This is a genomic window from Scardovia wiggsiae, assembly GCF_051045985.1.
GTDB lineage: Bacteria > Actinomycetota > Actinomycetes > Actinomycetales > Bifidobacteriaceae > Scardovia > Scardovia wiggsiae.
In genome coordinates this window covers 633,284-690,954 of the sequence record NZ_CP157350.1, presented here as the reverse complement: position 1 = coordinate 690,954, position 57,671 = coordinate 633,284, and the positions used below count along the sequence as shown (strand labels likewise).

General features: G+C 52.8%; 48 protein-coding genes and 1 tRNA gene (1 of these 49 cut by a window edge). 15 read left to right on the top strand and 34 right to left on the bottom strand.

The window, feature by feature from the left end; translation table 11 throughout:
• On the bottom strand, positions 1 to 1,710 hold the 5' portion of the coding sequence (gene lepA, locus ABKA16_RS02905) for a translation elongation factor 4 (protein ID WP_380998957.1). Its footprint begins 162 nt before the window's first position; 1,710 of the gene's 1,872 nt are visible here — the first part of the coding sequence; the start codon lies at positions 1,708 to 1,710; its stop codon lies off the left edge, out of view.
• 192 nt (positions 1,711 to 1,902) lie between these two features.
• Between lepA and rpsT the strand changes: the two genes are divergently transcribed.
• Together rpsT and ABKA16_RS02895 are read left to right on the top strand one after the other, a co-directional pair.
• Complete coding sequence (rpsT, locus tag ABKA16_RS02900) at positions 1,903 to 2,163, top strand: 30S ribosomal protein S20 (RefSeq protein WP_381000125.1); 261 nt, start codon at positions 1,903 to 1,905, stop codon at positions 2,161 to 2,163.
• A 196-nt stretch (positions 2,164 to 2,359) separates the two neighbouring features.
• Positions 2,360 to 3,163 carry a trimeric intracellular cation channel family protein gene (locus ABKA16_RS02895; protein ID WP_380998960.1) on the top strand — a complete coding sequence of 268 codons (804 nt, stop codon included), beginning with the start codon at positions 2,360 to 2,362 and terminating at the stop codon, positions 3,161 to 3,163.
• A gap of 144 nt (positions 3,164 to 3,307) precedes the next feature.
• Here ABKA16_RS02895 and ABKA16_RS02890 read toward each other — a convergent pair whose 3' ends face one another.
• Together ABKA16_RS02890 and ABKA16_RS02885 are read right to left on the bottom strand one after the other, a co-directional pair.
• Positions 3,308 to 3,931 (bottom strand): 50S ribosomal protein L25/general stress protein Ctc, encoded by a 624-nt coding sequence (locus tag ABKA16_RS02890; protein ID WP_007147313.1) that lies wholly within the window; start codon positions 3,929 to 3,931, stop codon positions 3,308 to 3,310.
• Positions 3,932 to 4,105: 174 nt separating this feature from the next.
• Complete coding sequence (locus tag ABKA16_RS02885; protein WP_380998963.1) at positions 4,106 to 4,765, bottom strand: DNA alkylation repair protein; 660 nt, start codon at positions 4,763 to 4,765, stop codon at positions 4,106 to 4,108.
• A 96-nt stretch (positions 4,766 to 4,861) separates the two neighbouring features.
• On the opposite strand from ABKA16_RS02885, the gene ABKA16_RS02880 reads away from it, so the two are divergent.
• On the top strand, positions 4,862 to 6,883 hold the full coding sequence (locus ABKA16_RS02880) for an AMP-dependent synthetase/ligase (RefSeq protein ID WP_380998966.1): 2,022 nt from the start codon (positions 4,862 to 4,864) through the stop codon (positions 6,881 to 6,883).
• 3 nt (positions 6,884 to 6,886) lie between these two features.
• Here ABKA16_RS02880 and ABKA16_RS02875 read toward each other — a convergent pair whose 3' ends face one another.
• The 9 genes from ABKA16_RS02875 to ABKA16_RS02835 form a co-directional block, all read right to left on the bottom strand.
• The gene (locus tag ABKA16_RS02875; protein WP_380998968.1) at positions 6,887 to 7,948 is read right to left on the bottom strand and encodes a Gfo/Idh/MocA family protein; all 1,062 of its coding nucleotides are present in this window, start codon (positions 7,946 to 7,948) and stop codon (positions 6,887 to 6,889) included.
• Positions 7,949 to 7,986: 38 nt separating this feature from the next.
• Positions 7,987 to 8,991 (bottom strand): GTPase Era, encoded by a 1,005-nt coding sequence (gene era, locus ABKA16_RS02870; RefSeq protein WP_421671960.1) that lies wholly within the window; start codon positions 8,989 to 8,991, stop codon positions 7,987 to 7,989.
• Positions 8,984 to 10,348 (bottom strand): hemolysin family protein, encoded by a 1,365-nt coding sequence (locus ABKA16_RS02865; RefSeq protein ID WP_380998974.1) that lies wholly within the window; start codon positions 10,346 to 10,348, stop codon positions 8,984 to 8,986. The genes era and ABKA16_RS02865 overlap by 8 nt, the downstream gene beginning before the upstream one ends.
• Positions 10,349 to 10,927, bottom strand: a complete 579-nt coding sequence (ybeY, locus tag ABKA16_RS02860) for an rRNA maturation RNase YbeY (protein WP_007147319.1) — start codon at positions 10,925 to 10,927, stop codon at positions 10,349 to 10,351.
• A complete protein-coding gene (locus ABKA16_RS02855) occupies positions 10,917 to 12,047 on the bottom strand; it encodes a PhoH family protein (protein ID WP_380998978.1) in 1,131 nt (376 codons plus the stop codon). The genes ybeY and ABKA16_RS02855 overlap by 11 nt, the downstream gene beginning before the upstream one ends.
• 12 nt (positions 12,048 to 12,059) lie before the next feature.
• Entirely contained in the window at positions 12,060 to 12,398 is a 339-nt protein-coding gene (locus ABKA16_RS02850) for a histidine triad nucleotide-binding protein (protein ID WP_380998981.1), read from the bottom strand.
• 39 nt (positions 12,399 to 12,437) lie between these two features.
• Positions 12,438 to 13,319, bottom strand: coding sequence for a 16S rRNA (uracil(1498)-N(3))-methyltransferase (locus tag ABKA16_RS02845; protein ID WP_380998983.1), 882 nt, complete (start codon positions 13,317 to 13,319; stop codon positions 12,438 to 12,440).
• Between the two features lie 107 nt (positions 13,320 to 13,426).
• Positions 13,427 to 13,514 (bottom strand) — tRNA-Leu (locus ABKA16_RS02840).
• Positions 13,515 to 13,637: 123 nt separating this feature from the next.
• On the bottom strand, positions 13,638 to 15,002 hold the full coding sequence (locus ABKA16_RS02835) for a uracil-xanthine permease family protein (protein ID WP_380998985.1): 1,365 nt from the start codon (positions 15,000 to 15,002) through the stop codon (positions 13,638 to 13,640).
• Positions 15,003 to 15,226: 224 nt separating this feature from the next.
• Here ABKA16_RS02835 and glgC point away from each other — a divergent pair, with 224 nt between their 5' ends.
• The gene (gene glgC / locus ABKA16_RS02830; protein WP_380998987.1) at positions 15,227 to 16,474 is read left to right on the top strand and encodes a glucose-1-phosphate adenylyltransferase; all 1,248 of its coding nucleotides are present in this window, start codon (positions 15,227 to 15,229) and stop codon (positions 16,472 to 16,474) included.
• Between the two features lie 33 nt (positions 16,475 to 16,507).
• Here glgC and ABKA16_RS02825 read toward each other — a convergent pair whose 3' ends face one another.
• From ABKA16_RS02825 to ABKA16_RS02795, 7 genes are all read right to left on the bottom strand, one after another.
• Complete coding sequence (locus ABKA16_RS02825) at positions 16,508 to 16,957, bottom strand: metal-sulfur cluster assembly factor (RefSeq protein WP_380998988.1); 450 nt, start codon at positions 16,955 to 16,957, stop codon at positions 16,508 to 16,510.
• 20 nt (positions 16,958 to 16,977) lie between these two features.
• Positions 16,978 to 17,652 carry a Fe-S cluster assembly sulfur transfer protein SufU gene (sufU, locus tag ABKA16_RS02820; RefSeq protein WP_380998990.1) on the bottom strand — a complete coding sequence of 225 codons (675 nt, stop codon included), beginning with the start codon at positions 17,650 to 17,652 and terminating at the stop codon, positions 16,978 to 16,980.
• A 93-nt stretch (positions 17,653 to 17,745) separates the two neighbouring features.
• Positions 17,746 to 19,023, bottom strand: coding sequence for a SufS family cysteine desulfurase (locus ABKA16_RS02815; protein ID WP_380998991.1), 1,278 nt, complete (start codon positions 19,021 to 19,023; stop codon positions 17,746 to 17,748).
• 6 nt (positions 19,024 to 19,029) lie between these two features.
• Entirely contained in the window at positions 19,030 to 19,809 is a 780-nt protein-coding gene (sufC, locus tag ABKA16_RS02810) for a Fe-S cluster assembly ATPase SufC (protein ID WP_380998994.1), read from the bottom strand.
• Between the two features lie 3 nt (positions 19,810 to 19,812).
• Complete coding sequence (gene sufD / locus ABKA16_RS02805; protein ID WP_380998997.1) at positions 19,813 to 21,066, bottom strand: Fe-S cluster assembly protein SufD; 1,254 nt, start codon at positions 21,064 to 21,066, stop codon at positions 19,813 to 19,815.
• A gap of 1 nt (position 21,067) precedes the next feature.
• Positions 21,068 to 22,522, bottom strand: coding sequence for a Fe-S cluster assembly protein SufB (gene sufB / locus ABKA16_RS02800; RefSeq protein ID WP_381000127.1), 1,455 nt, complete (start codon positions 22,520 to 22,522; stop codon positions 21,068 to 21,070).
• A 228-nt stretch (positions 22,523 to 22,750) separates the two neighbouring features.
• Complete coding sequence (locus ABKA16_RS02795; RefSeq protein ID WP_380999000.1) at positions 22,751 to 24,436, bottom strand: CTP synthase; 1,686 nt, start codon at positions 24,434 to 24,436, stop codon at positions 22,751 to 22,753.
• A gap of 172 nt (positions 24,437 to 24,608) precedes the next feature.
• Here ABKA16_RS02795 and ABKA16_RS02790 point away from each other — a divergent pair, with 172 nt between their 5' ends.
• Positions 24,609 to 25,166 (top strand): hypothetical protein, encoded by a 558-nt coding sequence (locus tag ABKA16_RS02790; protein ID WP_380999003.1) that lies wholly within the window; start codon positions 24,609 to 24,611, stop codon positions 25,164 to 25,166.
• 40 nt (positions 25,167 to 25,206) lie between these two features.
• Here the strand turns inward: ABKA16_RS02790 and mltG are convergent, their stop codons facing one another.
• The 7 genes from mltG to ABKA16_RS02755 form a co-directional block, all read right to left on the bottom strand.
• Complete coding sequence (gene mltG, locus ABKA16_RS02785) at positions 25,207 to 26,451, bottom strand: endolytic transglycosylase MltG (RefSeq protein ID WP_380999006.1); 1,245 nt, start codon at positions 26,449 to 26,451, stop codon at positions 25,207 to 25,209.
• 106 nt (positions 26,452 to 26,557) lie between these two features.
• Entirely contained in the window at positions 26,558 to 26,992 is a 435-nt protein-coding gene (gene ruvX / locus ABKA16_RS02780; protein WP_380999008.1) for a Holliday junction resolvase RuvX, read from the bottom strand.
• Between the two features lie 23 nt (positions 26,993 to 27,015).
• Complete coding sequence (alaS, locus tag ABKA16_RS02775; RefSeq protein ID WP_380999011.1) at positions 27,016 to 29,730, bottom strand: alanine--tRNA ligase; 2,715 nt, start codon at positions 29,728 to 29,730, stop codon at positions 27,016 to 27,018.
• A gap of 262 nt (positions 29,731 to 29,992) precedes the next feature.
• A complete protein-coding gene (locus tag ABKA16_RS02770; RefSeq protein ID WP_380999013.1) occupies positions 29,993 to 30,256 on the bottom strand; it encodes a hypothetical protein in 264 nt (87 codons plus the stop codon).
• 18 nt (positions 30,257 to 30,274) lie between these two features.
• Positions 30,275 to 30,730: a DUF948 domain-containing protein gene (locus ABKA16_RS02765; protein WP_380999015.1), complete on the bottom strand. Its 456-nt coding sequence runs from the start codon at positions 30,728 to 30,730 to the stop codon at positions 30,275 to 30,277.
• A gap of 151 nt (positions 30,731 to 30,881) precedes the next feature.
• On the bottom strand, positions 30,882 to 31,571 hold the full coding sequence (locus tag ABKA16_RS02760) for a histidine phosphatase family protein (RefSeq protein WP_380999018.1): 690 nt from the start codon (positions 31,569 to 31,571) through the stop codon (positions 30,882 to 30,884).
• Positions 31,572 to 31,645: 74 nt separating this feature from the next.
• A complete protein-coding gene (locus ABKA16_RS02755) occupies positions 31,646 to 32,113 on the bottom strand; it encodes a hypothetical protein (RefSeq protein WP_380999021.1) in 468 nt (155 codons plus the stop codon).
• A 551-nt stretch (positions 32,114 to 32,664) separates the two neighbouring features.
• On the opposite strand from ABKA16_RS02755, the gene ABKA16_RS02750 reads away from it, so the two are divergent.
• Entirely contained in the window at positions 32,665 to 33,825 is a 1,161-nt protein-coding gene (locus ABKA16_RS02750; RefSeq protein WP_380999023.1) for a MalY/PatB family protein, read from the top strand.
• 163 nt (positions 33,826 to 33,988) lie between these two features.
• On the opposite strand, the gene rpsD is transcribed toward ABKA16_RS02750, so the two are convergent.
• The 3 genes from rpsD to ABKA16_RS02735 form a co-directional block, all read right to left on the bottom strand.
• Complete coding sequence (rpsD, locus tag ABKA16_RS02745; protein WP_007147343.1) at positions 33,989 to 34,615, bottom strand: 30S ribosomal protein S4; 627 nt, start codon at positions 34,613 to 34,615, stop codon at positions 33,989 to 33,991.
• Between the two features lie 320 nt (positions 34,616 to 34,935).
• Positions 34,936 to 36,408: a serine hydrolase gene (locus ABKA16_RS02740; protein ID WP_380999026.1), complete on the bottom strand. Its 1,473-nt coding sequence runs from the start codon at positions 36,406 to 36,408 to the stop codon at positions 34,936 to 34,938.
• Positions 36,409 to 36,427: 19 nt separating this feature from the next.
• Positions 36,428 to 39,154 (bottom strand): UvrD-helicase domain-containing protein, encoded by a 2,727-nt coding sequence (locus ABKA16_RS02735; RefSeq protein WP_380999029.1) that lies wholly within the window; start codon positions 39,152 to 39,154, stop codon positions 36,428 to 36,430.
• A 262-nt stretch (positions 39,155 to 39,416) separates the two neighbouring features.
• Between ABKA16_RS02735 and ABKA16_RS02730 the strand changes: the two genes are divergently transcribed.
• The 3 genes from ABKA16_RS02730 to ABKA16_RS02720 all read left to right on the top strand — a co-directional run bounded on the left by ABKA16_RS02730 (position 39,417) and on the right by ABKA16_RS02720 (position 42,758).
• On the top strand, positions 39,417 to 40,052 hold the full coding sequence (locus ABKA16_RS02730) for a xanthine phosphoribosyltransferase (RefSeq protein WP_380999031.1): 636 nt from the start codon (positions 39,417 to 39,419) through the stop codon (positions 40,050 to 40,052).
• Between the two features lie 136 nt (positions 40,053 to 40,188).
• Positions 40,189 to 41,640, top strand: coding sequence for a uracil-xanthine permease family protein (locus ABKA16_RS02725; protein ID WP_380999034.1), 1,452 nt, complete (start codon positions 40,189 to 40,191; stop codon positions 41,638 to 41,640).
• Positions 41,641 to 41,753: 113 nt separating this feature from the next.
• Positions 41,754 to 42,758 carry an alpha/beta hydrolase gene (locus ABKA16_RS02720; protein ID WP_380999036.1) on the top strand — a complete coding sequence of 335 codons (1,005 nt, stop codon included), beginning with the start codon at positions 41,754 to 41,756 and terminating at the stop codon, positions 42,756 to 42,758.
• 165 nt (positions 42,759 to 42,923) lie between these two features.
• Here ABKA16_RS02720 and ABKA16_RS02715 read toward each other — a convergent pair whose 3' ends face one another.
• The 4 genes from ABKA16_RS02715 to ABKA16_RS02700 form a co-directional block, all read right to left on the bottom strand.
• On the bottom strand, positions 42,924 to 43,691 hold the full coding sequence (locus ABKA16_RS02715; RefSeq protein WP_380999038.1) for a carboxymuconolactone decarboxylase family protein: 768 nt from the start codon (positions 43,689 to 43,691) through the stop codon (positions 42,924 to 42,926).
• 80 nt (positions 43,692 to 43,771) lie between these two features.
• Positions 43,772 to 44,407 (bottom strand): SDR family oxidoreductase, encoded by a 636-nt coding sequence (locus tag ABKA16_RS02710; protein ID WP_380999040.1) that lies wholly within the window; start codon positions 44,405 to 44,407, stop codon positions 43,772 to 43,774.
• Positions 44,408 to 44,464: 57 nt separating this feature from the next.
• Positions 44,465 to 44,788 carry a hypothetical protein gene (locus ABKA16_RS02705; protein WP_380999042.1) on the bottom strand — a complete coding sequence of 108 codons (324 nt, stop codon included), beginning with the start codon at positions 44,786 to 44,788 and terminating at the stop codon, positions 44,465 to 44,467.
• 447 nt (positions 44,789 to 45,235) lie between these two features.
• On the bottom strand, positions 45,236 to 45,856 hold the full coding sequence (locus tag ABKA16_RS02700; protein WP_380999045.1) for an SAP domain-containing protein: 621 nt from the start codon (positions 45,854 to 45,856) through the stop codon (positions 45,236 to 45,238).
• 780 nt (positions 45,857 to 46,636) lie between these two features.
• On the opposite strand from ABKA16_RS02700, the gene ABKA16_RS02695 reads away from it, so the two are divergent.
• Positions 46,637 to 47,704 carry a Fic family protein gene (locus tag ABKA16_RS02695; RefSeq protein ID WP_434156709.1) on the top strand — a complete coding sequence of 356 codons (1,068 nt, stop codon included), beginning with the start codon at positions 46,637 to 46,639 and terminating at the stop codon, positions 47,702 to 47,704.
• Between the two features lie 75 nt (positions 47,705 to 47,779).
• Here ABKA16_RS02695 and guaA read toward each other — a convergent pair whose 3' ends face one another.
• Positions 47,780 to 49,342 (bottom strand): glutamine-hydrolyzing GMP synthase, encoded by a 1,563-nt coding sequence (gene guaA, locus ABKA16_RS02690; protein WP_380999049.1) that lies wholly within the window; start codon positions 49,340 to 49,342, stop codon positions 47,780 to 47,782.
• Between the two features lie 358 nt (positions 49,343 to 49,700).
• Here guaA and ABKA16_RS02685 point away from each other — a divergent pair, with 358 nt between their 5' ends.
• The 5 genes from ABKA16_RS02685 (at position 49,701) to ABKA16_RS02665 (ending at position 57,546) form a co-directional block, all read left to right on the top strand.
• Entirely contained in the window at positions 49,701 to 50,579 is an 879-nt protein-coding gene (locus tag ABKA16_RS02685) for an SGNH/GDSL hydrolase family protein (protein WP_380999051.1), read from the top strand.
• Positions 50,580 to 50,768: 189 nt separating this feature from the next.
• Entirely contained in the window at positions 50,769 to 53,246 is a 2,478-nt protein-coding gene (locus ABKA16_RS02680) for a phosphoketolase (RefSeq protein WP_380999053.1), read from the top strand.
• 276 nt (positions 53,247 to 53,522) lie between these two features.
• The gene (pta, locus tag ABKA16_RS02675) at positions 53,523 to 55,211 is read left to right on the top strand and encodes a phosphate acetyltransferase (RefSeq protein WP_434156708.1); all 1,689 of its coding nucleotides are present in this window, start codon (positions 53,523 to 53,525) and stop codon (positions 55,209 to 55,211) included.
• A 254-nt stretch (positions 55,212 to 55,465) separates the two neighbouring features.
• Entirely contained in the window at positions 55,466 to 56,158 is a 693-nt protein-coding gene (locus ABKA16_RS02670) for a DUF3862 domain-containing protein (RefSeq protein WP_380999058.1), read from the top strand.
• A 161-nt stretch (positions 56,159 to 56,319) separates the two neighbouring features.
• The gene (locus ABKA16_RS02665; protein ID WP_380999061.1) at positions 56,320 to 57,546 is read left to right on the top strand and encodes an acetate/propionate family kinase; all 1,227 of its coding nucleotides are present in this window, start codon (positions 56,320 to 56,322) and stop codon (positions 57,544 to 57,546) included.
• The last annotated feature ends 125 nt before the right edge of the window (positions 57,547 to 57,671 follow it).

The following is a 57,671-nucleotide window of genomic DNA, read 5'->3' as shown; positions in this document are numbered from 1 at the left end:
ACGGGTGATGTCGCCTCCATAGCATTTGGCGAGCACATCTTTGCGCAGCGCACGGATATTCTCCCGGGCAATGATCCTTGCACCGATTGCAGCCTGGACCGGTATTTCAAATTGCTGCCGCGGGATAAGCTCACGGAGCTTTTTCGTCATCATAACACCATACGCATAAGCCTTATCACGATGGACTATGGCGCTGAAAGCATCAACCGGTTCCCCTTGGATGAGAATATCCACCTTCACAAGATCGGCATCCTGCTCGCCGTCTTCATGATAGTCAAGGCTGGCGTACCCCTTCGTCCTGCTTTTCAGCTGGTCGAAAAAGTCGAAAACGATCTCCGCCAGAGGCAGCCGGTAATGCATTTCCACCCGTTCGGGGCTCAGATATTCCATCGTCCCCATCTGCCCGCGCCGTTCCTGGCACAGCTCCATGACCGGCCCTATGAACTCTTTCGGAAGGATGATATCAGCAGCTATCATCGGCTCGGTTACCCGCCTCACCTTGCCCTCGGGGAACTCACTCGGGTTCGTAACATGATGGTTGGAACGGTCCTCCATCTCTACATCGTAGGTAACGCTGGGAGCCGTAGAAATAAGGTCAAGCCCGAATTCGCGGCTCAGCCGTTCCGATACGATCTCCATGTGGAGCAGGCCGAGGAACCCGCATCGGAATCCGAAGCCTAAAGCAACAGAGGTTTCTGGCTCGTATACCAGTGCCGCATCATTAAGCTTCAATTTATCAAGTGCATCACGAAGGTCAGGGAACTGCGCATTATCGATAGGGAAAAGCCCGGCGTACACCATAGGCCGGGGATCCTGGTATCCCGGAAGCGGTTCTGAGGCCGGGGAGGATTCCTCGGTGATCGTGTCCCCCACTTTTGACTGGCTCACATCTTTCACACCAGTGATGATATAGCCGACCTCGCCTGCGCACAGCTGCCCGGCCGGCTCCATATCAGGGCTGATAACGCCAAGCTCAATAGGGTCGTGCACAGTCCCCAGGCCCATCATGCGTATTTTCCGGCGGCGGCGGAGCGTGCCGTCTATCATACGGATATAGGTAACGATCCCCCGGTACGAATCGTACACAGAGTCAAAAATCAGTGCGCGCGCGGGGCCTTCAGGATCCCCCTCAGGGGCAGGGATATCTGTAACGATACGGTCGAGGAGTTCAGAGACCCCTTCGCCGGTTTTCCCTGAGACCCTCAGTATTTCCGATTCATCTACACCCAGGAGGCCTGCTATCTCAGCAGCATGCTTGTCGGGCTCCGCGCTGGGGAGGTCTATCTTATTCAGCACAGGGATAATGGCGAGGTCATGGTCTATTGCCATATAAAGGTTAGACAGCGTCTGCGCTTCAATACCCTGTGTAGCATCAACAAGAAGCACGGCACCTTCACAGGCCGCGAGTGACCGCGAAACTTCGTAGGAAAAATCCACATGCCCGGGGGTATCGATCATCCCCAGCGTGTATTCTTGCCCGTCGAAAACCCATGGTACGCGGACAGCCTGGGATTTGATAGTGATGCCCCTCTCCTGTTCGATATCCATACGGTCGAGGAACCGGTCATGCATCTCACGCTGCCCAACGATACCGGACAGCTGGAGTATCCGGTCAGCTACGGTAGACTTCCCGTGATCGATATGCGCAATAATGCAGAAATTCCGGATAAACGGCTGCCGGATAAAACCGGGCTGGTTTTTTTCTGCCATTGCTGCTCCTCATAAACATACCGGCGTACTTCTGCACACTTACAGTTGCCTATTGTACCAAGTACCAATCTACGATACGCAGATATGCAGGCGTGTTCTGCACCGGACGGCAGCCGGAGTGTCCGTTTTACATAACCCGTGATACTATATGTCTCTGTATGCCGTACGGAAAATTATCGTTTGGAGATTACATTGGCAAATATTAAGTCGCAAAAAAAGCGCATTCTCACTAATGAGAAGGCCCATCAGCGTAACGTGGCTTTCAAGAGCCAGCTGAAGCATGCTATCCGCAAAACTCGCGAGGCTATTGCAGCAGGGGATAAAGATGAGGCTCAGAAGGCCTATGCACTCGCTTCCCAGAAGCTTGACAAGGCAGCAGGGCGCGGCGTGATCCACAGGAACAATGCCGCAAACCATAAGTCAGCCCTTGCCCTTGCAATCAACGCAATGTAAAACTGTGCGCGTATGCATGTGATATGCATATAATCGCTTTCTATCCGGGACCTTCGGGTCCCTTTTTATATCCATATTTATATCCTTAGACGGGGCACAGCTCCGCCCTTTATAACAACCTTCAGGCCCGGGCTTCCATGCTTCCTCTTATGAGGACTGTTTCCTGTACACTGGGAACGTGAATCACACTATAGCCATGGAGAGCAATACGGCACTTGTAGTTATCGAGTACCTCGGCGTCCTTTTTGCGGGGATTAACGGCGGGCTCGTTGCCGTCCATAAAAAGCTTGACGTGTTTTCCATTATGGTCTGCGCATGGATCACCGCGCTTGGCGGAGGTTTCATCCGCGATATCGCCATGGGCGATATACCGCCGGTAGGCATCTCCAATTACAGTTTTATCCTTATCACTTGTGCTGCAGGCATTATTGTTGTTTTTGCCCATCTTGAGCTGGACAGCATGTACTGGCCGCTCATAGTGACCGATGCCCTGGCAACTGCCCTTTTCGCTGTTGATGGCACAGCAAAAGGCCTGATCTTCGGTTTCAACGGGGGGACAGCAATATTCCTGGGGATGTTTACTGCATTCGGCGGAGGTACTTTACGGGATATCCTGCTGAAAGATATCCCCCTTGTCATCAGGGACAAGCATTTTTATGCCGTGCCCACTGTAGTGGGATGCATCCTTACCGTATTCGCCATGCGGTCTGCCATGCAGAACCATATCACGGTAGGCGTGGAAGCCGCCCTTGACATAATTATCGTTGCGGCTGTAATCGCAATACGCCTGCTGTCTGTCCACTTCAACCTTCTGGTCCCCGGGGCGATGCCGCGCAAAACTAACCAGTTCCAGGCAACAAAAACTTTCATGACCAATGCTACCCATCATATGAAAGACCGCACCAAAGCATGGAAAAGGAAACCTGGAAACGGGCGCTCTGCAAAAAATCGCCGCAGCAGACTGCCCCATAATGACAGCGCCATATCGGATCAGGGGTGATAAAGCAGGACTCGTGCGCTTTTTAGCCTAGCCGGATGGCGAAATCCATACACTATGCAAAGGTAACAATATAAATTAAGGCACCAGTATAAATAAAGCTCCCGGCGCCTGCGCACTCCGGGAGCCTGCCTTGCTATGCAGCTTTTATTCTGCACTCTCGCTGCTGTCGGACTCTGCAGCAGGGGTTTCCCCGGCAGTTTCCGCATCCCCGGCAGGAGCCGCGGCTTCCTCAGCAGGTACCGTGACGGATACAACGGATTCCTCAAGGTTGTCGAGCACCAGTTCGGCGCCCTTGGGAAGCTTGATGTCCTTAGCAAAGATGTGATCACCTTCAACCATGCCTTCTACAGACAGGGTGATATTTTCAGGAAGGTTGCTGACATCAGCACGCATAGTGAGGTTCTGGATATCAACAAAGGCTACCGCTGCACCCTTTGGAGTCCCCTCAACGAATACAGGCACTTCGACCTCAACCTTTTCGCCCGCATGGACTTCATAAAAATCAATATGCTCGATATTGCGGCTTACAGGGTTCCGCTGGATCTCGCGGGCTACTGCAAGCCTGGTTTCTTTGCCGAATTTGATTTCAATCAGGGCATTTGCACGGCGCATTGCCAGTGTTGCTTCCTTCTGAGGGAGTTTAACAAACACAGGCTGCCTGCCGCCTTCATAAATTGAAGCCGGGATAAGGCCTGCCACACGCATGCGGCGCGCAGCGCCTTTTCCGAATTCATCACGGACTTCGCCGTTAAGTGTTATATCTGCCATAATGTACTCCTTTCATTGGCCTTGGACCTATCGCACGCCAACAGAGCACACGGCTTAACGTTATGCATCAGAAGCTGAGTCGATCACGGGTATTATCCCCTCGCCAAAGCACAGTGAAACTATACCAGCATGTGCGGATTTTGCATTGTATATACATATATACCGTATTATCGATCAGATATATTTACTTGCCTCGCTGATACTCAGCTTATCCATTTCTGCACCGTATTCAGCGATAAAATCCTTGACCCAGCCGGGATCTGTTTTTGAATAATCCCTCAGGGCCCATCCGATAGCCTTATTGATAAAGAACTCATCACTGCCGAAATTATTGACGAGTATTTTTTCCAGAAGCTGCGTATCGGTTTTCTCTTTTCTGCCCAGCTGATGGCCTATTGCAGCCCTCCTTACCCAGATATCACTGTCCTGGGACCATTCCAGCATAACAGTATTGGCCCTGCTGTCCCTCAGGCCGATATTGCCTGCTGCCTTATCCAGGAAATCAATAGTATCCCACCACTGTTTCGATCTGATAAGTTCAAGTATTTTGGGAAGATCATCGTATGTAAGGCTGCTGTTGAGCGCAAGAAGGTAATCGTATGCACAGTACTGGAACTCCCTGTGGTCATCTTCATAGCATTTATCTATGAAATCCCAGTCAACAACCCCTTTCTTCCTTTCCTCTTTCAGGAAACTTTTATACAGTTTCCTCCTCAGGGGCGTTGGTATGCCGTAATACCTGAATTTGCCCCTCATGTATTTCGACATCGCATCCGCCTGCACACTGTCTGAATTATCTTCGAAGATACCTCTGATCATCATATATTTATCCATAAACCCCGCCTTTGAATACGTCTTTTCCAGATTACACATTAAACTGGAGATACATAAGTGAAGAATTACGACTACAAGTGCATATAAGGAGCGGGTATGGGATTCCTCAACAGTGTTAAAAGCAGGATACAGGGCATCGTACCTTCGCACAGTGAAGAAGCATATCCTGATCAGGAAAACTCGTATTCCGAAGACTCCGGAAGCCCCTTTACTGCGGCGGAGGGTATCCCCCTGCCGCACACAGACTACTGGTCTGAGAACTACCCGACCACCACATATATTGATGAAAAGACCCATCTTCTGACCAGCACCACGGAAGGCGTTACTGATATCCCTGACGATATGACGATCTATTCGCTGTATGCAGACCGCGCGCGCAGGACCGGCGACGGGCCGCTTTTCCACTTCAAAGATAACGGCCGGTGGGTTACCAAAAGCGCCAATGAAGCTCTGGAAGATATACGCGCTGCAGCAAAAGGACTGATGCACCGGGGCCTGAAAATTGGCGACCGTGTTGCTTTCATGTGCCGTACAAGCTATGAATGGGATATCGTTGACGCAGCTGTACTGTCAATCGGCGGGGTGCTTTCTACGATCTACGATACAGACTCAGCAGCACAGATCCGGACTATCGTCAATAATTCCGATGCAAAAGTGCTTATAGTCCAGACACGCGATATGCTGGAGCGCGCTGACGGTGCTATTGAGGACTGCAGGTCGCTGAAGCATATTTCCTGCCTGGAGAATGGGGCGCTCCAGGAACTCCAGGCATACGGGCGGTCGGTTTCCGATGAAGAGCTTGACAGGCGTATAGCTTCAGTAAAGCTCGACGACCTGTGCACGATCGTTTACACCTCCGGTTCCACTTCAGCACCTAAAGGTGTTGAGCTCACCCAGCGGAATCTGGTCGCTTTTGCACTTAATATCAACGCATTCATCCCGGACCTGCTGAATACCGATGACGGCTCCATCCTTATGTTCCTGCCGCAGGCACATGTTTTCGCCCGCGCGATCAATTACGGCGTAGTCTACAGCTCTATCCAGGTATATATCGCTACAGGAATCGGCACGCTTATCTCCGATCTCCAGGTAGCAAAGCCTACTATTATGATCGGCGTGCCCCGCGTATTTGAAAAGGTCTATAACGCTGCCTCACAGAAGGCAGGCCATGGTATCAAAGGGCGGATCTTTGCCTCTGCGACTAAGACTGCGCGCAGTTATATGACGGATGTGTCCGACAACGGGAAGGCAGGTTTCCCCCAGACCGTACTTCATGCGGCGTATGGCCCCCTGGTGTATTCATCCCTTAAGGAGGCACTTGGCGGACGCGCGAAATGGCTTGTCTGCGGCGGTGCGCCTATAGACCCGCAGCTGCTGAGCTTCTTCCGCGGTGCCGGCATACCGGTGTATGAAGGATACGGCATGACTGAGACTTCCGCCCCGTGCACTTTCAACCCTCTGGGCACCCCGTTCCATGCCGGTTCTGTAGGTATAACGTTCCCAGGCTTCTCCATCCGGATCAGCGAGGAAGATGAGATCCAGATCAGGGGCGAGGGCGCATTCAGGCGTTACCATAAGAACGATGAGGCCACAAAACAGGCATTTACCGACGACGGATGGATCGCCTCAGGGGATCTCGGGGCTTTTACCCATGACGGTTTCCTCTATATCACAGGCCGCAAAAAAGACCTTATCATCACAGCAGGCGGGAAGAATGTTTCCCCCACACCTATAGAGGAGGCTATCCGCAGATGCCCTCTCGTTTCCCAGGCAGTAGTCCTCGGCGATAAGCGGCCATTCATAAGCGCCCTTATCACCCTTGATGAAGAAAGCCTGAGGGACTGGCTTGGTGCGAATTCCCTTGACCGGGATATGAGCCTTGACGATGCTGCTGATAATGCTGCTGTCCGCGGTGAGATACAGAAATACGTGGATCTGGCGAATGAAGGCGTATCACGTGCTGAATCCGTAAGGAAATTCATTGTGCTTCCTGAGGACTTTTCACAGGATAACGGTATGCTCACCGCTTCCATGAAAGTGATCCGTCCGCATGTCATAAAGCGCTATCAGAAGCTGCTTGATACCCAGATGTACACACCGCGGAAGAAAAGCGCTTAAAGGTTAAACCCCCTTCTGCTGCCCCTGCTTTTCAAAGGGATACCATACACCCCAGTTGTGGCGCAGGGCATCCATCAGGCGCATGATGAACAGTGTCTCCTCATGGGGCATCTCCGGGCATTCCACAGCGTTGCGGCGTATAGCATCAATACTCGCCATTACTTCGTATTCAAACCCGGTGATCTGTTCAGGTGCCGAAAGGGTCCTGACAGCTTCGCCTGCCTTGTTGTATACAGTGATGGTTCCGGGGTTATTGATATTGTCAACAGTAATATGTCCGTTCTCCCCCTGGATAACGCCGTTGCGGTCAGAGGTGCAGTCTATTGCCGACGTAACTGTCGCCTTGACCCCGTTATCAAGCCAGATAGCTGACACGTTGGACTCATCGACTTTCTTTTCGGTAAGCTTCGCAGCAGTCATGATATCATGCGGATCAGCGTCAGGGAAAAGCATGCGGACAAAATTAAGTGTATAAACGCCCACATCGAGCAGGGCCCCTCCGGCCAGTGCAGGCTCCACTATACGCTCCTTGTATGTTATGGGGTACGACAGGTCTGCATGGACCGCATGCACCGGCCCTATCCCCTCTTCCCCGCTGCCGGCCATGGCGTCAAGGATCATCCGGCGGCTTGGCATATACCGCGTCCATATCGCCTCGGCACACAGCAGCCCGGTCCTGTGCGATACTTCTATCACTTTCTTGGCCTGCTCTTCTGTTGCGGTAAATGATTTCTCAACGAGTACGTTCTTGCCGTGCTCCATACATGCAATGGCCTGTTCTGCATGGAATGCATGAGGTGTAGCAATATAGACGAGATCCACAGCCTCATCGTTGAGCAGCTCATCGTATGACCCGTACGCATGCGCGAATCCGTATTTTTCTGCGAACCTCTGCGCCCGCTGCCGGTCATCCCGTGTTGCCGCGGCATAAAGGATTACAGCCTTGCTGTACCGGACATCGTTTCTCATTTCTGCCAGGGTTGCAGCCATCCGTTCAGCGATACGGCCAAGGCCGAGTATCGCCACATTAACAGTGGCATCTTCACTGCCGTTATGGATACTCATATGAACTCCTTATTCCTGTATATCCCTGTGATGCTGATTTATATAAACCCCAGCCGCTGGATCTTCTTAGGGTCGGACTGCCAGCTTTTGGCAACCTTAACATGCAGGTCCAGCGCCGCTTTCTGCCCTACCAGACGGTTGACCGGGGTCCTCAGCTTCTTTTTTACTTTTACCAGGTTCTGTGCCTTCCGCCCAATAATGATAGGCTTCTGGGAATCGCGTTCTACATAGATCGAAACATGGACTATGGCCTTGCCGCCTTCCTGCGCAGTATCCCCTTCAGCTTCCCCAGTTTCAGGATACTCCACCGAATCCACCACTACAGCCAGGGAATGGGGGAGCTCATCGTCAAGCTCTTCAAGGAAGGTCCCGCGGATAAGCTCTGCTATCGTTTCCTCAGGAGGCTCTTCAGATACCTGGCCTTCAGGATACATCTGGGGGCCCTCCGGCACGGCCTCACGGAAAACGCCAAACACTTCATCAACATTATCTGACTGTAATGCGGATACGGGGACGATCTGCGAGAAATGCCCGAACTGGTCAATTTCCATGATCTTATCGATCAGGCTATCCCTTGTGCAGCGATCGATTTTAGTGATCACCCCTAAAACAGGCTTGGACCATTGCCATTGTCCCTCACTGTCCTTATGGGAAAACTGCTGGCGCAGGCGGCTGAGGATCCTTCTGTCCCCCGGGCCGATCTCCTGGTCGGCAGGCAGAAGGAAAGCGACAGCATCGCTGTCCGCCAGGGATTCGTCAACGATATCATTAAGCCGCTGCCCCAGGACCGTCCTCGGCCTGTGTATACCGGGGGTATCGACCAGGATGATCTGGCAGGATCCTGTGGTGACGATAGCACGGATAGCTTTACGTGTGGTTTCAGGCTTTGATGATGTGATAGCGATCTGCCTGCCTGCAAGGGCATTGATAAGGGTCGATTTGCCGACATTCGGGCGTCCGACAACAGCAATGAACCCTGACCGGAAACCTTCAGCGCCGGCATTATCCTGATTTTCAGGCATGTTTTCCCTACCTTCACTCATTGCCGTCATCCTCGCTGCTGCCGCTGTGCTGACGGCCTATGCTTTCCCGTTCAACGACTATCGTGGAGACTTTCTTGCGGCGGCCGGCCTGGTCCACAGCTGTCAGCTGCAGCCCGTGGATCGCTGCTGTTGAACCTACGATCGGCACACTCCCCAGGGCTTTGGTGAGCAAGCCGTATACCGTATCCACATCATCCTCATCTATATCCATTTCGAAAAGCTCTTCAATATCGGCAAGTGATGTGCGCGCAGGGACCTTCCAGCCGCCGTTTTCCAGCTGTTCAGGATCCTGGTGCTGTACACGGTCATGTTCATCTTCCATTTCGCCGACGATCTGTTCCAGCGCATCTTCAATGGTCACCATACCTGCGATGCCGCCGTATTCATCAACAACTACCGCTACATGCTGCCGTTCAGCCTGCATATCGTGGAACAGGTCATCAACCGGCTTGGATTCCGGCACAAGCATTGGGCTGCGGGTTATAGTATCGACAGTACGGCTGCCGGCTGAAGGGTTGAAGGCAACCGCACGGACAGCATCTTTCAGGTATGCCATCCCGGCGAGGTCGTCAACAGACTCCCCGATAACGGGCACCCGAGAGAAGCCTGACCGCGAGCACATTTTCAGCAGGTTGCCCAGCGTTGTTCCCGTCCCGACACAGAACATATCGGTCCTGGGGACCATGATCTCACGTGTGAGGGTATCCGACAGCGTCAATACATTACGCAGCATCTCAGAAATCTCTTTGTCAAAAATATTATTTTCGACAAGCCGTTCGATTGCTGCACGCCCTTGCTCAAGATGGGCTTTTTCAACCTCTTCATCATCAGACAGGTTCTGCTCTTCGAGCCTGGAAGACCTGTTCTTCTCCGAGTGGAGGGTGAACGGCGTCAGAGCCAGGACAAACGCCACCAGACGGGAATACCGCATCATAACGTGGACGGAATCGATACTTGATGTCCGCGGACGGACAAAATTAGATATGACTGCCACGGCCAGCGCTGCAATGGCTCCTGAAAGCAGCTGGAGCCATACTGCAGCACCGGCAAGCTGGGCAATAACCGCTATAAAAACGCCTTCGCATATATTGGCAACGATCCGCATAAAAGAGCATGATGCAGCTGTAGCATAACGATGCGTGACAAACTTCTGCACCGCATGGATACGCTTAAGCTTCCTCCTGCTGACAAAATCGGACTCATCATTCGTCTGTACCTCAACAACCATATTGTTGAGCGTTGACCGTGATACCCGGCCGATAGCAGTTTCGCAGACCGCCATGATGATAGCAAACCACACAGTAAGGATTGCTGCAGCAGTAAGGGCTGCGATAGCAATCAGTGTTGGGATATCCATTTATTCCGCTGCACTTTCCCCGGCAGCTGCATCTGCAGCCGTATCTGTATCGATATCGGTATATGTGATAAAGCCTTCGCTGTCCGTACCGCTGCCGTTACCGGGAGGGGCCACATCATTGAGTGTCCCTGAACGCACAGAAAGGAAAGTAAGCAGGAGCTGGCGCTGTATGCCGAACATGCGCTGTTCGTCTGCGGGGGTCGAATGGTCGTACCCCAGGAGATGGAGGATCCCGTGGACCGTCAGGAGCATCATTTCTTCGATCGTGGAATGCCCCGCAGCAGCAGCCTGATCCGCTGCCACCCGGGGGCAGAGGATGATATCGCCGAGCAGTCCTTCCGGATAATTTCGCCCGCTCCCCGGACGCAGCTCATCCATCGGGAAACTCATGACATCAGTAGGCCCTTCAAGGTTCATCCAGCGCATATGCAGCTGGGCCATAGGCTCAGGCTCAATAAAGGAGACCGAAAGGTCACTGTGTGTGCTGACATGCATCTGGTCCATCGTCCATACTGCCAGATCGGAAAATACCATAGGATTGATATCCCATTGGGTCTCATTAGTAATATCAACGCTCACTGCCGTTCCTCCCCCTGTGCTCTGCTTCCTGCCTGCCGCCGTATTCTTGGTAGGCATCTACTATCCTGGCGACCAGGCTGTGCCTGACCACATCACGGCTGTCAAGGTGTATGAAAGCAATATCATCAACACTTCCAAGGATATCCTCAATATCCTTGAGCCCTGAGTTGCGTACTGCGAAATCGACCTGTGTGGAATCCCCGGTAATAATCATACGGGTATTGAACCCTAAACGGGTCAGGAACATCTTCATCTGATGCTGGGTTGTATTCTGCGCCTCGTCAAGGATCACATAAGCATCATTCAAAGTCCGTCCGCGCATATATGCAAGCGGGGCCACTTCAATGGTGCCGTTGGACAGATAGCGCTGCAAGCGTTCATTGCCCAGCATGTCAGCAAGGGCATCATACAGAGGGCGCAGATAGGGGTCCACTTTCTCATCAAGCGTCCCCGGAAGGAACCCCAGGGATTCCCCAGCCTCTACAGCGGGCCGGGTAAGGACGATCCGCCGCACTGTCCCGTCATCAAAAGCCCGCACTGCTTTGGCCACAGCAAGATATGTCTTCCCCGTCCCCGCCGGGCCTATGGCAAATGTCACAGTATGCGTCCCTATCGCACTGACATATGCTGCCTGTCCCGGTGTTTTCGCACGTACCGGGGTACCGTGCGCCATAGTGATAACACTAGGCATACGCCCGCCTAATATAGGCACAATCCCCAAAACACCGTTATCGCTGCTTCCTGCGCCGGCGGCACCTTTGCGGTGCAGATCCGGGCTGTCTGAGCTGGTGCCGCCCCGCGGATTACGCGAAATGATCTTCCTCTCTTTGCGGTCCGCTTTTCTGGATATCCTGTGATCCAGCAGCCTGCCCGCCTCATCCGCATCAATCGGCGCTGTATAAGCGGCATCAATAAGCCCATGGATAAAACTTTCCGCTTCCTCTGCCTGCGGTTCAGTCCGCGAATACTGGGACACGATCGCGACCCTATTCCCGCGGACGGCTATAGACAGTTCGGGATATGCTTTTTCGACTGTACGGATAACACTGTCTTCCGGGCCGAATACTGACACCGGTTCAAGCTCATCCGGTATGATAACAGTTCTTGTTGTTGACGCCATATAGCTGCAGGACTACTCCTCTAATTTTTCCCCGGTAAGCACGTGTGCATGGACATGGAATACGCTTTGCCCTGCGTCTTCGCCGGTGTTGAACTCCAGACGGAAATGGCCATGGTATTCCTCATCCGCTATATGCTGGGCAACACTAATGATATCAGCCAGTTCTGCGGGGTCTGACTCAGCCAGCTCATGCACATCAGCGTAATGCTTTTTCGGTACTACGAGTACGTGGACTTTCGCCTGGGGATGGATATCTTTAAAAGCATACGTTGTACTGTTCTCAAACACTTTAGTGCTCGGCACTGTGCCGGCAACAATCCTGCAGAACAGGCAGTCTTCTTCAGTATGCATTTTAAGCTCCTTTTTGGCTTATATTTTACCGGATATCCTCTATATTAGCCCCTGCCGCCCTGCACTGAACCTCCCAAAAGCCTCGGAAAGCAGGGCCAGGGCAACAGGGCCGGCACTCGAAGCGCGCAGGATATTCCTGCCCAGCAGTGTTATATATGCCCCGGCAGATCTCAGCTGTTCAATCTCACTGCTGCTGATCCCGCCCTCAGGGCCTGCAGCAATATAAATATATCTGGGGGCTGATGCGCTGCCCCCTGCATCATGGGCAGCACCATCGTCCATGGTCCGGGCATACTGTCCTAAAAGCATCCGCGATATATCCCCCCATGTATCAGCTGCATCCTGATGGAGCACGATAACCGCATTGCCGGACTGAACCTGCCCGGCAGCCCACGGGACCAGCTGTTTCGTAACCATAAGCTGCCCCAGCTCAGGCACCCGGGAGCGCCGTGATTGTTCCGCTGCCATAACAAGGCGGTCATGCCACTTCTCCCGCCCTTTAGCAGCCCTGGGGCCTTTCCACTGGACTATGCTGCGGTCAGCCTGCCACGGGATGACAGCATCCGCCCCAATCTCCACAGCCATTTCAACAGCCTGTTCATCCCGTCCGGATTTCGCCAGCGCCTGGATAAGGCCCAGCCTGATCTGGGGGGCAGATTCATATGACTGGCCCTCTATGCGGACCATCCCTTCCGAGCTGTCTGTGATAACTGCCCTGACCTTGAGCCCCATACCATCGCTGAGCCATAACGTATCATTATTGCCCAGCCTCATGGCCTTGACGGCGTGCTGGTATACACCGGCAGGCAGGACCGCTTCAGTGCCTGCAAGACTTGAGCTGCCATCGCCATCGGTGGACGGCGTTTCAGGCAGACTGATGCTTTCCCGCAGCTGAGGGACTATGAACAGGGGGAACGTCATACTGATACTTTAGCAAGGCTTGCGATCATTTATGACAGCCGCGTCTGCTGCAATCAGGATTACAGATCTAGCAGATACAGAAAAGCCCCGCTCACGGGGCTTTATTGTGTCCGGAACGGGAGTTGAACCCGTACGCCCGTACAAGATGGGCACTAGCACCTCAAGCTAGCGCGTCTACCATTCCGCCACCCGGACAGATGCTTCACGCAACAGTAGAATAGCCTACCACGCCCACTGGCCGAAGTACAGCCTTACGTGTTGCGTGTGTCTAAGCACGCCGGCACTCAGTTTATGCGCCTTATGCGCCGCTGCCGGAAATCACCTTTCCCCGGGCGAAATATTTTCATCCCGCCCCGTCCCCGACAGAGGCGCCGTATCGGCCTTCTCCGTAATATAATCGGAGCTGTCCTTGATGACGCCGGTAGCTGTGCCCAGCAGCTTCAGAAGGTGGTAGACAGCGAGGGCAGCAACAGAACCGATCGCAATACCGTTGAAGCTGACGCCATGGACGGCAAAAGTGAAATCTGCGATGCCGATGATCATTGTTACGGCGCCTACTGTCATATTCACAGGCTTGGCAAAATCAACTTTATTCTCTACCCATATCCGCACGCCAAGCATGCCGATCATGCCGTACAGCAGCGTAGTCACCCCGCCCAGGACACCCTCGGGTATGGTGTTGATAACGGCGCCGAACTTGGGGCACAGGCTGAGGATAAGTGCAAACAGTGCCGCAAACCAGTAGGCGGCAGTCGAATAGACTTTCGTTGCAGCCATAACACCGATATTTTCAGCATACGTCGTGGTGCCTGACCCTCCGCCTATACCTGCAAACACTGTCCCCAGGCCGTCAGCAAAAAGCGAACGGCCGATACGTCCGTCATAATCCCGGCCGGTCATCAGCGAGACAGATTTGACATGGCCGATATTCTCGGCAATAAGGACGAACACCACGGGAAGGAACATCGCCAGTATGCTGAAATCAGCCTTCGGGGTATGGAAAGCAGGCAATCCGAACCACGCAGCCTTGCCGATAGGGGAAAAATTGACCTCGCCCCGGAAACAGGCAACAATGTACCCGATCACCACACCGAGGAGGATGTTCAGACGCCCGATAAGCCCTTTGAAAAAGACAGATATAAGCATTACTGATACAAGGGTGACAATAGCTGTTACCGGCGCCTTTTTGAAATTATTCCATGCACTTGGGGCAAGGTTGAAGCCGATGATCGCCACTATCGCCCCGTTGACTACAGGAGGCATAACAGTATCGATCCACTTTGCGCCCGCAAAATGGACAATAATACCTACAGCCGCAAGCGTGGCACCCGTGCACAGGATACCGAAGCTCGCCAGCTGGAACCCTTCCATCCCCTGGTGTGCAGCGGTAACAGCACTGATTGGGGCTATAAAAGCAAAAGAGCTGCCCAGATAGCTGGGCAGCACATTATTATTGATCAGCAGGAACAGCGCTGTCGACAGGGCTGTGAAGAACAGCGTTACCGACGGGTCGAATTTTGTCAGTATAGGGACCAGGAACGTCGCCCCAAACATTGCAATAACATGCTGGGCACCGATACCTGCGGTACGCCCCCATGTCAGCCGTTCATCCGGTTCGATCACTTCACCTGGGGCAATATGTTTGCCGTCGCCGTGAAGCTTCCATGTGAGATTCAAAGCCATACCTCTCCTTTTGCATGCCACACACGGCAGCATAGCCATGCTGGCCTGATTATGGATACCTAATTTTTGCACTGGGCGAAAATCCCTTTAACTGTACAGGAACCCCTTCCCAAAATTCCATACCTGATATTTGCTGAATCCGACACGCCGAAACTATTTTTGTGCAACAATAGGAAGTACCACAATACCATTCCAGTTGCAAAGAAGCTAAGTCAGGAGAGATTATGTCAAAAAAGAATCCGAAAGTACTTTCGATCATTCTGGCAGGGGGAGAAGGCACGAGGCTGATGCCGCTGACGCGCGACCGTGCGAAACCGGCTGTGCCTTTTGGCGGGATGTACCGTCTGATCGATTTCCCGCTAAGCAACCTGGTCAACTCTGATTACCGTCAGATCATTGTGCTCACACAGTATAAATCCCATTCGCTGGACCGCCATATTTCGCGTGTGTGGCATTTCTCTTCCCTGCTGGACAACTACGTGTCAACTGTCCCGGCACAGCAGCGCCTGGGCAAACGGTGGTACCTCGGAAGTGCCGACGCGATCGCCCAGACTATAAATATCATCGAAGACGTACGGCCTGATATCGTCCTTATCCTCGGGGCAGACCATGTATACCGCATGGATTACCGGCAGATGGTCCAGTCGCATATCGATACAGGCGCTGAATTTACTGTGGCTGCGATCCGGCAGCCTGTTTCCCAGTCGGACCAGTTCGGGGTCATCAATACCGACCCGCAGGACCGCAAGCTTATTACCAATTTCGAGGAAAAGCCGGCAACAGCACAGGGGCTCCCCGATGCACCGGATCTGATGCTTGCTTCTATGGGGAATTATGTTGCCAACACCGATTCGCTTTTTGAGGCACTGCGTATCGATGCTGAAGACCCGGATTCCAAACACGATATGGGGACCAATATAGCCCCGTACTTTGCTGCCCGCAAGCAGGCCGGGGTCTATGATTTCCATGATAACGATGTCCCCGGCGCCAACGAGCAGGACAGGGACTACTGGCGTGACGTCGGCACCCTTAAACAGTTCTATGATGCCCATATGGACCTGATTGCCCATGTCCCTGAATTCGACCTGTACAATGCCGAATGGCCGATTTACAGCAATGTAGGTTCCCTCCCGCCCGCAAAGTTCGTCCACGCAGATTCCGACCGCCTGGGCCATGCCACCGAATCCATGGTATGCCCCGGGGCAATCATCTCGGGCGGCGAAGTGAACCACTCCGTCATTGCGACGAACGTCCGCGTCCATTCATGGTCCCAGGTCGTTGATTCAGTCATTATGGACAACTGCGCGATCCACCGGAATGCCCGCGTCTATAAGGCTATCCTCGATAAGGATGTTATCGTGGAGGAAAATGCTGCTGTCGGCCTCGACCATGACAGGGACAGCGCACGGGGGCTGACCATTACTCCCGAAGGTATCACTGTTGTCCCGAAGGGCACTGTGATTGAAGCGTAACTATGCTGTCGGCCTATGGCTGGCCATCATAAGTCAGGCATAGGCCCGCGGCAGGCTGTTAAGGTTGAAGCCCAGTGCGGCGAGCTGTTCTGCACCCTCAGGCGTTATCATATCTATGCTCCATGGCGGCGTCCATGTCCAGTCTACGCGGAATTCATCAACGATCCCGGCCAGCGCACTGGCGCACTCATCTTCAATAAGGTCTGTCAGAGGGCAGGCAGGCGTTGTCAGCGTCATAGTAATAATGCACCGTCCAAGATGGTCTATCTCAATACCATAGACCAGCCCCAGATCAATAACATCAATCCCCAGTTCAGGGTCCATGACCTGGTGGAGGGCTTCCCTGATATCTTCAGCAGTAGCACGGCCTATATCATCCAGCGAAGTGATGGTGATACCCCCCTGTCCGGCCTGCTCAGGCACATCCTGCACAGCCCCTTCCCTATCGGTTTTATGGGTATTATGCTCAGTTTCCCCTGCCATGTCCGGCTCCTTATCTTTACCTATTCCTGTCCCCTATCACCGGATTCCGACATGGACCGTGCAGCCTGCTTCGGGCTGACGGCAGACCCCTTTCCACCGGGTACTGTGCTGATCCGGGCCAGAGCGGAAGCAGCAGAATCCTTCAGGCCTTCCCATCCCAGGAGTGCGCATTTTATGCGCATCGGGTATTGGGAAGCGCCCTGGAATACCACGGCATCCTCGAGAAGGTCGTTTTTCCTTTCATCATCAAGGCCCTTGCCCCGTGAATCCATCAGCTCATGGAACACGGCATCCAGCTCCATAGCCTCTTCAAGTGTTTTGCCCTGGACCAGGTCATACATGATCGACAGGCTTGCCTGCGATATAGAGCATCCCTGCCCATCCCATGAAAGGCTTTCTATACGGACAGGCTTACCGTCGGACCCGTCTGAAAGCTCAATACGCACAGTGACTTCATCGCCGCAGGTAGGATTGAACTGATGGGATTGCGCCGGCACACAGTACTCATGGCTTGCCGTCAGCACAGCTGAAGCCGCTGCCCTTCCGGGAACGCCCCTGTTATCCTCATTTTCTGACTGTGCAGATGTAATATCCTGGGCAAAATGCGCCTTGCCGTGCGGGTCCTTTGACGCCTCCAGAATGACTTCCTGATACATCTGCTCCAGATCGCTGCCGGATAATCCAAAATCGTCCACAATAGACAGTTTACGCATACCGCTGTCGTACACAAGCAGAGCGGGGCACATTTCACCGCAGGATAGAAAAACTGCAGCCCCTATCCCCTGATACTATGCAGCGAAAAAGCTGCGGACCCGGCTGACGGCACTGATAAGGGCGTCAATATCGTCATCGGTAGTATATACCCCCGCTGAGGCGCGGTTGGAAGCATATACCCCAAAATGGCGATGGACCGGCTGTGCGCAATGATGACCGACCCTGATAGCTATGCCCTGCGCATCAAGGAACTGCCCGACATCATGAGGGTGAACGCCCTCGACTTCAAAAGCAACAGTTGCAATACGGTCCCGGTCCTCTGCCGGCCCAAGGATGCGGACGCCGGGCACAGAGCCGAGTTCCAGGAGATGCCTGGTGAGTGCCGCCTCGTGCTGCCTGACAGTATCCATGCCGATATCCATCATCCATTGTGCAGCCTCTCCTGCAGCAACAGCCTGTGCAACCGGCTGGGTACCGGCTTCGAACCGTGCCGGGGGGTCCATATACTGCGCCGGCCTGTTCATCCACGCCAGCTCCACCATAGAACCGCCAAAACTTGCAGGCGGCAAAGCCTCCAGAAGCTCACGCCGTCCGTACAGGAACCCCACCCCCGTAGGGCCATACATCTTATGCGCACTGAATACTGCAAAATCGACATCCATGGCATGGAAATCGACACCGATATGCGGGACTGACTGGCATGCATCCAGCACAGTGACCGCCCCAGCTTCGTGCGCACACGCCACAATAGGCGCAACGTCGGTGATTGCTCCCGTTACATTGGAAATATGTGTAAATACCACAGCTTTCGTGCGCTCAGTGATCACCGAACCAAGCATCCCGCTGTCTGTACGGATGCGCCCGTCTTCAGTAAGATCAAGCCATCTAAGTACTGCCCCTGTACGTGCTGCAAGCTCCTGGAAAGGCAAAAGGGCCGAATGGTGTTCAGCGCGCGTGACCGCTATTTCATCTCCAGGCCTGAGGGCAAAACGCCGGGCGGCTTCGCCTCCCTGCCCGAGGCTTGCATTCCCGAATGCGGTAGCCAGCAGGTTCAGGCCCGCTGTTGCACCAGGCGTCACCACTATTTCTTCAGCCCCCGGCTGAGACTGCGCCCCAACGAAATGCGCTGCGCGGGACCGTGCATCCTCATAAGCCTGGGTACTGCGTGCTGCAAGCTCATGTGCCCCGCGATGGACCCCCGCATTGACGGTCTCATAAAAATCACGCTCAGCATCAATAACACACTGCGGCTTCTGCGCTGTAGCAGCCGAATCCAGGTAAACCAGAGGATGCCCGTGCACCTTCTGTTTAAGTATAGGGAACTGCGAACGGATATATCCTGTATCTGCCATATCCGCCTACGCCAATGCTGATTCAGAATCGGCACCTTCAGGGAGGAACCTGTCATACCCTGATTCTTCAAGCTCATCGGCAAGCTCAGGCCCTGCTGTTTCCACTACCCTGCCCTGTGCAAATACATGCACGATATCAGGCCTGATATACTTGAGAATCCTCGTATAATGCGTAATAAGCATGATGCCGAGCCCCGTATTTTCCTTTGCCCGGTTCACGCCTTCAGAAACGATACGGAGGGCATCAACATCAAGCCCCGAATCCGTTTCGTCCATAATAGCAAATTTCGGCTTCAGGAGTTCAAGCTGGAGGACTTCTGCCCGCTTTTTTTCACCGCCGGAAAAACCTTCATTGACAGAACGCTGGGCGAATTTAGGATCCATCCTCAGGTTTTTCATGGAAGCAGCCAGATCCTTTGTCCACTGTCTGATAGCCGGTGCCGTGCCGTCAACAGCGGTTTTGGCAGTCCTCAGAAAATTGGTCATAGAGACCCCCGGCACCTCCACCGGATACTGCATGGCCAGGAACAGCCCGGCCGTTGCACGCTCATCCGGCGTCATTTTCAGCAGGTCCCTGCCGTCAAGCAACGCCTGCCCGCTGTCCACAATATATTTTGGATGCCCGGCGAGGGTATAGGCCAAAGTTGATTTCCCGGAACCGTTAGGCCCCATGATTGCATGCGTCTCATCAGAATTAAGGGTAAGACTGACCCCTTTAAGGATCTGTTTGCGCCCTTCCTTTGTCTCTACCGAAGCATAAAGGTCTTTGATATCAAGTACCGGCATAATTTACTCCTTGTTGAGGTCTTGGCTGGTGTCCTGTGGATATGAATAATTTTCAGTGTTTTCCAGACGCCTGTTGACAGCATCCATAAGATGGCTGGAAATAGCAGGGATACCGATCTCATCGATCAGCTCGCCGAAGAACCCCCGTACCACAAGCTTGCGGGCTTCGGTTTCAGGGACTCCCCGGGACTGCAGATAGAACAGCTCTTCATCATCAAACCGGCCGACAGAACTGGCATGGCCTGCCCCTATGATATTGCCGTTCTCAATCTCCAGGTTTGGTTCGGAATCTGCAACAGCACCGGGGACAAGGACCAGATTGCGGTTCAGCTCATATGAGTCTGTGCCCGGGGCAGATGGCTGTATCAGGGCATTGCCTACCCATGTGGAATGCGCATCTTTTCCTTCCAAGGCCCCTTTATAGATGACCCGTGATTTGCATTCCGGCTCATTATGCACCACCATAGTACGGTGTTCAATATGCTGACCCGGATCGACGAAATAGATCCCCAGCATATTGAGTTCACTGCCGGGCCCGGCAAAATCCTGATCCATGCGCAGCCGCACAACATCCCCGCCAAGGGTAACAACACAATGCCGCAGCACCGCGCCTTCGCCTACCCTGATGCGGTGGCTGCCAACGTGCTTGCTTGCGTCAGACCATTCCTGGACAGATACCACGCAGATATGGGACCCCTTCCCTGTTATGATCTCAAGCCCTTCAGCCAGTTTCGCATCCCCCTGATGCTCAATGATTATATCGCCGTGCGAATAGTCGGCGGTTTTGATAACAATATGAAGCGCGTCAGGAGCCAGGGATTTCCCTGTGATCCGCAGAACGGCCGGAATATCCCACTGACCTGAAAGCTCAAGCACATACGTATTATTATGCGCGCTCACCCACTGAACCGCAGAAGCCCTGTCGCTCGGCTGTGAAACGATACCGGCGTCCTCATCCTCCGTGGTAGTTTTACGCAGTACGGCATTCTGCGCAGGAGCCGGACCTCCGCCGGCCGCACCCAGGGAAACTTCCGTTGCACAGGACGGCTCAAAGGCTGTGAAAAACTCTTTTATCCGTTCCACAGGCGTGAAACGCCAGTCGTCCTGGCGGCGTGAAGGCATGGCAAAAGCATCCGGGTCAAACGACCGCACGGCCTTATCCGCGCTGGACGGCATAGCAGCCGGAACGGCATACGGATCATTGGGGTCTGCCACAGGGACCTTTATTTCATTATTATCATGCTCATGCGATGCCATATTAACCAACAGATCCTTCCATTTGCAGTTCGACCAGGCGGTTCAGTTCAAGGGCATACTCCATAGGCAGCTCGCGCGAGATCGGTTCCACAAAACCCCGCACGATCATCCCCATCGCTTCTTTCTCCTCAAGCCCCCGGCTCATCAGGTAGAAGAGCTGGTCTTCGGAAACCTTGGAAACCGTAGCCTCATGTGCCATAGATACATCATCTTCGCGCACATCCACATGCGGATATGTGTCAGAACGCGAGAAATCATCAACAAGCAGGGCGTCGCACACAACGTTGGAACTTGAGCCATATGCCCCGTCAGCGATTTTCACCAGCCCGCGGTATGCTGAACGCCCCCCTCCCCGGGAGATCGATTTCGCAACGATCGTTGAGCTTGTATGAGGGGCGCAATGGATCATTTTCGCCCCGGTATCCTGGTACTGGCCGCGCCCGGCAAAGCCGAGCGACAGGGTCTCAGCCTTGGCATACGGCTCTGCAAGGATGCATGCAGGGTATTTCATCGTTGCCTTGGAACCAATATTGCCATCGACCCATTCCATAGTGCCGCCTTCGCGCACATATGCCCGCTGGGTCACCAGATTGTACACGTTATTGGACCAGTTCTGCACTGTTGTATACCGCACACGGGCGTTTTTCTCAACAATGATCTCCACATTGGCGGCATGCAGGGAATCCTGCGAGTAGATGGGGGCAGTGCACCCTTCAACGTAATGGACATAGGAGCCTTCGTCAGCGATGATCAGGGTACGTTCAAACTGTCCCATAGCCGGTGTGTTGATACGGAAGTATGCCTGCAGCGGGATATCGACGTGCACCCCTTTAGGGACGTAGACAAAAGAGCCGCCGGACCATGCGGCAGTATTCAACGCAGCAAATTTATTATCATCCGGAGGGATAACTGTGGCAAAATATTTTTTGACCAGCTGCGGATAATCCCTTACAGCAGCATCGGTATCAACAAAAATAACACCCTGCTTTTTGAGGTCTTCACGGATAGAATTATAAATGACTTCCGATTCATACTGCGCCGCCACACCGGAGACCAGGCGCTTTTTCTCAGCCTCGGGTATGCCCAGCCGGTCATAAGTATTACGGATATCATCGGGCAACTCATCCCACGAGCTTACAGGCTTGTCGATCGGCTTAACGTAATATTTGAAATCCTCCGCACGGAAACCGCTCAGGTCAATACCCCATTCAGGCATAGGTTTACCGATGAAGGCCTGATATCCCCGCAGGCGGTAGTCAAGCATCCACCCAGGTTCGCCTTTATCGGCAGAGATATCACGGACTACCTGCTCATCGATCCCTTTTTTAGCCGCTTCCCCCGCGGCATCAGAATCATGCCAGCCGTAATTATATTCACCGAACTGGGCGATGATCTCATCATCCTGCCTGAGCTTATCCTCATTAACATTTGCGCGGTCAGCAACATACTGGTTCATCTCCACATCCGATGAATCCTGCTGTACCTTATCTGCTGAAGCCACAGACACCTCCCGTAGCGCATAACTTTTTTTATTGTAGACCTTCAAAAGGCCAAAGGGAAGGGGGCGTATAGTTATCTCTGTTACATGCATGCAGTGCGCATACACATACGGTATGCAATGTGTCTGCCGTACACTGCATGCGCACAGCCCGGCTGGCCCGCATACGGGCAGGGATTTGCTCCCCTATAAGGAGCCCTGCCCCTGATGATGGGTCCGCTTAAATTCGATGGCCGCTTTGACAAGGCCGTTGAACAGGGGATGCGGTTTCGTCGGGCGCGACTTGAACTCCGGGTGGGCCTGCGTCCCGATATAGAACGGATGGATATCCTGAGGCAGCTCAACGAATTCGGTAAGCTCACCGTCAGGGCTTGTGCCGCTTATCTGCAGGCCTGCATCTTCAAGCTGCTGTTTATACGCTACATTGACTTCATAACGATGACGGTGGCGTTCCGATACGTTTTCGCTTCCATACAGCCGGGCAGCAAGGGAACCGGGCTTCAGTACTGCCGGATAAGCCCCCAGCCGCATAGTATGCCCCATATCCCCGGAGCCCTCAACGAATTTACGCTGCTCTTCCATCGTGGCAATAACAGGGTTTTCACACTGGGGGTCAAACTCTGAAGAATTGGCATGCTCAATACCGGCAACATTGCGTGCATATTCAATAACAATGGACTGCAGGCCAAGACACAGCCCAAGTACCGGCACTTTATTCTCACGCGCCCAGCGGAGGGCGCCGATCTTGCCTTCAATACCGCGTATGCCGAAGCCTCCGGGGATAACGATCCCGTCCACGTCACTCAGGCTGCGCTGCGCGCCTTCCATCGTCTCGCATTCATCGGCAGCTATCCAGCGCACATTTGCCTTTGCCCAGTTGCCGAAACCGCCGGCTTTTATAGCTTCAGTGACTGACAGGTATGCATCAGGCAGGTCAATATATTTGCCGACGATAGCAATAGTCACTTCTTCACGCGGATTGCTGACACGCTCGGCAAGGTCTGCCCAGTCGCCCCATTCAACATCATGCGCCTTGCTGAGCCTGAGGCAACGCACTACATAAGAGTCAAGCCCCTCTTTATACAGCATACAGGGGATATCATAAATGCTCGGCACATCTACGCAGTTGACCACAGCGTCGCTGTCCACATCGCACATCAGGGATATCTTGTCTTTGATGCCTTCCGACAGCGGACGGTCGGAACGCAGGACAAGTGCATCGGGACGGATGCCCACCTGGCGGAGCATCATCACAGAATGCTGTGTAGGTTTAGTCTTCAGCTCATGGGCGGACGCGATATACGGCACCAGCGATACATGCACGAACATGCAGTTGTCAGACCCGAGTTCACGGCGTACCTCGCGCGCTGCTTCAAGGAACGGCTGCGATTCGATATCGCCCACAGTACCGCCGATCTCAGTAATGATCACATCGACACCGTCATCAGCCTGGGCGCGCATACGGCTTTTTATTTCGTTGGTGATATGCGGGATCACCTGCACGCACTGTCCGAGGTATTCGCCCGCCCGCTCCTTACGCAGCACATTCTGGTATATCTGGCCCGTAGTGACATTAGCCCGCTGGCTGAGGAAAACGTCAAGGAACCGCTCATAGTGGCCAATATCCAGATCAGTTTCAGCCCCGTCCTCAGTTACATATACTTCACCATGCTGGAACGGGTTCATTGTACCAGGGTCAACATTGATATAAGGGTCCAGCTTCTGCTGCAAAACATGCAGGCCGCGGCTGCGCAGAAGGCGCCCCAAAGAAGATGCCGTAAGGCCTTTGCCAAGGGAAGAAACAACACCGCCGGTAACGAAAATATGCTTTGTCACGTGTTGTGGATTATTATCACCATGTTCATCAACCATGGGATTTAATCATATCATTCACATGTGACGTGGAGCAGTTTTCCGCCACTCCGGCGGGCATCCCTTCTATCAGCGCTGCTAAAGCTTCGCCATGGGATTCAGCTGTTTGCCATCGCAACATGCTCTTACCGTCACCTTTATTTATTTTCGATTCTAAGGTATATATTACGTAGTGGCTTATCTATCTGCATGTCTGACTGCGCCCGGCATTATCGCCGGCATCTGCCTATCGGTATCCGATATCAGATCGCGTACCGTGCCGCGGGCTGCGGTCATCACAGGGTATATCATCCAGCTGTCGGTTTTTGCTGCTTATGCTGCGGCAGTTACGGCACATCTTTGTGATGCCGCCTGTTTTCATGACGGGCATAACCCGTGGGAAAGGCTTGTTTCAGCAGTGATTTCCTCATTCGTATGCGCAGGCATCCAGTTCGCACTGTCTATGGTACGGCCGGGGGCACTCGGGTTTGGGGATACTACAGCTACATGGCTTATCACGCTGGCTGTAGGCTGGCTGGGATGGACCGCAGCAGTATGGTGGTGGACAGTCCTTGGGATACTTGGCCTCGCAGGGTTAGGGGTAATGAAGCTTATCGCACGGGCAAAGAAGGCGCAGCCTTGCAGCAGCATAGTTACAAAAGCAAAAACAGGCAGCCTCCCCTTTGTACCATTTATAACCCTGGCTGCCGTCATCGTTACAGCAGCATACGCGGCGGGGATCCCCCTTTAACTGCAGCTTCGGGCTGAGGGCAGGGCATAAAAGAAAGAAACTACTTGCTGCTGCCCTTATTTTTCAGCCACTCGTGATATTCCCTCGAATATTGGTTGAACGTCTCACTGTTATCGGTGAATTTAGTTTCGCCTGTATCAGTGTTGACAGTCACAAAATACAGCCAGTTTCCCTGGACCGGATTGATCGCTGCTGCAATGGAAGCATCGTTGGCGCTGCCGATCGGCGTGGGGGGAAGACCCTTCTGTATACGCGAATTATAAAGGTCGTTAGGATCCGCCAGCTGGGCGCTTGTCAGCTGGCTGGCATCATCAAGCCCCAGCCCGTATACATTGATAGCATCCATGCCTAAAGGCATATCTTTGGCAAGCCTGTTTTCGATCACCCGGGCAACTTTGCCGTAATATTCTGACCTGTTGACCTCCGCACCGATGATCGACGCCTTGGTAAGTATCGTTTCCCGGTCTTTTCCGGAAGGGACTTTAAGGTCATCAAGATGCCTGATACGCGCTTGTACTATCTGTTTCAGGACATCGCCGGCACTGGCCGCATCTTTGATATCATACGTCCCCGGCTGCAGCCAGCCTTCAAAACTGCCTTTTGCCTCCGCGGGAAGTATTCCCGCACCTTTATTATCAATAACTTTCCGGAAATCTGCCTCCGTAAGGTTATCCGCTGCTGCGGCAGCATTCCTGATTACTTTCTTTACCGTATCCCCTGCAACGATGTTAAGGATACTTTTTGCATTATTGGGATTGCTCAGGACAGTAACGACATCCGACGCCTTCATCCCTTTCTTGAGCTCAAAAGTCCCCGGCTGCAAAGACTGGGCTGCACCTGCTCCTGATGCAGCATTGCTGAAAGCACAGGAAGTCCTGACTATCCCTGCCTGCTCCAGCCGCTGCGATATGGAGCTCGCGCTTTCGCCCTTGGCTATGGTAAAGTTTACGCTTCCTGCGCCCGGCCCGGGATAATCTGAGCAGTCTGCCATTTTTTGCGCCGATTCAGTGTTTCGCTTTGCTGCAGATATCCCCCTGACAGTATAAAAACCCGCCGTAAGAAGGATGGCCGCAAGCAGTACAGCCAGTATTGCATGGGAAGCCCTGCGCCTCCCTTTATTCCGTCTGTCCCGTTCCCGGGCATGCCTTAACGCTTTACGCCCGGCTGGAGGCGAGGACGGCGCAGAATGCCTGCTGCCGGTATGCTCGGCATGCGCACTACCTTCATTCAGACGGTTCTCGAAGAAATCCATGAAATCGTCATGGTCCCTTTCGTTATCTGACATGAAGCCTCCAATCATCACTGCACGTGTTTCTTTTAAAATATCCTGAGTATGACCTTTGCATAATACCACATCATATTAGGCATAAGCTTTCAGCCGCTCAGTTCCTCTACGGCGACACTGAAGACCTGTATGTATCCAACGCGCTCTGCAGGATGATAACAGCAGCCTGCTGGTCTACAGCCTGCCGGTGGCGGCGCATGCCCATCCCTGCTTCGTGCAGCTGGGCATGGGCGCTTACCGTAGTCATCCGTTCGTCTTTAAGCTCAACACCGGCATTATACCCGTCCGCGGCCAGCCTTCTGGAGACCGCCTCGCTGAACCGGCGTGCTTTCTTTGCTGACCGGCCTTCATTGCCGTCAAGCTGCAGGGGGTACCCGACCACTACGTGCTGCACATTGTTATCTTCGATCAGCGCAATAACATCATCCAGAGCATAGAAGTAATCGCCCGAAACGGCTATATTCCTGTCAGGATGCGCAAAAGAAAGCTCAGGGTCGGACAGGGCAACACCTATACGGGAATTGCCCGGATCCAGTCCCATCCATATACCGCCGGCAGACAACCCTAGGCCTCGCTGATCTGCTGGCTTCGGACCTGCTGCTCAACCGCCTGCAGTGCCTTACCGATCTTCCGGGCGTCCTGCCCGCCGCCCTGGGCGAAATCAGGCTTTCCGCCGCCGCCGCCGCCAAGTATCGCAGAAGCGCTGCGTACAAGGTCTCCGGCTTTTATTCCGGAATTCTGGGCAGGCCCGTTGACAGCAACGAAAATGACCGGCTTGCCGGTATCGTTGCTTACTCCGGCAAGCGCCACTGCTGCGGGCCTGCTGCTGCCAAGCTGCGCACGGATATCAGTTACAGCCTTGCGCAGGGCATCGGCGGAGCCGAAAGTACCTACATCACGGGCCACAGCAATCACAGGGCCGTCATCCTGCGCACCCATTTCAACAAGCTGCGGGACCATACTTTCTATCTGCTGCTCATAGATCAGTGCAAGCTTGCTGTCCGATTCCCTGAGCTTCTCCTCAAGCTGGGAAACACGCCCCTCTATCTCATCCGGGCGCGCATTGAGCCCATCCGCAAGGCGGCTGACCATCATATGCTGGCTGTGGGTGAACTCATAAGATTTTTCCCCCACAAGTGCTTCTATCCTGCGCAGGCCTGTGCCTACCGAGGACTCGGACACCAGCGTGAACGACCCGATCGTCCCCGTACGCCGGGCATGGGTCCCGCCGCACAGTTCCCTGCTCCAGCCGTCTGAGCCAATAGTCACGACGCGCACGATGTCACCGTATTTATCGCCAAAAAGATGCATAGCCCCAAGCTCCATGGCGTCATTGATCGGCATGTTCTTCCATGTCACTTCAAGGTCATCACGGATGCGCGCATTAACACGGGCTTCGATCTCATCAAGCTGCGGGCGCGTCAGGGCCTTTGACCAATGGAAATCAAAACGCAGACGGTCAGGATCAACAACGGAACCGCTCTGGGTCGCTTTATCGCCAAGCACTTCACGCACCACTTTATGCAGTATATGCGTTGCAGTGTGCGAATGGGTCATGCCAATACGCCGCGGGATATCAACAGAAGATGACACCTCATCCCCAACATGCAGTGTCCCTTCAGCCAGCCGGCAGTGGTGCACGTACAGATCCTTAACAGGCTTCTGGACATCATCGACTTCAGCCGTAGCGCCGTTATCGCTGGATATTTCACCATAATCAGCCATCTGTCCGCCCTGTTCGGCATAAAATGGAGTGCGGTCAAGGATGATCTCTACCGTTGCAGGGCCGGCTGCTTCCTGCACTGCCCCCCGCTCATCATCGATAATGGCAAGCACCCGCCCGCGGCTCGAATACTCTTTATATCCTGTAAATTCGATGGGGGCTTTAAGCGCCTTCTTGACATCGTCATACACACTTAAATCAACGTTATGGCGTTTTTTCAGCGCATCGGCACGCGCGCGGGATTTCTGCTCTGCCATAAGCTCCCTGAACTTATGGGTATCCACAGCAATCCCCTGCTCTGCGGCGATCTCAGTTGTCAGCTCAATGGGGAAACCATACGTATCATGCAGGGCAAACGCATCACTGCCGGAAACGACCGGCCGCCCGGCGCTTTCCTGCTGCGTATCCTGCTTCGCTTTGCGGATGGCGGTATCAAGGATAACGGACCCCTGGTCCAGGGTACGCCTGAAGGCAGCTTCCTCGCCGTACGCAGTTTCACAGACAGAATCGAAATTGGTATCCAGCTCAGGATAGCTCAGCCTCATCTGTTCCTGGGATACGGGAAGGAGATGCGGCAGGACTTCCTGCTCTACGCCGAGCATTTTCATTGCGCGGATACTGCGCCTGAGAAGGCGCCGCAGGACATATCCGCGCCCTTCATTGCTCGGCCGCACACCGTCGCCCATAATCATCAGTGCTGACCGTATATGGTCTGCAACAACGCGGAAACGGACATCATGGCCGGCATCGTCCCCGTAGGACAGGCCGGACAGGCGTTCTGCCTCAGCGATCACAGGGAATATCTCATCGGTCTCATAAATATTCTGCTTGCCCTGGAGAAGGTACGCCACACGTTCAAGGCCCATACCCGTATCAATGTTCTTGCTGTCAAGCTCGCCAACAATATGGAGGTCAGTTTTCGACTTCACATTATCGACTTCAAAATTCTCAAAGACAAGGTCCCATATCTCAATATACCGTGTTTCGGAAGCGATGGGGCCGCCGTCCGGACCATACTCCGGCCCTCTGTCCACATAGATCTCCGTGCACGGCCCGCCGGGCCCCGGACCTCCTGTAGTCCAGAAGTTATCTTCCATACCGAGCACCTGCATATGTTCAGGGTCCATGCCTTCGTTCCGCCACAATGCACGCGCCTCATCATCATCGGTATAAGTGGTGACCCATAACGTATCTTTGCCGAAACCGTACCCGCCCTGATCCTGCGGCGAGGTCAGCAGATCCCATGCATAGTGGATCGCCTCCTCTTTGAAGTAGTCGCCGAAAGAGAAATTGCCCAGCATCTGGAAGAAGGTACCGTGCCGTGTAGTCTTCCCTACCTCATCAATATCAAGCGTACGCACACATTTCTGATTGCTTGCCATACGGCGCGATGGAGGCGTCTGCTCCCCGAGAAGATAAGGGATAAAAGGGACCATGCCGGCGATCGTAAAAAGCGTAGTCGGATTAGGGGAGATCAGAGAAGCGGAAGTCGTCACCAGATGGCCGTGCTTCTCAAAATAAGCCAAAAACCGCTTCGCAATTTCTGATGTACGCATACGAATCTCCTTTAGTTTTCCTATACTCCGGTCCTGGTCGCACTTTTACAGATTCAAATTGTAACCCATGCCAATGATGAAATGCCGCCGGATGCTGTCAGCAGAAGCACAGCCAGCCGATTGGCTGCGTTACACGGATCCTCCGGCCCTCTAACGGGGTATGTGGCCCCATTTACATGCATCAGCCGGACATATACAAAAGCGGGTGGCCTGCACCACCCGCCTGAACAGCCCGTCACTGTGTATCTACAGTATTCTAATTTTACTGCTTACCGTCAGATCCAGGCCGGGATGCATATTTCTCTATATAATCGGCATTCAGCTGGCTCTCGCGGTCTTTCCTGTAGCTGTTGAAATCTTCAAACAGGCCGCGCAGCGTCCGCATAGCAACGTTCTCCTGGTCAGGCCCCAGGACGAATTCACGGGCATGTTTGGGAGTATGGTCTTTTACATACGCATTAGCCTTAGCAACGGTCATAACACCGGCGACGAATCCCAGGCTGAACCAAAAAATCCTTTTAAACACGATATACACCTTTTCCGCTTAATCGTTGGCAGACGACGGGCCGGCGGCCGCATCATCCGATGCTACATGCGCACCTGTAACAGCCTGGTCCGATCCGGCACCGTCATCTTTTTTATGGCGCCTGCTGTTGATAAAATCAAGCGCTGTCTGCTTAACAGCATAGAAAGCCGAAGCAACTTTGATGATCGGCTTGCCCAGTATCGAACCATACAGATCAGTCAGGGCAGTAATATTATTGGTCGTTGTACTCACAGCCCCGGTCATCTTATTGGCATCATCAAGGCTCTGGTTGACTTTCTTGACCGTATCAACGCCTTCATCAAGCGCCGGGATAGTATGGTCGCCGGCATCTTTGACTGTTGTTGCGATCTGATCAAAAAGCCTGCCCAGCCTGATAAGGGGATAAATCATGAATCCAGCGAGTATTGCGAATGCGATTGCTGCGATAAGACCAGCAATTTGTCCAGCATCCATCCTGACCTCTTTCCATAAGGAAGGCCGGAACCTGTATCAGCAGCTGATACGTTCCCAGTCTTCTAACAGATACTATTATGTATTCCTCTCTAGGGTACCATGATATACGGTCGTCGTACTGTAATCTGCAGCCGGCATCGGCGGCACCCGGCTACTCGTTATATCCCGCAACGGAGATTGCGCTGTCCAGCGTTTTACTGGTGTCGAAATCAAAGCGCGTGATGCTGCCGTTGGCGGGGCGCCGGGTAAGGTCGTACCCTTCCGGCGCAAAGCGCGACATCATGCTCAGCAGGGTGTTGCCATGCGATATCTGAAGGACAGGGCTGCCGTCCGGAAGCCCCCATTCCTCAGCCGTCCGGGCGATGAGTGCAAATCCGGAATCAATACGCGCCCAATATTCAGCATCAGATTCAGCATCGTGGAAAGGGTCGGCCTCTTTAAGGAAATCCCGGGTAGCTGCAAGCCCATATTTTTCAACGATCGATGCATAGCCTGGCGCGCCGTGCGGGGCACCTGCAGCCCACCATGCTTCACCCATATCGCGTCCTTCAAAATACCCGTAGAACTGCTCACGGAAAGCGGCATCAGAAATGAACGGGCGCGGACCCGTACTGCCGGCCCAGCGGGTATTGGCATCCAGTATGGCCTGCGCTGTCTGCTGTGCGCGCGTAGTATCCGAACAGAAAGCAGCAGTGAAACCAATATTTTTGAGCCTGTCCCCCGCCTTCCCGGCATCCCTGATCCCCGCTTCGGTCAAAGGCGAGTTGGACCATCCCTGAAGCCTGTTATACCTGTTGAAATAGGTCTGCCCGTGACGGACGATGTACATATGTAAAAGCATACCTCCATTATTTCACCGCACCGTAACTTTTCCGGAGCTGATCAAAAGGGACACCTCAATAGGACGTTACTCACCTACCGAACATCCGAAGCAAACACATAATCTTTATATGAATGTGAATTACTATTCGTAATAAACGAATAATTAGACACATTACGCAAATCATTCACTTTTTCCCCTTTGTGATGGACAACCCCATCATCATCAACTACATCCCGCTTATACACCAAATCAGCAGGTTTCCTGCACCATGCGATGAACTCATACTCCTTCACGTCATACACCCACATACCACGACGACGGGTACGGATATTACGAGCAAAATCCCTACCATACGCCCTACGCAAACTATCCACCGTCACAGCCCTTGCCGGATACCGGGAATCATAATAAGACACAGCAGCCCTCACCCCCTCCACCTGATCAGCAGGAATAGGATCCCCAGGCCACCGGGAAGGATCCGACTCAAACGAAAACCCCTTAGGAGCATCACGAAACGGAACACCCCCACCCACAAACTCACGGATCATCTCCGACGCCACATACGCATTCTCCCTAGCAACACGACGCCGCTGAGCCGCACACCAGGACCACACACCACCAGCCACCACACCACCAACAACAAGCACACACACCAGCACACCAACAACACGATGCCCACACGCCCTCAACCACACTGTCACACCACTCACCTACCGAACATCCCAAGCAAACACACTCAAATCAAACGAACCCATCTTCTCCAACCACACCCGGCAATCAGAAGCCTTCACCTCCAAGGCACTGATCTCTTCAGACAACGAAGATTTCAACACCCCAACCCGAATCCTCACAATAACCACCCTTCATATTGTTGTTATTTATTGTATACAGTTTTGTACGTTCCCTAGTCATTTATACTAATAATCCCAAAAGACGTGAACATAAACATACATACCTGTCTTTTTTATAATCATAGTTATAACTGTTGGGACTGGCTTGATCAATATTATCTACAATGGCATAGCAGCTACTACACTATACAGTTGAACGTTTACGGGTATGACTGTAAATAAAAGTAAATATCCATCACACACAGTGCAGGACGGAAAATATGCCTGATTTTGATTTTGACGCAGTGGACCGCACACATATCAATTCTGTGAAATGGGATGTCGCACCGGGGGAACTGCCCATGTGGGTCGCCGATATGGATTTTGCGACCGCCCCTGCTGTTATTGATGCCGTTAAACAGCGTATGGCAAATCCCACGTACGGGTATTCCTTTATCCCGGAAGAGTATAATCAGGCTGTTTCATCATGGTGGAAGATGCGCCATGATCATGATATTGACCCTCATAATATTATTTTTGCGACAGGTGTTATCCCTGCTGTTTCTTCAGCAGTAAGATCCCTGACTAACCCTGCGGAAAAAGTCGTGATCCAGTCGCCTGTATACAACATTTTTTATAATTCGATCATTAATAACGGACGGCGGATCATAGATGCCCCGCTCGCATACACCGGTGGCGAGTATTCAATGGATTTTGAGGCACTTGAAAAGGCTTTCAGCGACCCTCTGGCTGCTATGATGATACTCTGCAACCCTCACAATCCGGTTGGGAAGGCATGGAGCAGGAATGACCTCGCCCGGGTTGGAGAACTTGCAGATAAGTATCACATCACAGTCGTTTCCGATGAGATCCACTGTGATATCATGGATCCGGCTGTAACCCATATCCCTTTTGCCTCAGCAGCCCCTGCATGCCGCCGTGTAGCCGTGACCTGCTGTTCCCCTTCAAAAGCATTCAACCTCGCGGGGCTCCATAGTGCTTACGTTATGATTGATGAGCCGTGGATACGGCACCGTGTGGAACAGGGGCTCAATACTGATGAGGTTGCCGAGCCTAATGTTATAGCCTGCCAGTCAACGATTGCCGCATATTCGCAGGACGGTGCACAATGGCTGGATGCGCTCAACGGATATATACAGGGGAATAAGGATTATGCAGCTGCAGCACTTTCCGATGCCCTGCTGGGCCTGCACATCCCCCGCTCTGAGGCTACATATCTTATGTGGATCGATTGCAGCGCCTATACCGATGACGCCGAAAAATTGCAGGAATATGTACGCCAGAAAACCGGCCTTTATGTATCTTCGGGACATATTTACGGTGAGGCAGGGCGGACTTTCCTGCGCATGAACCTGGGGACGTCACGCAGCCTGGTTGAAGACGGCGTACAGCGCCTTATTTCAGCCCTGCGGAGCCTCTGATAAAACTGGGATCACAGAGTAGCCTGACGGTATGCTCTGGCTGGCGGTAAAACGCGCAGATATTAAAATACGAATTAGTTTGTCTCCAATAAATCCCAGCGGAAATACGCAAAAGGCCGGCAGGATCCTGCCGGCCAATTTTTAACGCCTACTGTTAAAAGGGTTAACGTGCGTAGTATTCAACCACGTACTGGATATTGATCTGGACCGGGATCTCCTCAACTTCAGGCATACGGGTAAGTGTTGCCTTCAAAGAAGCGAGATTCACATCCAGATACCCCGGTACTGCAGGAAGGACATCACGGTGGACGCCTTCGGCAGCAGCCTGGAACGGCTCCATCGTCTGGCTCTTCGGCTTGACCTGGATAGTCTGACCCGGTTTTACGCGATAGCTTGGACGGTCCACAACATTCCCGTCAACAAGGATGTGGCGGTGGACTACGAACTGGCGCGCCTGGGCTGTAGTACGGGCAAAACCTGCACGCAGCACAAGAGCGTCGAGGCGTGTTTCCAGCTGCAGCTGCATAGAGCTGCCGGTCTGGCCGGATGCACGTGTAGCACGCTCATAAACTGCACGGAGCTGCTTTTCTGACACACCATACTGTGCACGCAGGCGCTGCTTTTCGCGCAGACGTACTGCATAATCGGATTCTGCACGGCGGCGGTCACGCCCATGCTCGCCCGGGCCGTATGGGCGTTTTTCAAAAAGGCGCTGGGCTTTGGGAGTCAATGCAATGCCGAGGGCACGTGATAAACGCACCTGACGGCGCGCACGCTGAACTTTAGTCATTTCATTTCCTATCTGTCGTTGTCTGTACGCAGGCAAAGCACTGTGCCTTGCCTAAGCCGGGCCTCTCCAGCGCTTACGAACATTACACATGTGCAGTGCACGGGAAGTTTTCCCCAATGTACCGGTCCCGCTGACGGGCTATGGCTTCAGAACATGTACCGGCCTGCTGCCGGGACACCGGGAACTACTATACACTACACAGCAGAATAAGCAAAAATGCGAAAGGCTGTCAGAAATAAATAAAACAGGATTACGGGCAGATGCAGTAATACTGCAATCCCGCCAGGCCCTCCGCACCGCATTATTTTTACACCGAAAAGCTACCGCCTCCAGACGGAAGACACCCATCGCGTAAAAGAATCCCACCAGCCGCTGACAGTCTGGACCACGCTGTCCCACCATCTGCTCACAGCCCGGGTCGCCGTGCCCCACCAGTCGTGCTGCTGCTGGGATATCCCCTTTTCAGCCACCATATCCACTGACGGGATACCGGCAGTGCCTAGATACCCCTGTGCGTTAGAAGCGCTTACTGTCCCCAGTTTCATACCTTTAGCGACAGGGGCAGCCACAGTACCCTTAAGAGGTTCAAACAGCAGGATCCCCGCTTTCTTCCCCGTCTGCTGCGCGGAAGAAGCCTTTCCCGCTGACGAAAGCAGCTTCCGTTCCTGTGCTGAAAGGCATACGGTAAAGTCACGCACAGCAACGGCCTTTGCCTGATGTTCCATGCCGCCATCTACCGCAACATAACTGCCGTTATAGGATTCATCTTTTTTAACTGCCACAATCAGGGAAAAATCAGCAAAACAGTAATCAAGCAGAGTTTTCATAGCAGCAAAACGCCCTTCACTGGCTGTCTGCTGCGGCTGGTCAGCATGCTGTACGACTGCTATGACACGCATCCCGTTGCGCGCTGCAGTTGCCGTAAAGCACTCACCGGCTATCTGGGTGGTCCCCGTTTTGAATCCGTCTACACCGCTGTATTCATCTTCCTGCCCGGGAAGCATGTGGTTGGTGGATTTCAAAGACATCCCGTCAAACTCTGCTGTCCCGTTTTTCGTCATTTCAAGTACATCAGGGTAATCATGCATAAAATGCCACGTAGCTATAGCGATGCTTCTGGCACTCATCATATTTTCAGCATCATGTGACGACCCTGGATATATATTATCCCCCAGATAACTGTTGTTCAGGCCGGAGGAGTTATACAGCCTGGCATCCGTGATACCCCACCCTTTCAGCAGGGTTCTCATCTGGTCAACAAATTTGGGTTCGCTTCCCGCTATCTTTTCCGCCAGTGAGACCGCAGCACTGTTTGCAGACCTCGTAAATGCTGCCGTCACAAGCTGCTTTACAGTGTAATCCCTTTTATCCATAGGTACCGTAGTCGTTTCCCAGTTCCTGGAAAGCTGATAGGAGTAGTCGGAGATATGGATCCGGGTATCCCACGTCAGGCCGCCCTGTGCAATAGCTTTGTATACCAGGTAAAGGGTGATGATTTTCGTCATGCTTGCAATGCCGGCCGGCTTCGTCCCGTCCTGATCATACAGTATCCGGCCTGTGCTGTATTCGACCGCATATGCATGGCTGGCAGCTATCCGTACAGGTTTCCGGACGGCCGTGCCCTGCACAGCCTCCTGCCCTGTCCCCATATTATCAGCGTAAGCAGCCTTGGTATTATCCACAAAACAGGTGGCAAAAAGGACAGCAGCCACGCTGAGTACGGCCGCTGCAAACCTTTTCATGATGCTGGTAGTACCGGTTATGGGAATACCAGCCGGATTATTATTAACCATCTGGGATGATCCTGCCTTTTCAGAGCTTTTCCAGGGGAGCCAGGCGGAGAAGGAGCCTTTTTACACCATTCGATCCGAAATCAACTGTTGCTACAGAATTATTCCCCTTATCCTGGAGCTCTGTCACAGTGCCCATCCCATGCTGGTCATGGACTACCCTGTCGCCGATCTGCAGCTCTTCTATACTGAGGGTGTGGCCCTTGGGCGGATTCCCTGCATGCGCTCCGGATGCCGTGTTCCCGGACCGCGATGCAGAAACCCCTAACGGCCTGACAGAAGTATGCTTAACAGTGACTTTGCCGCCCAGGCCTCCCTTTTCCGTCCCATAGCCCTGCGTCCCATGGCTTCTGCCCGATCCTGATGCGCTCCCGTATCCATATGTTTTCTGCGATCCATAAGATTTATGGGATCTGTAAGGCTGAGAGCTGGAATGCCGCGAACCGCCGCCAAAACTTGGGCCGCTGAAAAATTCGGGATCAGAGAAATCGCCGAAACCGTCATAATCTCCGTCATAAGCAGCATCCCGTCCGCCAGTATCCCAGCGGTTCCGTATCCGCTCGGATGTAGCCTCCTTACGCTCCCATTCAATAAGCTGTGAAGGTATCTCGTCCAGGAACTGGCTTGGGAGCAGGTCCTGGGCTTCGCCCCACTGCGCGCGGACCGCCGCCCGCGTTACATAAAGCCTGCGGCGGGCACGGGTAATGCCCACATAGGCCAGGCGCCTTTCTTCCGACAGCTCAGAAACATCTTCAAGGCTGCGGGAATGGGGGAAGGTCCCCTCTTCCATCCCGGTCAGGAATACAACAGGGTATTCAAGCCCTTTAGCTGTATGCAGCGTCATCAGTGTGACCGTACCGCGGTCTTCGCCTTCATCCGGCAGCTGGTCAGCGTCCGCTACCAGAGATGTCGTCTCAAGAAACCCTGCCAGCGTGGCATCGGCCGTAGTCTGCTCGTATTCTGCCGCAACAGACTGCAGCTGAGACAGGTTATCCACACGCGACATATCCTGCGGGTCAAGCGATGTACGCAGCTCATCCAGCATCCGGGACTGTTCCAGGACCTGTTCAATGATCATGGACGGGTGCCCGTCATTCTCCTGCGCGAAAGACCTCAGCCCCTCCATAAGGTCCCTGAACCCCTTGATTGGATTAAGGGTCCGCGGGGCCATACCCGGTATCTTCTCCGCCTGCTCTACAGCCTGCCAGAATGTTTCAACCCTTTCATTCCGGGCAACATAACCGCTGAGGAGTGATTGTGCCCGTTCACCTATCCCGCGCTTGGGGACATTTATGATCCGCCTGGTATTGACGTCGTCAGCAGGATTGGCGATACACTGCAGATACGCTATAGCATCTTTGATCTCTCGCCGTTCGTAGAATTTTGTACCACCGACAAGCTGGTATGGTATGCCTGAATTGATAAAAGCCTCTTCAAGCGCACGTGACTGGGCATTCGCCCGGTACATCACAGCGATATCTGAATACCTGCAGCCTTCCTCACTGACAAGCCGCGCGATCTCCTGGGCTATCCACTGCCCTTCCTGCTGGGCATTATCAGCAGCAAAACCGACGATCGCAGCTCCCCGTCCCGATGCAGTCCACAGCTTTTTAGGTTTACGGCCTTCATTCTGTGAGATAACAGCATTGGCGGCGTCAAGGATATTCTGTGTTGACCGGTAGTTCTGCTCAAGGAGGATAGTTTTCGCCTGTGGGAAGTCTTTTTCGAAATCAAGGATATTAGAAATATCAGCACCGCGGAACGCATAGATCGACTGGTCCGAATCGCCCACAACGGTTACCCAGGCAAGCCTGCCGCCCTGCTGATGTTCCGCCTGCTGCCCTTGTACGGCAGCTGCCCCCGTCCGGGATACTGCCGGTTTACGGCCCGCCTCATCTATGCCTGATAATGCGCGGATGAACTGGTACTGCGCATGGTTAGTATCCTGGTATTCATCTACAAAGATATATGCGAACCGGCGCCTGTAAAAGGCCAGCGCTTCAGGGCTTGCGGCAAACAGCTCAACAGTACGCATAATAAGGTCATCGAAGTCAACGGCATTAGCAGCGACCATCCGATACTGGTATTCCGCATATACGGCAGCAAAAACGCGGTCTGCATTGCCCAGGTCGCCTATAGAGTGTGCGGGCAGGCCGGGATGGAAATCCGGCGCATGTTCGTCAAGCTTTTCCCTCCAGCCTGCCAGGGAATTTTTCCAGTCGGAGATTGCGCTGAGGATCACCCTTGGCGTGTACCGTTTGGAATCGATATTGAAATCCCTGCAGATGATCTTGATAAGCCGCTGGCTGTCAGCTGTATCGTAAATCGAAAACCCGCTTTTAAGGCCAATCTCGCTGCCATGCCGTCGCAGGATGCGGACGCACGCTGAATGGAATGTCGAGACCCACATGCGTTCAGCAGCCGGACCGATTAAGGCGGCAAGCCGCTCTTTCATCTCCCTGGCAGCCTTATTGGTGAACGTGATGGCCAGGATCTGGCTGGGGTATGCCCCCCACTGGCTCAGAGCCCATGCAATACGCCTTGTAAGGACACGCGTTTTGCCGGATCCTGCACCCGCCGCAATGAGGAGCGCCGGCCCCTCATACTGCACCGCCTGCGACTGCTGCTCATTAAGCCCGTTAAGGAGATATACCGCTTCGCGCCGGACTACCTCATAATCCGAAGTATCCGGCACAGCCGCCCCCGCTGTCTGCGCAGGGAAGCCGTCAAAAGGTCCGTTTACAGGCATATTCCTCCATCCAACACATTATGCCAGTGCAGCAGTTCCGTTAAAACCGCATTACATTTATTGCCCAGTTATATATCTAACTATTTATCATAACGCGACATACCTTTTTACCACATGCACTGCATATGGCATTAATCCCGCGAGCCGTCAGCTTCCCAGCGTTTGTCCAGAATGTGGGCGTTTTGCCGCATACCTCCGCACCTGGTCATTTACCTCTTGTAGAATCAACATATTATTGTGATCTGACTATTACCGAGGCACTATGAAACTGTTAGAAGACCGCATCAGGGAGCAGGGCAATGTTAAGGAAGGCAATGTATTAAAAGTTGATTCTTTCCTCAACCACCAGTGTGATGTAGCCCTGTTCGATGCTATGGGCGAAGAATGGGCCCGTATTTTCCATGATATCAGGGTTGACAAGATCCTCACTATTGAAGCTTCCGGGATTGGCATTGCCTGCTGCGCTGCGCGGCATTTCAATAATGCCCCGGTTGTGTTCGCCAAGAAGGCACAGTCTATCAACCTTGACGGCGACCAGTACTGTACATCGATATACTCTTTTACTAAACAGAAGGAATTCCCCGTTATTGTTGCCAAAAAATTCCTCATCCCCGGGGAACATGTGCTCATTATTGATGATTTCCTTGCAAACGGCAATGCGCTCAACGGCCTGCTGTCCATCTGCGAAGAGGCGGGTGTAATCGTTGAAGGTTTCGGGATAGCCGTCGAAAAAGGGTTCCAGGGCGGAGGGGATGCCCTCCGGGAACGCGGATACCGGGTAGAATCCCTCGCCAATGTGCGTTCTATGGATCCGCAGACAGGCGATATAGAATTCGGTGCTCCGGCGCTGCCCCCTGCAGCGGACAGCCGCGAGGATCACACTGCAGCAGCACAGTAATATGCTTATCGGGATCTGATGCCAGGTCCCGTTTTCATATCTGCACTGCTTAAAACTGAATATCACTAAAACTGAACACACTAATCCACGCCGGCTGCCCTGCTGCTTCCGGCTGTAATGATCCGAGGCAAAGGCTATGAAAGATAAAGATACGTACAGTACGCATCCTGCCGGTACGCATACCGTATCTGATGATCTGAAAAGATTCGATGCGAAAATCCCATTCTGGAAAGGGATACCTTTCGGGCTGCAGCATGTTATGGCCATGTTCGTGGCGAACCTGACCCCGCTGATCCTTATAGCCGGCGTGGCCAAAATGGACACTTCCCACAAGGAATGGCTCATCCAGGGCGGCCTTCTGGTTGCAGGCCTGGGCACGATCCTCCAGCTTTTCCCTCTGTGGCGCATCGGCAGCCGCCTGCCTATGGTCACCGGCATTTCCTTCACGTATTATGCAGCGGCAGCGGCGATAGTCGCTGACAAAGGCTACGGCGCAGTGATAGGCGCGATCATTATCGGCGGGCTGTTTGAAGTGGCCCTCGGCCTTACCGCTACATGGTGGCGGCGGATAATACCCCCTATAGTGTCTGCCGTTGTTGTGACTTCTATAGGTTTCTCGCTGCTCGCAGTGGGGGCAAAATCCTTCGGCGGCGGGGATGGGGCCGCGGATTTCGGGAGCTGGCAGAATATCACCATCGCAACGGTTACGCTCCTGTGCTGCCTCGCTTTCCAGTTCCTTGCCAAAGGTACGGCCAAACAGCTTTCAGTGCTTTTCGGGCTGGTTATTGGATACCTTCTTGCGCTGTGCATGGGCAAAGTCAGTGCTTCATCTTTCCAGGGCCTCTCCCCTGTTTCCGTACCCCATTTCCTGCCGTTCAGGCCTGAATTCAACTGGGGCGCGATCATTTCGTTCGGGCTGCTGTATCTGGTCTCCGCAGTAGAAGTGCTTGGAGACACGGCAGCCCTGACTGACGTGGGTTTTGACCGTGAACCGGCAGCAAGGGAAACAGCCGGCGCCATTGCGGGCGACGGATTTATCTCTTCTGTCGCAGGCTTCTTCGGTGTTATGCCGCTGACCTCTTTCGCCCAGAATATTGGCCTTGTCGCCATGACTAAAGTCGTCAACCGCCGCGTCATCCTGTCCGGCGGCCTTATCCTCGTCCTAGCGAGCTTCTTCCCGCCTGTTGCTGCTGTTTTCAATTCGCTGCCTCCCGCTGTACTGGGCGGCTGCACAATAGTCATGTTTGGGAACATTGCCGTATCGGGCTTCCAGATGATAGCAAAAGCAGGCTTTACTGAACGCAATATCACTATTGTTGCCCTGTCGCTGACGATGGGGATCGGCTTTACCCAGGTCCCTGCGATATTCAAATATGCGCCTGTGCTCGTCCGGCAAATTTTCGCCAATAATGCGATTGCTATTGCCTTCATCGTGGCACTTATCCTTGCATGGGTGCTTCCTAGGGACGGTAAAGCTGACAAAACCGGCACCGCCGCTGAAGGGCGGGAGGCCGGAACGACAGGGGCAGCAAAGGCGGCAGAGACGGCAAGGGCAGCAGCCGCAGCGGCGGATAGCCCGTCGGTGTGAACCGTAACAGCAACGGCACAGAAACTCACGCAGCCTCACAGAAGCAGGAAGCCTGGCCGGCAATAACGCCAGGTATTTTAAGTATTAAAATATTAGAGTATTAAAGGAGGATCATGCCGGCATCAGTCAAATCTATAGCATCGGCAAAGGCTATGCGCCTTCTCATCAGGAAAAACGATGACAGGCGGGATAAAGGCCTCCCCACCGAGGTCAAAGGCGTTACCCGGTTCAATGATATCAGCTACGGTCCTGCAGGGAAATGGAACCTTCTCGATATTTATGTGCCGGACACTTCATCGGATGATAAGTATCCCCTGCCTTCTGCCTCTGCCCATGTCTCCACCAGCACCACTGCCTCTGACGCGAATAGCGCGCCAAACGCCGATTCTCCGTCCGAACCGCCACGCAGGCGGCCTGTACCTGCGATCATTAATATCCACGGAGGCGGATGGATCTACGGGACAAAGGAGACTTACCAGTTTTACGGCCTGAGCCTTGCTCGGCAGGGTTTTGCATTCGTCAATTTCAATTACCGTCTGGCCCCTGAAGCTGTATTCCCTGAAGAGCTTGACGATGTAAACAGCGTTTTCCATTGGGTAGCAGGCCATGCAGAACAGTATGGGCTTGATGCAGATAATATTTTTGTGATCGGCGACAGCGCAGGAGGCCAGATGGCCTGCCAGTATCTGACCGCCCTTGCCGATCCGGGATTCCGAGCCAAGTTCGGCTATGAAGTGCCGCGCCTGACTGTCAGGGCTGCGGCCATCAACTGCGGTGCCTCTTTTATTGATACCCCTGAAGCGGTAGCTGGGGCTGCCGAATGCTATTTCACTCCAGAAGTTTTCAGGGATAAAGCAGATATGCTCAGGACTGAGGACCATATGACTGATGGCTTGCCTCCGCTGTTTATACAGACAGCGAACCATGATTTTATCCGCGACTGCAGCGTCAGGCTTGACGGGTTCCTTACAGGCAAAGGTATCCTTCACGAATTCCATTCATACGGGACAGACAAACATCCCCAGGAACACGTTTTTGAATGCGATATCCGCAATAAGGAAGCCCGGAAATGCAACCGCGACGAGCTAGATTTCTTCCGGCGGTATATCCGGCAGTAGATCCTGCGCTCAGAAGCTTTCAAAAGTAAACAAACAGTACCATCGTAACAATACCCGTTATATCTGTGTATCTGCATATCTTGGTATCTTTCTGCTGTCAGACTGAGTTAGTGCCGGACCGTAATCCGGTCTGGCCTATTTTTGGCAGACGGCTGGCCGATGTCGTCAGGCCAGGGAATTGTATTCTTCCTCGTCCACCGGTTCGAGCCATTCATTACCAGTGTCCCGCCCCGGCACCATGAATGCCAGATGCGAGAACCAGCTGTTCGGCGAAGCACCATGCCAGTGCCTGGTATTCGGTGGGATGAAAGCAGTATCTCCCGGAAGCATCTCTACGGGTTCCTGACCTTCCAGCTGATAGTACCCGCGTCCGCCAACAGCTATGAGCATCTGCCCGCCGCCCTGGGAAGCACGGTGGATATGCCAGTGGTTGCGGCATCCCGGTTCAAAAGTGACATTAGAGATAGCCACCCCCTCAGCCTCTACAGGAGCCAGATAGCTTTTCCCGTCGAAATACTGGGCATATGCATCATTCGGCTCCCCGACAGGGAAGAAGATAGTTTTTGCATATTCGCTTAATTCCGGGGTTCTGTTGGCGATATCGCCGCTATCATCAGCCCAGATCTCCTTAGCCATATTAAAGACCGCCCACGCTACAGGCCAGCCCGCATAAAATGCTGCGTGGGTGATAAGCGCTGTGATCTCTTTTTTGGTAATGCCGTTCTTCCTGCCTATCTGCAGGTGCGCTTTCAGAGACGAGTCAACAAGCCCGCGGCCCATAAACACAGAGATCGTAATGATACTGCGCGTTTTTGCCGTGATATCCTCATTGTTCCATTCTTCGCCGAAAAGCACATCATCATTGAAATGGGCGAACTGCGGGGCGAAATCACCCAAATTGTCACGCCCTGCTGTCTGCACTATTTTTGCCATTATTAGGCCCCCCTTTGTCGGCTGGATCCAATCAGACCCAGATAGTATGTACCCTTATACGACTATCGCTATTACTGCTGTCAGGCTTCAGACACGGCCTCATCTACCGGCGTCTGCCCGTTCGACATGAGGAAGGTTTTGCCGACCGTATTATCGTGCCGGAGCGAGCTGACCAGTACAGCTGCCACATCCTCATACGTGTTGCTGCCGGTCTCGCCAATAGTTACTTTCCCTGTGCCGGGGTCATCCGTTATCGGCCCGGGCTGCACAATGGTGTAATCAAGCCCAGAATCATTGATCAGCCACATATCAGAAAAATACTTGGCAATATTATAGTCCGTTATAGAAGCGAGAGACGGCACTTTCACCCACATGTCCTGGTCTGTTGCATATGCTGAACTCAGCTGGATATACCGTTTTATCCCCAGCTGCCGCGCAGCTTCTATTATTTTGACAGCACCATTGAGATCAGTCTGCAGTAGGTCTTTCCCGCGCGACCCTGCAGTAAATATAACGGCGTCGCTGCCTTCAAGAAGCGGTTTGATCTGCCCGAGCGGATTGTGGAAGTCAAGCACCACCTTACGGACCTTCCCATCCGTTTCCGTGATGCCTTCCGGATGACGCGAACCGGCAACCACCTCATACCCTGCCTTTATAAGATCCGATACAACTGCGTTTCCGACCCGCCCTGAGGCCCCTGCCACAAATACTTTCATTGCTTTCCCTTTCATTGGCTGTGACTTTACATCGAACCAGGTATATCGCTTTCACGCTCAATACTGCTGGATACTACCTGATATCTTAAATTTTAAGCCTGTATCGCTAACAACCCGCCTGTGTCTGCTCGCAGCTGATTCTATAGGGTTATAACATACTTTTTCCATACTAGAATAACTTTCTTTCTCTTTATCTCCATCAGGCCTAAAATTAGCAGAAATCTGTCTAACCATATTCGCAAAATTTAATAATCCCACTTTTTCAAACTGTACAACCTTCACCTCATATTCTTCTGCCATCCTATATAAAGCCGAATCAGTACCATCTTCTGAGATAGACCCCAGTGAGTTAGTAGAATCAGCTGAGAATCCCAACAGCATATTACTATTTTCGTTTAGAAGTTCCGCAATGTATTTATTAATAAATAAACTGTCTGAAGCCCCTAGTACATAAAATAATCATTCCCCCCAATATTTATCTCGACCTCATCTTTTAACTTAACCTCGGCCGATAATTTCAACGTTTCACTAATCCATAAACTATATTGCGTTTCATCAGTCTCTTCTTTGAGTTGGATGGAGCAACTTTCCACGACCTAAGAACTTCAAATGCGCGTAATACAACATTTTCCGAGTCTTGGTTGACAGCTTCCTCCTCATTTTTATACACGAAAAACAATGTTCTAAGGAAAAATTTAAGATCAATTGATATACGTTCAAAAAGGTATAAGTACTTACTATTATATCGTAAAAAGGGAAACAGCCTAAACTGATGTGGCCTAGTTTTTGTTCGTATTTTTGTTGTTAGTCTAGCAAACCGAGAATTGTCTATTTGTTGTACTCATTTATTCTATATGCATATTCAATTAAAAGATTCCTGGAATAAATCTTTTCATTTTTTGAGTCCCTAACTTCTTTCCAAAGAATAGAGGCTACTTTTAATTTGTTCGAATAGTTGCAACTTTTTTCGTCTGCGCAAAAGTCCTTTAAGAATTGGTTCCACTGACAGACAGAATTATCATACTTCGCATAATCTAATTCTCCGGAATAAACTTTCAGCATATCGTGGATTGTAAAGCTTAAATCATTTTCACTTTTTACTTTTCTCCAGGTGGTAGCCATATCAGCAGTAAATTTAAATGGCGTAACACCTGTTAGAGCAGAGAAATATTCTCTAAACTTTGTGTTAAAGGAGAAGCCGCACTCAAGTAATGGTGTATCTAAGGTAATATTCTCCGTTTGTTTCTTTGCGTTTCGCGGCGATGATGATTTTCTAATTAAATTGCCTTGAAAGTATTGCTCAATAACATAATTGAGCTCTTGCTTCGTGCCTTTATGCTCTAGCCCTAACGATTTACATATCTGCGAAAGTTCTTCACGATACCAATAGTGTTTATTAAATTCATCAAATGTCGCAATTTGATCAAACTCAGGTCTACTTTCTATCATTTTTATCTCCTCAATGATGCGGCCTGGTTTTGTTCTTGTTTCGCACTGTAATACTCGGATTCGATTTGGCTGGGTATTTTATAGTCTAGTGAGGCGTGGAGACGGCTGGTGTTCCACCAGGGAACTCAGCGCATAGTCGCTTGCTCCAACTCACTAACGCTGTTAAACGGAGTATGAGAGCGTATGAGTTCTGCCTTATATGCTCCACGGTTTCCGCCAGAGCATTATCGTAGGAGTCGCCTACCGAACCAGTCAACGCTATCATCCCATAATCTTCTAAACGGTTTTGATAGATATCGCTAAAGTATTGAACTCCGTGATCCGAGTGATGGATCAGCCCCACTCTCCTCATCGGTATAACGTCGCATTCAGGCTGGCACGGTTTTCTCCCCAAAACTGTACCGCTCCAATACACGGACGCTGAACCAGCTTTTACCGTCAGTAAAGTCGCTGATGTCTTCAAGAGTTGTGAAAATGCTGCCCTTCAATATCCCCTTCGGTACGGCTGATCAATCCATCAAAATCCTCACGAAGGGTAGTCTCAAGTTTTGCTATGCTGATGTTTCTTTCGCTGCTCTTTTATGTATCATCAAATAGTTATACCTTTCTCTATAGTCCTTCTCATGAGATAAATCCAGCAATAACCTGTGTAACTATAATGCACCCCCTCTGATTCTTAACCTAATTCCTAACTGCCTCATCTTGATCTTATCTGCATCATTTGTATATAATATGAGGTAGTTTATATTCGGATGATGCAGAAAAGGAATACCTATGCCAATGAGGACATTCGATTACTCGACAACACCTGAAGGCCTTTTAACCGCAGAAACTATGCATTTCATCTCTGCCGTCCACGAATATAAAGGCCGACAGGACCTTTATCTGTCGTCACAGCCCGGCATCTTGGACACTATGGTTGAGGTCGCAAAAGTGCAGTCTACCGAAACCTCAAACCGCCTTGAAGGGATCCACACAAGCGATAAGCGGCTCCGTGAGATCATGCAGGAGAATACAGACCTCAGGTCGCGCGATGAAGAGGAAATTGCCGGCTATCGTGATGTGCTCAAAACTATACATGAAAGCTATGAATACATTGACGTTACACCCAACATTATCCTTCAGCTGCATCGTAATCTGTATCGCCACACCGCATCATCAATGGGTGGGCATTTCAAAATAGGCGATAATGAGATACATGGCATCCGCAATGACGGGACCGAATATGTCCGTTTCAAAACTGTCCCTGCGGTATCGACCCCTGATGCCATGGAACGGCTATGCGCCGCGTTTCGCGAAGGATTCAGCGCCGGAACACTCGACCCGCTCCTGATATCACTGGAATTCGTTTTTGATTTCACATGTATCCACCCGTTCAACGACGGCAACGGACGTATGAGCCGGCTGCTCACGCTGCTGCTGCTTTATAAATCAGGATATAAGATTGGCAGATACGTCTCCCTTGAGAAAGAGATCGAACGCACAAAGGGAGAATACTATGATGCACTGGCTGTCAGCTCCAGAGGCTGGGAAAATGGTACAAACGATCCAGGCCCCTTCGTGCGCTATATGCTGGGGGTTATCCTTGCCGCATACCGTGATTTTGAGGACAGGGCTGTAACAGTTTCCACGGCAAAACTGACTAAGGCGGAACAGGTCGAGAACGTTCTGCAGAACGGCATAGGTAAGATCACGAAATCAGAAATTGCAGATGCCTGTCCTGGTATCAGCATAACCACTATTGAGAGGGTCTTGTCAGCCCTGCTCAAAACCGGGAAAATCAGGAAAGTCGGCGGCGGGCGCAGCACCGGATATACGTGGATGGGTCACGCGGCGGTTCAGAAATAGAATAAGGTTTGCAGTGTGCTATAAGCGCGGTTCTGGCCTGCGCGGCATGCCAGCGCAGACCAGCAAGAATCCGTCTTACTCCCACTCGATAGTCGCGGGGGGCTTGGACGTCACGTCAAGGACCACGCGGTTGATGCCGCGGCACTCATTGGTGATGCGTGTTGAGATCACCGCGAGGACATCGTAAGGCACACGCGACCAGTCCGCAGTCATGGCGTCTTCGGAACTGACCGGGCGCAGCACAACAGGATTGCCGTAAGTACGTTCATCGCCCTGGACACCGACGGAATGGACATCTGCAAGCAGGACGACCGGGCACTGCCAGACATCCCTGTCAAGGCCGGCTTTGCTCAGCTCCTCACGCGCAATAGCATCAGCATCCCGCAGCAGGTCGAGGCGTTCCCGCGTGATCTCGCCGATGATCCTGATAGCAAGCCCCGGCCCGGGGAACGGCTGCCTCCAGACCATTTCCTCCGGCAGCCCCAGCTGAGTGCCAATAGCACGCACTTCATCCTTGAACAGGGTGCGCAGCGGCTCAATAAGCTCAAAACCAAGGTCTTCCGGCAGGCCGCCCACATTATGGTGGCTCTTGATATTAGCCGTGCCGTCGCCGCCCCCGGACTCCACAACATCGGGGTACAGCGTCCCCTGCACAAGGAACTTCACTTCCCCGCCCTCGCTGCCGGCCTGCGAAACAATATTACGCGCAGCCTTCTCAAAAGTACGGATAAATTTCTCGCCGATGATCTTACGCTTACGTTCCGGCTCGCTCACCCCTTTAAGCGCGTCAAGGAAATCCTCGGAAGCATCTACAGCAACCAGTTTTATCCCTGTCGCCTCAACGAAGTCATGCCTGACCTGTTCAACCTCACCTTTGCGGAGGAAACCGTGGTCTACGAACACGGATGTCAGCCGGTTGCCGATAGCTTTATGCACAAGCGCAGCAGCAACAGCAGAATCCACCCCGCCGGAAAGCCCGCAGATCACCTGCTTATCGCCAACCTTTTCCCGTATCTGCGCAACCTGCTCATCGATAATGCCGGAAGGGTCCCAGCTGCGGGGGAGCCCCGCTTCCTGATGCAGGAAATTCTCGATAAGATCCTGCCCCAAGGGGGTATGCTTCACCTCGGGATGCCACTGCACACCATACAGTTTCCGCGACTTATCTTCCATAGCGGCTACAGGGGCGCCTTCGGTGTGGGCCAGCACTGTAAACCCCTCCGGAGCCCTGCGCACTGCCACGCCATGGCTCATCCATGTGAACTGTCCCGCAGGGGAACCGGACAGGATGCCCTCCGCCTCGTCAACAACTGCCGCAGTTTTGCCGTACTCCCCCAGCGCAGCCTTATCAACATCCCCCCCAAGCTCATGCGCCATGACCTGGAAGCCGTAGCAGATGCCGAGCACGGGGATGCCTGAATCAAATATCTTCCTGTCAACGCGGGGAGCGCCGGGCTCATATACAGACGAAGGGCCGCCCGACAGGATGATAGCCTGAGGGTTTTTCGCCAGCATCTCATCAGCCGGCATAGAATGCGGGACCAGCTCGGAATACACGTTAGCCTCGCGCACACGCCGGGCAATAAGCTGCGCATACTGTGCGCCGAAATCAACAACGAGAACCGGTCCTTGAGCCATGCCCGTTACCCTCCAAAGCAAAATCATACTGCGGCCAGGCGCAGAACAGTAATGGAAACGATCTGCGTTACATTATCCCGGCTTAATACGACAACCGGGGTCATGCTGCACTGCGCATCTCAATACCTGAAACCGAGCAGCGCCTACATATACAGCATCGCGTGGGATACCTGGAATGCTAGCGCACGCGCACGCAGGACGTTACAGGGCACACATACGTACCGCACAAGTAACAGTGCGCAGTATAGTGCCATAGTGATAGTGCCATAGCGCCGTATAAATCCGCATACTGGATGCTGCACCTGCAATACCCGCGGCGAAACGCTGTTGTCTCACTGAAAAGCTTAGGATGGAATATATGACGTTACCTACACCTTTTTCTGAGCAGACACAGCACGATAAAGACAGCGACGGTAATGCCGGCAGGGATATCAGCAAGGAAACCGGCTCTGAGCCCGGCGTCTCCGGCAGCCCCAGCATACCCAACGGGCTCACCGGCAGGCTCAGCTACGGCGAAAAACTCCTTGCCCGCATAGAAGGCCTGTATGCAAGCAAAACAGTGCATCTGGCACCGGAACCTGAAGGCGGGCGCCATGGGATCATCGGTGTGGACGGCATGGATATGGGAGCCACCCAGCCCTCGCCGTATCTGAAAACCGCGATCCTGGGGGATTCGATGGCCGCCGCATGCGGAGTGGAAAACCAGAGCGAAGGCCTGATGCCGAGGATTGCGCATGGCATTGCGCAGCGTGTAAACAGGCCTGTTTCATGGGAGACTTACGGCCGGCTCGGGGCAACGATGAGGCGCGTACGCTTCCGCGAGTTCCCGGAAGTTGCCGGCACAGATTATGACATCATGTATATTTGTGCAGGGTCTAATGACCTTATGGCACAGCGTTCCACTGCCGAATGGCGTGAAGACCTTCTCGCTGTCATCAGGCAGGCAAAAGAGAAAGCAAAGGCAGTCGTCATCCTCAGCCCCGGACAGCTTTACAACAGCCCCTCCCTGAGCCGTGCGCTGCGCAAGGCCATGCTTATCGCCAGCGACCGCCAGACTGCTGAAAGCGAGCGTATCTGCAAGGCACAGGGCGTGACCTACCTTAACCTGACACATGTTGAAGTGAACGCCGATGTCCCCGAGTTCTATGCCTATGACCATTTCCACCCCGGAAAGCAGGGATACCAGATCATTGCTGATTATGTGACGGAACACACACCTTTGAGCAGTATCATTTAGCTGGCCGGCCGGGCACATTTTTATGACCGCAGGTCCCAAAATGCCGGGAAATAAGCAACATTCTGCGCCTGAACACGCACTGTGAAAGTCGAATGGCTCACGTAATATTATTAGCGAAACGGGACAGTTCTCTGTCTCTGAACAGTAATAATCAACCGCACTGAAAAGTGCAAAAGTACAGGAGTATTTATGACAAGTCCTGTTATTGGAACTCCGTGGAAGAAGCTGGACCGCCCGGTGACGGATGACGCCCTTGAAGGCATCGACAAATACTGGCGCGCGGCCAACTACATGTCCATTGGTCAGATTTACCTTCGCAGCAACCCGCTTATGAAAGAGCCTTTCACGCGCGAAGATGTCAAGCATCGTCTGGTAGGCCACTGGGGGACGACTCCGGGTTTGAACTTCCTGTTCGGCCATATCAACCGCCTCATCGCAGACCACCAGCAGAACACTGTGTTCATCATGGGGCCAGGTCACGGCGGACCTGCAGGCACTTCACAGTCCTACATTGACGGCACATACACCGAATATTTCCCTAAGATCACAAAGGATGAAGCTGGCCTGCAGAAGTTCTTCCGCCAGTTCTCCTATCCGGGCGGTATCCCCTCCCATTATGCACCTGAGACCCCGGGCTCCATCCATGAAGGCGGCGAGCTTGGTTATGCACTGTCCCATGCATATGGTGCTGTAATGAATAATCCGAGCCTTTTTGTCCCTGCTGTCGTTGGTGACGGCGAGGCGGAAACAGGCCCTCTGGCTACAGGGTGGCAGTCAAACAAGCTTGTTAACCCGCGCACTGACGGTATCGTCCTGCCAATCCTCCACCTTAACGGGTATAAGATCGCCAATCCGACCATCCTCGCCCGCATCACTGATGAAGAGCTTCATGACTTCTTCAGCGGCATGGGCTACAACCCGTACGAGTTCGTTGCCGGTTTCGATGATGAAGACCATATGTCGATCCATCGCCGCTTTGCTGACCTGCTTGAGACCGTATTCGATGAGATCTGCGATATCAAGGCAACGGCAGAGACCAATGATGTTGACCGTCCATTCTATCCGATGATCATCTTCCGTACCCCTAAGGGCTGGACCTGCCCGAAGTTCATTGACGGCAAGAAGACTGAAGGCTCATGGCGTGCCCATCAGGTCCCGCTGGCTTCCGCCCGTGATACCGAAGAGCATTTCCAGATCCTCAAGAACTGGCTTGCTTCCTACAAGCCTGAAGAGCTCTTTGACGCAAACGGCGCACTGCGCGAAGAAGTCACCGAGTTCATGCCGAAAGGCGAACTGCGCATCGGTGCAAACCCGAATGCTAACGGCGGTGTGATTCGCGAAGAGCTCAAGCTTCCAAAGCTTGAAGACTACGAGGTCAAGGAAGTCCAGGAGTACGGCCACGGCTGGGGCCAGCTTGAAGCTACCCGCCGCCTGGGCGTATATACCCGCGACGTCCTTAAGCTCAACCCTGACAGCTTCCGTATCTTCGGGCCTGATGAGACTGCTTCCAACCGTCTCCAGGCTGCATACGAAGTCACCAACAAGCAGTGGGACAACGGCTATCTCTCTTCTCTCGTAGACGAGCATATGGCTGTTACCGGCCAGGTGACCGAGCAGCTATCTGAGCATCAGATGGAAGGCTTCATCGAAGGCTATGTGCTCACAGGCCGCCACGGTATCTGGAGCTCTTACGAATCCTTCGTCCATGTGATCGATTCCATGCTCAACCAGCATGCCAAGTGGCTTGAGGCTACAGTCCGCGAGATCCCATGGCGCAAGCCCATCTCTTCTGTGAACCTTCTGGTCAGCTCCCATGTATGGCGCCAGGACCACAACGGCTTCAGCCATCAGGATCCGGGCGTTGTATCGGTGCTCCTCAACAAGACCTTCAACAACGACCGCGTTATCGGCATCTATTTCGCAACAGATGCGAATATGCTGCTGGCTATCGGCGAGAAGGCTTACAAGTCTACTAACAAGATCAATGCGATCATCGCCGGTAAGCAGCCTGCTGCAACATGGCTGACCCTTGATGAGGCGCGTGCAGAGCTTGACAAGGGTGCTGCCGAGTGGAAGTGGGCAAGCACAGCTCAGAATAATGACGAAACTGAGATCGTCCTCGCTTCTGTTGGCGATGTGCCGACGCAGGAGATCATGGCTGCGGCTGACAAGCTCAAGGCTTATGGCATCAAGTTCAAGATCGTGAATGTAGTTGATCTCCTGTCGCTGCAGAACCCGAGCGAAAACAGCGGCGCCCTGAGCAACGAAGAGTTCACTGAGCTCTTTACTGCCGACAAGCCTGTCCTCATGGCATACCATTCCTATGCACGCGAGGTCAAGGGTCTGATCTTCGAGCGTCCAAACCACGATAACTTCAATATCCATGGTTATCAGGAGCAGGGCTCCACGACTACGCCGTATGACATGGTCAGGGTCAATAATATTGACCGTTATGAGCTTACTGCCGAGGCGCTCCGCATGCTTGATGCAGATAAGTATGCTGAAGATATCAAGAAGCTGGAAGACTTCCGCCAGGAGGCATTCCAGTTCGCGGTAGACAAGGGCTATGACCATCCGGACTACACTGACTGGGTATGGTCAGGCGTTAAGACAGAAAAGCCCGGTGCTGTTTCTGCAACTGCCGCTACCGCCGGAGATAACGAGTAAATAAAACCCGTAACCGGCTGCCTTAAGCAGCATGTCCCCTCTGTCCGGAAGGCAGGGGGGACATTATATATACCTAAATACTATATATATACGATTTATGCATGTTCCCTATTACACTGGTATACATGCCTATACACACGTATACACGCATGATATATGCCCGGTAAACCGGCACAGCAGCCGCGAAATCCGGCATAGCCAGGGCCTGGAAAGGCCTGAAACAAGGTAATGGGAACAAATAGCAAATCAAAACAAAGGAACAAAGGAGTGCAGACCGTGTCCCTGACAACAATATTCATTGCAAGCCCTGAAGGTGCTAACGGCCGCAATGTGGTGGCCAATGGAGTAGCCGCGGCTCTGGCCCAGGATAACAGGAAAACAGCAATTTTCCACCCAATAACCTGCCGCCATGATGCATTCACTGATGTACTGATCCATACAGCGGGAGCGGATGAGACACTGGAGCAGGCCCGCGTGATATGCCCGAACAGGGCTATCCTTGATCACGATACAGCCCGTGATGAGATAGTCCGCCGCTGGGAAAGCTTTGTCCCGGAAATGGGAGCAGATGCTGTAGTGATCGTCGGCAGGGATAAACGCCCGACTTTTGACCCTGAAGGCTTTACCCTTGACACACAGGTTTCCGCAGATCTGAAAGCCCCTGTTTTCCTCGCTGTATGCTGCATCAGCCGCAGTCCGAAAGAAGTCCAGCGTACAGTCGCAGCATGTGCCAGCGAAACCGCTAAGGCCGGAAGCTCTGTAGCCGGCATATTCATTACCGGATGGGACCCTCATGATATCGATAAAGCTAAAGATATCAGGGAAGAGCTTTCCGCTTCGGCAGCCCCTGTATGGATCATCCCCGCACACAGCTGCACAACAGATGAGGAGGCGGCTGCTTCGCTGAAACTGTTCCAGCAGGCTGCGCCTGCAGCTGAAGTACTCGCGGCCATTGACCGGTCTGATTTCCGGCGCCCGGAGACCCCCTACGCTTTCCAGGCTGAGCTTCTTACCCGCGCAAAAGCGGATAAAAAGACTATCGTCCTTCCGGAAGGTGAAGAGGGGCGTATCCTCAAGGCTGCTGACTACCTTCTGGAACGGGATATCGTTGACCTTATCATCGTAGGCCGGCAGGATGAAATCCTCAGCCATGGCAGGGAGCTTGGCCTGCAGAACCTCAGAAAGGCACACTTCCAGGCAATGGATGATGAACCGGTCCTCGGGCCAATGGTAGACAAGCTCTGCGAACTGCGCGCAAAGAAAGGCATGACGCCTGAACAGGCACGCGAAACACTTAAAGACCCGTCGTACTTCGGCACCATGCTGGTTGTCCTTGGAAAAGCTGACGGGCTGGTATCGGGATCTGTCAACACGACAGCTGCCACAGTGCGCCCTGCACTCCAGCTCATCAAGACCAGGCCGGATGCGTCGCTGGTGTCCGGAGCGTTTATTATGTGCTTCCACGACCATATTGCCGTATTCGCAGACTGCGCTATAAACCTTAACCCCACTGCTCAGCAGCTGGCGGATATCGCTGTCCAGTCTTCCCAGACAGCCCGTGCTTTCGGCATAGATCCGAAGGTAGGCATGCTCAGCTATTCCACCCTCGGCTCCGGTTCCGGCCCTGATGTCGACCTTGTTGAAGAAGCGACAAGACTGGTCTCAGAGAAAGCCCCGGAACTGCCCGTCGTCGGGCCCATCCAGATGGATGCCGCATGGTCCCCTGAAGTTGCTGCAACAAAAGCCAAAGGCAACCCGGTAGCCGGACACGTCAATGTGTTCGTGTTTCCCAGCCTGTCTGTAGGGAATATCGTCTACAAAGCTGTCCAGAGGTCTTCCGGTGCGCTCGCCATCGGGCCTGTGCTCCAGGGGCTGAACAGGCCGGTCAACGACCTCTCGCGAGGCGCGCTGGTGGCCGATATCATCAACACTATTGCCCTGACCGCTGTATACGCACAGGAATAGGCGTGTCCTGCAGCAGCTGACGCTGAGAGACAGCTTGCTAAGCGGGTATCAATATGCTGCTTTTCCGTAAGAGGCATACTGATACCCGCCGTTTTTATGTAATGGATCGCTATAGCTGCTGTGCAATCAGCATATATTTGTATAATCGTTCCTGCAAGGCACTCCCTTTTCCCGTCTTAATCAAAGAATTGTATATATATATATAATTTCTTCTGTTCAGACTCAACGATTTCATAGCATCAAAGGAGAAAAATATGTCCGAACAGAACGAAATTTTACCTGTTAAATCCACAAAATCGGGAAAGAAGCGATTCTATAAACGTGTGTGGTTCTGGGTGCTTGTAGTTGCAGTTATAGCCATCTGTATCCCTTTGGCTAACAGCCGTAACACAACTCCGGCAGACAGCACACACAGCCCCGTGGAAAACTCTGCTGCAAAGAACAATAATACGACTGGCTCAGACAAAACAATTTCTCAGGATGAAGAATTCAGAAAGAATTTTGATTCAATAAAAGTCGGCGACCTTATGAAGAGCGGAGAAGGCGGATCTACAGAATCAGATGCAGAGAAACTACTTGGGAAACCTTTCTCTTCTTCAACATCAGATTTCCAGGGAGTAAAAACTCAAATCAATATGTGGTCAAAAGGCAGTGTAAGCATTACAGTCCAATTTACTGACAGCAAGACAGTTTCTAAAAATATCACTGGTTTCAAATTCTCCCGTCAGCCCAAGCTGGATATCAATGCTTATAATACTATCTCAGACGGCTCAAGCTACAACGACGTTGTGGCTAAATACGGTGAACCGGATGGATTAAATGAGATGCTTGTAAGCGGCCAGAGGACTGTTACTGCATACTGGTTTACAGGGGCTAAAAGCGGTTCAGCAGTACTTACCTTTACCAACGGCCGATTGACTTCAAAAAGCCAAAGCAATCTGGAGTAAGAAAATATAAACCATGCAGGACCGCGCAGCCTGGATATTTAGACTGAAGTGAAGTAGCCGGATCGGCAGGCCGATACGCCTCACATCCCTGTGCAGACGTATCGGCTTACGAGTATATTAAACAGTGTTAATTACACCACTAGTGATACAAAGGAGCCGTAATGGCGAAAACCGTTCTGGTTATTAATTCAGGTTCAAGCTCAATCAAGTATCAGCTTGTTGATCTGGAAAACGGGGAGGGCCTGGCCTCCGGACTCGTAGAAAAGATCGGCGAACCGACCGATGGCATTTATACCCATAAATTCAACGGCGAAAAGCATACGTTCACTGAAAAGATCGAAAACCATGAACAGGGGCTTAAGAAGGTCTTGGGGTTCTTCGATGAGTTTGGCCCCAACCTTAAGGATTATGAGCTTGTAGCGGTTGGCCACCGCGTGGTGCAGGGCGGGTACATCTTCCCTACACCCGCGCTGGTGACCCCTGCAACTATCCAGCAAGTCAAGGATCTGGCGGTACTTGCGCCTCTCCATAACGGCCCTGAGGCGATCGGCGCCGAAGTTATGGTACGTCTGCTTCCTGATGTCCCGCAGGGGTTTGTTTTTGACAGCTCCTTCTTCTTTGAACTCCCTGAGGCTTCGAGCACATATGCCCTCAACAAGGAAGTTGCTGAAAAGTACCATATCCGCCGCTACGGCGCACATGGGACAAGCCACGAGTATATCGGCTCCGTTGTTCCTGAGACCGTTGGCAAACCGGCTGAGGGGCTTAGGCAGATCGTGCTGCACATCGGCAACGGGGCATCCGCTTCGGCGCAGGTATCAGGCCGCCCCATAGAGACTTCCATGGGGCTGACCCCGCTGGAAGGCCTTGTTATGGGCGGGCGGACCGGAGATATTGATCCTGCTGTCGTTTTCCACCTCATCCGTAACGCCCATATGGATGTTGACCAGCTTGATACGCTGTTCAACAAGGAGTCAGGCATGATGGGGCTTACTGGCCATGGTGATATGCGCGATGTTGACGACCTGCGTTCCCATGGTGATAAAGATGCCCAGCTGGCATTCGATATTTATATCCATCGCATTGTCAGCTACATTGGGGCATACACTGCACAGATGGGCGGATGCGACGTGATCACATTCACTGCCGGCGTCGGCGAGAATGATGCGTCCGTACGTGAAGCTGTGTGCGATAAGCTTGCACCTTTCGGTGTTAAACTCGATAAGGAAAAGAATGCCGTCCGCTCCGGCGATCCGCGCGTCATTTCCGCGCCGGACAGCTCTGTGACCATTGCAGTGATTCCGACAAACGAGGAACTCGCTATTGCCCGCAAGGTTGCAAAGCTCGCTGAAAAGGGCGATGCATACGGGAATGTTTTTGGGCGTTAAGGTAACCATATTAGGCCTGAAGAGGCAATAAGCGCTAATAAGCCCATTTCAGGCCTGGAATAAGGATTTTAGAGGTATGCCATTCTGGCATGCCTCTTTTTTATTGCCCGGCTCCATTCTTTAGT

Coding starts and splice junctions, on each gene's coding strand:
- ABKA16_RS02895 (WP_380998960.1), top strand. CDS start 2,360: ATGGAGAGCAATACGGCACTTGTAGTTATCGAGTACCTCGGCGTCCTT.
- ABKA16_RS02890 (WP_007147313.1), bottom strand. CDS start 3,931: ATGGCAGATATAACACTTAACGGCGAAGTCCGTGATGAATTCGGAAAA.
- ABKA16_RS02885 (WP_380998963.1), bottom strand. CDS start 4,765: ATGGATAAATATATGATGATCAGAGGTATCTTCGAAGATAATTCAGAC.
- ABKA16_RS02880 (WP_380998966.1), top strand. CDS start 4,862: ATGGGATTCCTCAACAGTGTTAAAAGCAGGATACAGGGCATCGTACCT.
- ABKA16_RS02875 (WP_380998968.1), bottom strand. CDS start 7,948: ATGAGTATCCATAACGGCAGTGAAGATGCCACTGTTAATGTGGCGATA.
- era (WP_421671960.1), bottom strand. CDS start 8,991: ATGAGTGAAGGTAGGGAAAACATGCCTGAAAATCAGGATAATGCCGGC.
- ABKA16_RS02865 (WP_380998974.1), bottom strand. CDS start 10,348: ATGGATATCCCAACACTGATTGCTATCGCAGCCCTTACTGCTGCAGCA.
- ABKA16_RS02855 (WP_380998978.1), bottom strand. CDS start 12,047: ATGGCGTCAACAACAAGAACTGTTATCATACCGGATGAGCTTGAACCG.
- ABKA16_RS02850 (WP_380998981.1), bottom strand. CDS start 12,398: ATGCATACTGAAGAAGACTGCCTGTTCTGCAGGATTGTTGCCGGCACA.
- ABKA16_RS02845 (WP_380998983.1), bottom strand. CDS start 13,319: ATGACGTTCCCCCTGTTCATAGTCCCTCAGCTGCGGGAAAGCATCAGT.
- ABKA16_RS02835 (WP_380998985.1), bottom strand. CDS start 15,002: ATGGCTTTGAATCTCACATGGAAGCTTCACGGCGACGGCAAACATATT.
- glgC (WP_380998987.1), top strand. CDS start 15,227: ATGTCAAAAAAGAATCCGAAAGTACTTTCGATCATTCTGGCAGGGGGA.
- ABKA16_RS02825 (WP_380998988.1), bottom strand. CDS start 16,957: ATGGCAGGGGAAACTGAGCATAATACCCATAAAACCGATAGGGAAGGG.
- ABKA16_RS02815 (WP_380998991.1), bottom strand. CDS start 19,023: ATGGCAGATACAGGATATATCCGTTCGCAGTTCCCTATACTTAAACAG.
- sufC (WP_380998994.1), bottom strand. CDS start 19,809: ATGCCGGTACTTGATATCAAAGACCTTTATGCTTCGGTAGAGACAAAG.
- sufD (WP_380998997.1), bottom strand. CDS start 21,066: ATGGCATCGCATGAGCATGATAATAATGAAATAAAGGTCCCTGTGGCA.
- sufB (WP_381000127.1), bottom strand. CDS start 22,522: ATGAACCAGTATGTTGCTGACCGCGCAAATGTTAATGAGGATAAGCTC.
- ABKA16_RS02795 (WP_380999000.1), bottom strand. CDS start 24,436: ATGGTTGATGAACATGGTGATAATAATCCACAACACGTGACAAAGCAT.
- mltG (WP_380999006.1), bottom strand. CDS start 26,451: ATGTCAGATAACGAAAGGGACCATGACGATTTCATGGATTTCTTCGAG.
- ruvX (WP_380999008.1), bottom strand. CDS start 26,992: ATGGGACTGGATCCGGGCAATTCCCGTATAGGTGTTGCCCTGTCCGAC.
- alaS (WP_380999011.1), bottom strand. CDS start 29,730: ATGCGTACATCAGAAATTGCGAAGCGGTTTTTGGCTTATTTTGAGAAG.
- ABKA16_RS02765 (WP_380999015.1), bottom strand. CDS start 30,730: ATGGATGCTGGACAAATTGCTGGTCTTATCGCAGCAATCGCATTCGCA.
- ABKA16_RS02760 (WP_380999018.1), bottom strand. CDS start 31,571: ATGCTTTTACATATGTACATCGTCCGTCACGGGCAGACCTATTTCAAC.
- ABKA16_RS02750 (WP_380999023.1), top strand. CDS start 32,665: ATGCCTGATTTTGATTTTGACGCAGTGGACCGCACACATATCAATTCT.
- rpsD (WP_007147343.1), bottom strand. CDS start 34,615: ATGACTAAAGTTCAGCGTGCGCGCCGTCAGGTGCGTTTATCACGTGCC.
- ABKA16_RS02740 (WP_380999026.1), bottom strand. CDS start 36,408: ATGGTTAATAATAATCCGGCTGGTATTCCCATAACCGGTACTACCAGC.
- ABKA16_RS02735 (WP_380999029.1), bottom strand. CDS start 39,154: ATGCCTGTAAACGGACCTTTTGACGGCTTCCCTGCGCAGACAGCGGGG.
- ABKA16_RS02730 (WP_380999031.1), top strand. CDS start 39,417: ATGAAACTGTTAGAAGACCGCATCAGGGAGCAGGGCAATGTTAAGGAA.
- ABKA16_RS02725 (WP_380999034.1), top strand. CDS start 40,189: ATGAAAGATAAAGATACGTACAGTACGCATCCTGCCGGTACGCATACC.
- ABKA16_RS02720 (WP_380999036.1), top strand. CDS start 41,754: ATGCCGGCATCAGTCAAATCTATAGCATCGGCAAAGGCTATGCGCCTT.
- ABKA16_RS02715 (WP_380999038.1), bottom strand. CDS start 43,691: ATGGCAAAAATAGTGCAGACAGCAGGGCGTGACAATTTGGGTGATTTC.
- ABKA16_RS02710 (WP_380999040.1), bottom strand. CDS start 44,407: ATGAAAGTATTTGTGGCAGGGGCCTCAGGGCGGGTCGGAAACGCAGTT.
- ABKA16_RS02705 (WP_380999042.1), bottom strand. CDS start 44,788: ATGCTGTTGGGATTCTCAGCTGATTCTACTAACTCACTGGGGTCTATC.
- ABKA16_RS02700 (WP_380999045.1), bottom strand. CDS start 45,856: ATGATAGAAAGTAGACCTGAGTTTGATCAAATTGCGACATTTGATGAA.
- ABKA16_RS02695 (WP_434156709.1), top strand. CDS start 46,637: ATGAGGACATTCGATTACTCGACAACACCTGAAGGCCTTTTAACCGCA.
- guaA (WP_380999049.1), bottom strand. CDS start 49,342: ATGGCTCAAGGACCGGTTCTCGTTGTTGATTTCGGCGCACAGTATGCG.
- ABKA16_RS02685 (WP_380999051.1), top strand. CDS start 49,701: ATGACGTTACCTACACCTTTTTCTGAGCAGACACAGCACGATAAAGAC.
- ABKA16_RS02680 (WP_380999053.1), top strand. CDS start 50,769: ATGACAAGTCCTGTTATTGGAACTCCGTGGAAGAAGCTGGACCGCCCG.
- ABKA16_RS02670 (WP_380999058.1), top strand. CDS start 55,466: ATGTCCGAACAGAACGAAATTTTACCTGTTAAATCCACAAAATCGGGA.
- ABKA16_RS02665 (WP_380999061.1), top strand. CDS start 56,320: ATGGCGAAAACCGTTCTGGTTATTAATTCAGGTTCAAGCTCAATCAAG.